At 53.7% G+C, this 57,671-nt stretch carries 49 protein-coding genes, 1 tRNA gene and 1 pseudogene (1 of these 51 running past the window's edge); 32 read left to right on the top strand and 19 right to left on the bottom strand.

The window, feature by feature from the left end; all coding sequences use genetic code 11:
• Both atpD and NZ823_09650 read left to right on the top strand, forming a co-directional pair.
• Nucleotides 1-385, top strand: the final stretch of a protein-coding gene (atpD, locus tag NZ823_09655; GenBank protein MCS6805389.1) for a F0F1 ATP synthase subunit beta. It extends 1,028 nt beyond the left edge of the window; 385 of the gene's 1,413 nt are visible here — the last part of the coding sequence; its start codon lies beyond the left edge, outside the window; its stop codon occupies nucleotides 383-385.
• Between the two features lie 218 nt (nucleotides 386-603).
• Entirely contained in the window at nucleotides 604-1,029 is a 426-nt protein-coding gene (locus NZ823_09650; protein MCS6805388.1) for a F0F1 ATP synthase subunit epsilon, read from the top strand.
• Between the two features lie 328 nt (nucleotides 1,030-1,357).
• Here NZ823_09650 and acpS read toward each other — a convergent pair whose 3' ends face one another.
• From acpS to lptD, 5 genes are all read right to left on the bottom strand, one after another.
• Nucleotides 1,358-1,735, bottom strand: coding sequence for a holo-ACP synthase (gene acpS, locus NZ823_09645; GenBank protein ID MCS6805387.1), 378 nt, complete (start codon nucleotides 1,733-1,735; stop codon nucleotides 1,358-1,360).
• A 105-nt stretch (nucleotides 1,736-1,840) separates the two neighbouring features.
• Nucleotides 1,841-3,454 (bottom strand): chaperonin GroEL, encoded by a 1,614-nt coding sequence (groL, locus tag NZ823_09640; protein MCS6805386.1) that lies wholly within the window; start codon nucleotides 3,452-3,454, stop codon nucleotides 1,841-1,843.
• 72 nt (nucleotides 3,455-3,526) lie between these two features.
• Nucleotides 3,527-4,078, bottom strand: coding sequence for a 16S rRNA (guanine(966)-N(2))-methyltransferase RsmD (gene rsmD, locus NZ823_09635; protein MCS6805385.1), 552 nt, complete (start codon nucleotides 4,076-4,078; stop codon nucleotides 3,527-3,529).
• Between the two features lie 196 nt (nucleotides 4,079-4,274).
• Nucleotides 4,275-5,150 (bottom strand): hypothetical protein, encoded by an 876-nt coding sequence (locus tag NZ823_09630; GenBank protein MCS6805384.1) that lies wholly within the window; start codon nucleotides 5,148-5,150, stop codon nucleotides 4,275-4,277.
• 206 nt (nucleotides 5,151-5,356) lie between these two features.
• The gene (gene lptD, locus NZ823_09625) at nucleotides 5,357-7,726 is read right to left on the bottom strand and encodes an LPS assembly protein LptD (GenBank protein ID MCS6805383.1); all 2,370 of its coding nucleotides are present in this window, start codon (nucleotides 7,724-7,726) and stop codon (nucleotides 5,357-5,359) included.
• 118 nt (nucleotides 7,727-7,844) lie between these two features.
• Here lptD and NZ823_09620 point away from each other — a divergent pair, with 118 nt between their 5' ends.
• Nucleotides 7,845-10,226: a PBP1A family penicillin-binding protein gene (locus tag NZ823_09620; protein MCS6805382.1), complete on the top strand. Its 2,382-nt coding sequence runs from the start codon at nucleotides 7,845-7,847 to the stop codon at nucleotides 10,224-10,226.
• A 135-nt stretch (nucleotides 10,227-10,361) separates the two neighbouring features.
• Here the strand turns inward: NZ823_09620 and NZ823_09615 are convergent, their stop codons facing one another.
• From NZ823_09615 to NZ823_09585, 7 genes are all read right to left on the bottom strand, one after another.
• Nucleotides 10,362-11,975 carry an AarF/ABC1/UbiB kinase family protein gene (locus NZ823_09615; protein MCS6805381.1) on the bottom strand — a complete coding sequence of 538 codons (1,614 nt, stop codon included), beginning with the start codon at nucleotides 11,973-11,975 and terminating at the stop codon, nucleotides 10,362-10,364.
• 45 nt (nucleotides 11,976-12,020) lie between these two features.
• Entirely contained in the window at nucleotides 12,021-13,136 is a 1,116-nt protein-coding gene (locus NZ823_09610; protein MCS6805380.1) for an MlaD family protein, read from the bottom strand.
• Nucleotides 13,137-13,210: 74 nt separating this feature from the next.
• Nucleotides 13,211-13,975, bottom strand: coding sequence for an ABC transporter permease (locus tag NZ823_09605; protein MCS6805379.1), 765 nt, complete (start codon nucleotides 13,973-13,975; stop codon nucleotides 13,211-13,213).
• A 108-nt stretch (nucleotides 13,976-14,083) separates the two neighbouring features.
• A tRNA-Ala gene (locus NZ823_09600) sits at nucleotides 14,084-14,159 on the bottom strand.
• 208 nt (nucleotides 14,160-14,367) lie between these two features.
• Nucleotides 14,368-15,405, bottom strand: coding sequence for a phosphotransferase (locus NZ823_09595; protein MCS6805378.1), 1,038 nt, complete (start codon nucleotides 15,403-15,405; stop codon nucleotides 14,368-14,370).
• Nucleotides 15,406-15,462: 57 nt separating this feature from the next.
• On the bottom strand, nucleotides 15,463-16,428 hold the full coding sequence (locus NZ823_09590) for an NDP-sugar synthase (GenBank protein MCS6805377.1): 966 nt from the start codon (nucleotides 16,426-16,428) through the stop codon (nucleotides 15,463-15,465).
• Entirely contained in the window at nucleotides 16,416-16,997 is a 582-nt protein-coding gene (locus tag NZ823_09585) for a class IV adenylate cyclase (GenBank protein ID MCS6805376.1), read from the bottom strand. The genes NZ823_09590 and NZ823_09585 overlap by 13 nt, the downstream gene beginning before the upstream one ends.
• A 186-nt stretch (nucleotides 16,998-17,183) precedes the next feature.
• On the opposite strand from NZ823_09585, the gene NZ823_09580 reads away from it, so the two are divergent.
• Nucleotides 17,184-18,224 carry a M48 family metalloprotease gene (locus NZ823_09580; protein ID MCS6805375.1) on the top strand — a complete coding sequence of 347 codons (1,041 nt, stop codon included), beginning with the start codon at nucleotides 17,184-17,186 and terminating at the stop codon, nucleotides 18,222-18,224.
• A 221-nt stretch (nucleotides 18,225-18,445) separates the two neighbouring features.
• On the opposite strand, the gene NZ823_09575 is transcribed toward NZ823_09580, so the two are convergent.
• Both NZ823_09575 and NZ823_09570 read right to left on the bottom strand, forming a co-directional pair.
• Nucleotides 18,446-18,667 (bottom strand): hypothetical protein, encoded by a 222-nt coding sequence (locus NZ823_09575; protein ID MCS6805374.1) that lies wholly within the window; start codon nucleotides 18,665-18,667, stop codon nucleotides 18,446-18,448.
• Between the two features lie 173 nt (nucleotides 18,668-18,840).
• Complete coding sequence (locus tag NZ823_09570; protein ID MCS6805373.1) at nucleotides 18,841-19,689, bottom strand: pantoate--beta-alanine ligase; 849 nt, start codon at nucleotides 19,687-19,689, stop codon at nucleotides 18,841-18,843.
• A gap of 166 nt (nucleotides 19,690-19,855) precedes the next feature.
• On the opposite strand from NZ823_09570, the gene NZ823_09565 reads away from it, so the two are divergent.
• From NZ823_09565 to serA, 4 genes are all read left to right on the top strand, one after another.
• Entirely contained in the window at nucleotides 19,856-21,007 is a 1,152-nt protein-coding gene (locus NZ823_09565; GenBank protein MCS6805372.1) for a class I SAM-dependent rRNA methyltransferase, read from the top strand.
• A gap of 85 nt (nucleotides 21,008-21,092) precedes the next feature.
• On the top strand, nucleotides 21,093-21,842 hold the full coding sequence (locus tag NZ823_09560) for a hypothetical protein (GenBank protein MCS6805371.1): 750 nt from the start codon (nucleotides 21,093-21,095) through the stop codon (nucleotides 21,840-21,842).
• A 39-nt stretch (nucleotides 21,843-21,881) separates the two neighbouring features.
• Entirely contained in the window at nucleotides 21,882-23,066 is a 1,185-nt protein-coding gene (locus NZ823_09555; protein MCS6805370.1) for a class I SAM-dependent RNA methyltransferase, read from the top strand.
• Nucleotides 23,067-23,078: 12 nt separating this feature from the next.
• Entirely contained in the window at nucleotides 23,079-24,662 is a 1,584-nt protein-coding gene (serA, locus tag NZ823_09550; protein MCS6805369.1) for a phosphoglycerate dehydrogenase, read from the top strand.
• Between the two features lie 185 nt (nucleotides 24,663-24,847).
• Here the strand turns inward: serA and NZ823_09545 are convergent, their stop codons facing one another.
• The 3 genes from NZ823_09545 to ruvX all read right to left on the bottom strand — a co-directional run bounded on the left by NZ823_09545 (nucleotide 24,848) and on the right by ruvX (nucleotide 26,826).
• On the bottom strand, nucleotides 24,848-25,330 hold the full coding sequence (locus NZ823_09545) for a GAF domain-containing protein (GenBank protein ID MCS6805368.1): 483 nt from the start codon (nucleotides 25,328-25,330) through the stop codon (nucleotides 24,848-24,850).
• Nucleotides 25,331-25,346: 16 nt separating this feature from the next.
• Nucleotides 25,347-26,345 carry an endolytic transglycosylase MltG gene (gene mltG / locus NZ823_09540; GenBank protein ID MCS6805367.1) on the bottom strand — a complete coding sequence of 333 codons (999 nt, stop codon included), beginning with the start codon at nucleotides 26,343-26,345 and terminating at the stop codon, nucleotides 25,347-25,349.
• A gap of 64 nt (nucleotides 26,346-26,409) precedes the next feature.
• Complete coding sequence (gene ruvX / locus NZ823_09535; GenBank protein MCS6805366.1) at nucleotides 26,410-26,826, bottom strand: Holliday junction resolvase RuvX; 417 nt, start codon at nucleotides 26,824-26,826, stop codon at nucleotides 26,410-26,412.
• A gap of 199 nt (nucleotides 26,827-27,025) precedes the next feature.
• On the opposite strand from ruvX, the gene NZ823_09530 reads away from it, so the two are divergent.
• Nucleotides 27,026-28,273: a S41 family peptidase gene (locus NZ823_09530; GenBank protein MCS6805365.1), complete on the top strand. Its 1,248-nt coding sequence runs from the start codon at nucleotides 27,026-27,028 to the stop codon at nucleotides 28,271-28,273.
• A 34-nt stretch (nucleotides 28,274-28,307) separates the two neighbouring features.
• Here NZ823_09530 and lpxK read toward each other — a convergent pair whose 3' ends face one another.
• Both lpxK and NZ823_09520 read right to left on the bottom strand, forming a co-directional pair.
• The gene (gene lpxK, locus NZ823_09525; protein ID MCS6805364.1) at nucleotides 28,308-29,390 is read right to left on the bottom strand and encodes a tetraacyldisaccharide 4'-kinase; all 1,083 of its coding nucleotides are present in this window, start codon (nucleotides 29,388-29,390) and stop codon (nucleotides 28,308-28,310) included.
• Nucleotides 29,384-30,892 carry a 3-deoxy-D-manno-octulosonic acid transferase gene (locus NZ823_09520; GenBank protein MCS6805363.1) on the bottom strand — a complete coding sequence of 503 codons (1,509 nt, stop codon included), beginning with the start codon at nucleotides 30,890-30,892 and terminating at the stop codon, nucleotides 29,384-29,386. The genes lpxK and NZ823_09520 overlap by 7 nt, the downstream gene beginning before the upstream one ends.
• Before the next feature lie 291 nt (nucleotides 30,893-31,183).
• Here NZ823_09520 and NZ823_09515 point away from each other — a divergent pair, with 291 nt between their 5' ends.
• The 23 genes and pseudogenes from NZ823_09515 to NZ823_09405 form a co-directional block, all read left to right on the top strand.
• The gene (locus tag NZ823_09515) at nucleotides 31,184-31,591 is read left to right on the top strand and encodes a hypothetical protein (GenBank protein MCS6805362.1); all 408 of its coding nucleotides are present in this window, start codon (nucleotides 31,184-31,186) and stop codon (nucleotides 31,589-31,591) included.
• A 266-nt stretch (nucleotides 31,592-31,857) separates the two neighbouring features.
• On the top strand, nucleotides 31,858-33,453 hold the full coding sequence (locus NZ823_09510) for an ATP-binding protein (GenBank protein ID MCS6805361.1): 1,596 nt from the start codon (nucleotides 31,858-31,860) through the stop codon (nucleotides 33,451-33,453).
• Nucleotides 33,453-34,820, top strand: coding sequence for a sigma-54 dependent transcriptional regulator (locus NZ823_09505; GenBank protein MCS6805360.1), 1,368 nt, complete (start codon nucleotides 33,453-33,455; stop codon nucleotides 34,818-34,820). The genes NZ823_09510 and NZ823_09505 overlap by 1 nt, the downstream gene beginning before the upstream one ends.
• 631 nt (nucleotides 34,821-35,451) lie before the next feature.
• Nucleotides 35,452-35,850: a hypothetical protein gene (locus tag NZ823_09500; protein MCS6805359.1), complete on the top strand. Its 399-nt coding sequence runs from the start codon at nucleotides 35,452-35,454 to the stop codon at nucleotides 35,848-35,850.
• 97 nt (nucleotides 35,851-35,947) lie between these two features.
• On the top strand, nucleotides 35,948-36,727 hold the full coding sequence (locus NZ823_09495) for a BON domain-containing protein (GenBank protein ID MCS6805358.1): 780 nt from the start codon (nucleotides 35,948-35,950) through the stop codon (nucleotides 36,725-36,727).
• Between the two features lie 115 nt (nucleotides 36,728-36,842).
• The gene (locus NZ823_09490; protein MCS6805357.1) at nucleotides 36,843-38,354 is read left to right on the top strand and encodes a DegQ family serine endoprotease; all 1,512 of its coding nucleotides are present in this window, start codon (nucleotides 36,843-36,845) and stop codon (nucleotides 38,352-38,354) included.
• A 231-nt stretch (nucleotides 38,355-38,585) separates the two neighbouring features.
• Nucleotides 38,586-38,783, top strand: coding sequence for a twin-arginine translocase TatA/TatE family subunit (gene tatA, locus NZ823_09485; GenBank protein MCS6805356.1), 198 nt, complete (start codon nucleotides 38,586-38,588; stop codon nucleotides 38,781-38,783).
• Nucleotides 38,780-39,382, top strand: coding sequence for a Fe-Mn family superoxide dismutase (locus NZ823_09480; protein MCS6805355.1), 603 nt, complete (start codon nucleotides 38,780-38,782; stop codon nucleotides 39,380-39,382). The genes tatA and NZ823_09480 overlap by 4 nt, the downstream gene beginning before the upstream one ends.
• 111 nt (nucleotides 39,383-39,493) lie before the next feature.
• Nucleotides 39,494-39,913 carry a response regulator gene (locus NZ823_09475; protein MCS6805354.1) on the top strand — a complete coding sequence of 140 codons (420 nt, stop codon included), beginning with the start codon at nucleotides 39,494-39,496 and terminating at the stop codon, nucleotides 39,911-39,913.
• An 83-nt stretch (nucleotides 39,914-39,996) separates the two neighbouring features.
• A complete protein-coding gene (locus NZ823_09470) occupies nucleotides 39,997-40,599 on the top strand; it encodes a sigma-70 family RNA polymerase sigma factor (protein ID MCS6805353.1) in 603 nt (200 codons plus the stop codon).
• 209 nt (nucleotides 40,600-40,808) lie between these two features.
• Nucleotides 40,809-41,456, top strand: a complete 648-nt coding sequence (locus NZ823_09465) for an ankyrin repeat domain-containing protein (GenBank protein MCS6805352.1) — start codon at nucleotides 40,809-40,811, stop codon at nucleotides 41,454-41,456.
• Nucleotides 41,457-41,506: 50 nt separating this feature from the next.
• Nucleotides 41,507-41,992 (top strand): DNA starvation/stationary phase protection protein, encoded by a 486-nt coding sequence (locus tag NZ823_09460; GenBank protein ID MCS6805351.1) that lies wholly within the window; start codon nucleotides 41,507-41,509, stop codon nucleotides 41,990-41,992.
• A gap of 116 nt (nucleotides 41,993-42,108) precedes the next feature.
• Entirely contained in the window at nucleotides 42,109-42,732 is a 624-nt protein-coding gene (locus NZ823_09455) for a DUF4136 domain-containing protein (protein MCS6805350.1), read from the top strand.
• Nucleotides 42,733-42,866: 134 nt separating this feature from the next.
• On the top strand, nucleotides 42,867-44,282 hold the full coding sequence (gene gndA / locus NZ823_09450) for an NADP-dependent phosphogluconate dehydrogenase (protein MCS6805349.1): 1,416 nt from the start codon (nucleotides 42,867-42,869) through the stop codon (nucleotides 44,280-44,282).
• 118 nt (nucleotides 44,283-44,400) lie between these two features.
• Nucleotides 44,401-45,927: a TolC family protein gene (locus tag NZ823_09445; protein ID MCS6805348.1), complete on the top strand. Its 1,527-nt coding sequence runs from the start codon at nucleotides 44,401-44,403 to the stop codon at nucleotides 45,925-45,927.
• 47 nt (nucleotides 45,928-45,974) lie between these two features.
• Entirely contained in the window at nucleotides 45,975-47,381 is a 1,407-nt protein-coding gene (locus NZ823_09440) for an efflux RND transporter periplasmic adaptor subunit (GenBank protein MCS6805347.1), read from the top strand.
• A pseudogene (locus NZ823_09435) lies at nucleotides 47,378-50,437 on the top strand (efflux RND transporter permease subunit). The gene NZ823_09440 and the pseudogene NZ823_09435 overlap by 4 nt, the downstream one beginning before the upstream one ends.
• 94 nt (nucleotides 50,438-50,531) lie before the next feature.
• Nucleotides 50,532-50,771, top strand: a complete 240-nt coding sequence (locus NZ823_09430) for a DUF1003 domain-containing protein (protein ID MCS6805346.1) — start codon at nucleotides 50,532-50,534, stop codon at nucleotides 50,769-50,771.
• 5 nt (nucleotides 50,772-50,776) lie between these two features.
• Nucleotides 50,777-51,907: a glucose 1-dehydrogenase gene (locus NZ823_09425; GenBank protein ID MCS6805345.1), complete on the top strand. Its 1,131-nt coding sequence runs from the start codon at nucleotides 50,777-50,779 to the stop codon at nucleotides 51,905-51,907.
• The gene (locus NZ823_09420; protein ID MCS6805344.1) at nucleotides 51,907-54,309 is read left to right on the top strand and encodes a glucan 1,4-alpha-glucosidase; all 2,403 of its coding nucleotides are present in this window, start codon (nucleotides 51,907-51,909) and stop codon (nucleotides 54,307-54,309) included. The genes NZ823_09425 and NZ823_09420 overlap by 1 nt, the downstream gene beginning before the upstream one ends.
• Nucleotides 54,310-54,343: 34 nt before the next feature.
• Nucleotides 54,344-56,557: an APC family permease gene (locus NZ823_09415; protein ID MCS6805343.1), complete on the top strand. Its 2,214-nt coding sequence runs from the start codon at nucleotides 54,344-54,346 to the stop codon at nucleotides 56,555-56,557.
• A gap of 83 nt (nucleotides 56,558-56,640) precedes the next feature.
• A complete protein-coding gene (locus tag NZ823_09410; GenBank protein ID MCS6805342.1) occupies nucleotides 56,641-57,195 on the top strand; it encodes a DedA family protein in 555 nt (184 codons plus the stop codon).
• Between the two features lies 1 nt (nucleotide 57,196).
• A partial coding sequence (locus tag NZ823_09405; GenBank protein MCS6805341.1) for an MFS transporter occupies nucleotides 57,197-57,671 on the top strand: 475 nt, incomplete at its 3' end.

Raw genomic sequence — 57,671 nt, 5'->3', positions numbered from 1 at the left:
GTTGGCTTCCACCTCGCGCATCCTTGATCCGCGCGTTGTTGGCGAGGAGCATTACAATGTCGCTCAACAGGTCAAAGCGACGTTGCAACGATACAAAGACCTGCAAGACATCATTGCCATTCTGGGCATTGACGAACTTTCCGAAGAAGACAAACTGACGGTGGCGCGAGCCCGCAAGATTCAGCGATTCCTTTCGCAACCGTTCTTCGTGGCTGAGCAGTTCACCGGTCTGAGCGGCAAGTACGTCAAGATTCAAGACACCGTGCGCGGCTTTAAGGAGATCGTTGAAGGCAAGCACGATGATATTCCGGAACAAGCCTTCTACATGGTCGGCACGATTGAAGAAGCATTGGAGAAGGCCGAGAAGATGAAATCAGCGGCATAGGTAGTGCAGTGGCAAAGGTGAGAGTACAGGCGCTTTGGCTAGATGAGCAGTTGTCCTTCCCCGCCTGCTGTGTTGAAGGTGAACTCCTGGAGCCGCGAATTCTTAGAGCGGTTTGCGAATCAATCTCCGCTGGGGCGTGCACATCCAGCGTGCATAAGCCCGCAAGATGGGGGCGCTCCCCGGGGAAAGGCATTTGAAAATCGCTATAACAGACAAGTATGGCGAAGCAAATCAATTTAGTGATTGTGACCCCTGAGCGGCTGGTCGTGGACGAGATGGTGGACGACGTTGCTGTTCCCGGATTGAACGGCGAGATGGGTGTGTTGCCTGAGCATGCGCTCTTGCTCAGCATGTTGGAGACCGGCGTGTTGACTTACCACGTTGGTGGACAAAAGCAGATGGTGGCCATAAGCGGTGGCTACGTCGAGGTGTCGCCTGACAAAGTCACCGTGCTGGCGACCGAAGCCGAGATGCCCGAAGAGATTGACATTGAGCGGGCCCGGCTTGCCCGTGAACACGCCATGAGAGAACTCAAACTGGGAGAGCAGGAGGCTGATTTTGTACGCGCGCGGGCCAAACTTCAAAAGGCGCTGGTGCAGCTTCAGGTGGCAACAAAGGGACAAGAGAAAGGCATTGAACTGTGATTCGATGGGCTGCGCTGCATGGTATCGCGTGGTCGCCATCGCGTGGCGCTCGCCTTGGGCGGTTTTCAATTGCTTTTAGTCCAGGGCCGCGCATTTTGCCGGCTAAAGGCCGGCGTTCGCTCCCAGGAAAGCTCATTCACAAATCGCTCTGAGAAGCGGATAGCTCATAGGGACAAAAGGCGAGGTCACGCAATGAAAAATCCACTCTTGTCTGACAACAGTGGCACAGGCGGAACGCCTGTGGTCCATGCTCATCGTTTCTCCCGCGTCGTCACCGACGACGTAAGCACCTCCCCCAAAGCAATTCACCGGTGAGGCAACCTGCCACTTACCCTTCGATGATGACCTGGGCCATCGCCGAATGTGCCGTATGAGTCATCGTCAGGACGACCTGTTTAGCGCCCAACGATTCAAATCGCTTGAGCGCTTCTCCGTGAAATTGAATCTGAGGGGGCTGTCCTGGCAATCGGGTCACTTCCACGTCCGTCCAGCGAATCCCTCGGCTTTTGCCCGTGCCTAGGGCTTTCAAGGCCGCTTCTTTCGCGGAAAAGCGGGCGGCAAAATGCTCAACCGCTCTGGCCTTTGGTTGGCAATAAGCGATCTCGCCGGGCGTGAACAAACGGCGAATGAATCGCTCGCCGTACCGTTCCATCGCCCGTTCAAATCGGGGGACTTCGATCAGGTCAATTCCAATCCCAATGATCATCTCATGCCTCGTTGTGGTGGTGAAAAGGGACCTCGGTTCTCACTCGTGATTCTTGTGGCAGAGAACCACTCGCGCTGCGCAAGCCACGAACCCAGCCGCCCACTATTACATGCCTCCGGGCGTTGGCATGGATGGTTCATCCTCTTTTTTGATTTCGGAAACCATCGCCTCGGTTGTAATGAGCAGCCCAGCGATAGAAGCAGCATTTTGCAACGCGATGCGACTGACCTTCGCCGGATCAATGATACCGGCTTTGACCAAATCCTCGTACTCGCCGGTCGCTGCATTGAAACCATGATCGTTGTTGCTTTGAGCCTTGACCTTTTCAACCACGATGGCTCCATCAATGCCGGCATTTTGCGCGATCAGCCGCAGTGGTTCTTCAAGCGACCGCCGAATGATATGAACGCCAGTCTGTTCGTCCGGCTCATCCAGCCGCAGCGCAGCCAACGCCTTTTGTGCGCGAATATAGGCTACGCCGCCGCCGGGCACGATGCCTTCTTCAACCGCTGCCCGCGTCGCATGCATGGCGTCTTCCACGCGAGCCTTCTTTTCTTTGAGTTCAGTTTCGGTGGCCGCGCCAACCTGAATCACGGCGACGCCGCCGGCCAATTTGGCCAGTCGTTCTTGGAGCTTTTCGCGGTCGTAATCTGAAGTGGTCTCCTCAATTTCACGACGGAGGCGCTCAATGCGGCCGTTGATGTCGGTCGTCTTGCCAGCTCCTTCCACGATGGTTGTGTTGTCCTTGTCAATAACGACTCTTTTGGCTCGACCCAGTTGCTGCAGCGTGATGGCTTCTAGCTTGATGCCCAATTCTTCAGCAATCACTTGACCGCCGGTGAGAATAGCGATGTCTTCCAGCATGGCTTTGCGACGGTCGCCAAAGCCTGGCGCTTTTACTGCACAAACCTTGAGCGTTCCTCGTAGCCGATTCACAACTAATGTCGCCAGCGCCTCGCCCTCCACATCCTCGGCAATGATCAGCAAGGGACGACCCGAACGAACCGTTTGCTCCAGGATAGGCAGTAAATCGCGCATGGCGCTGATCTTTTTTTCGTGAATCAGAATGTAGGCATCGTCCAACACACATTCCATCTTTTCCAGGTCAGTGACAAAGTAGGGCGAAACATAGCCGCGATCAAATTGCATGCCTTCTACGAGCTTCAACGTCGTTTCTAATGTTTTTGCTTCCTCAACGGTGATGACGCCGTCTTTGCCTACTTTCTCCATTGCCTCGGCAATCAAACGACCGATGGTTTCATCACCATTGGCAGAAATCGTGCCGACATGGGCAATCGCATTGCCTTTGACAGGCCGCGACAGCTTTTTGATCTCTTCGACCACGCATTCAACCGCTCTGTCAATGCCTCGTTTGAGCGCCATTGGATTGGCGCCGGCGGCGACGTTTTTCACGCCCTCGCGGAAAATCGCCTGAGCTAGGACAGTCGCCGTGGTGGTTCCGTCGCCGGCAATGTCTGAGGTTTTGGAGGCGACTTCGCGTACCATCTGAGCGCCCATATTTTCTAAATTGTCTTCCAGCTCGATTTCTTTGGCGACCGTGACGCCATCTTTGGTCACTGTTGGTGAGCCGAATTTCTTTTCCAGTACGACATTGCGTCCTTTCGGGCCAAGCGTGACTTTGACTGCATCAGCCAACTTGTTAATGCCGCGCAGAATGGCCTGCCGAGATTCTTCGCCATGCACGATTTGTTTTGCCATGTGCTTCTATCCTTTGTGTAAGATGTAGTGGTGAAAACAAAGCTGTAAGAGTAGTGAGTCACGTAGCCGGTGTCAATCCAGAACATAGAAGCTGAGCTGGTTCTCGCCCTGCCGAAGCTCGCGCCCACGCTGAAGTCGCCCGTAGGTTTGTGCCAGACAGTTTTTGGCATGATGCATGACCATGACGATAGCGCCGCTCTTGAGCACAGCGGCCGTTCCCAACATAGGCAGTGTCGTCAAATAGAGATCAGAGGCGTATGGTGGATCAAAGAAGACAAGGTCGAACGTTTCGCCAGCCTGCTCTAATCGCCTCAATGCGAGGTCCACGTCACAGGAGAAAACGGCGAAGCCTGATTCGATGCGCAGGCTTTTAAGATTGTGCTTGAGAGCGCGAATAGCCTCGCTCGATGAGTCAACGAATGTGACCCAAGCGGCGCCTCGACTCAACGCCTCGATGCCCATTGCTCCGCTGCCGGAACACAGATCAAGCACGCGCGCGCCAGGAAGCCACGGTTGCAAAATGCTGAACAGCGACTCTTTCAATCGGTCCGGGATCGGCCGGGTTGTGTGGCCTCTGGGGGCCATCAATACTCGTCGTTTGTATTGGCCAGCAATCACGCGCATCCTTGTTCATTCTAGCACGGGATCGAGAGCGGTGTATCCTGTCAGTGAATATGCCGGCAACAGAATCCTGTCAGTGAATATGCAGGCAACGGATAGACGGCAGTCGGATCAGCGATCGTCAGCTCGAGCGGTAACTTCGTCAGTTGTTGTCAATAGTTCATCAGTGAGCGCCGGTGAGTGTACTAACATGGAGAACTTAGCGCGTCCATTCATGCAAGGCCTCATCCCAGAGAAACGCGCGTCCGTCTTGCAGCATAGCGACGTGATACTGACGCGCCTCGGCTTCAGCACTGAGCGTTGCGCGCTCACCAGCAACAACGGGAATCACGCGCTGGCCGGCACGACGCAGCAGCTCAGCTCGTCGTCGGGCGCGAGTCACATCATTTGTATCCACAACAGCGGAGATTTCAACAGCCAGCCAAACCTCTGGTGCTTCGGGCGTGCTTATAGGCCGCCCGCGCACGATCAAGTCGAGCAACAACACATCAGAGAAATCATCCCGTGACAGGTGAGGTTCAACTTCATCCCAAAGCACATCCGGTGATACGACCTGAGGTCGTCGCAAGAGCCGACCGAAGTACGCTCCTGCTCGGTCACGGTATTTGATTTCCAGCATCTGACCTCTCAGCTCGTTAACTCGATCAGCAATTTGCTTGTCCGCCTGCACCAGATTGCGAATTTGATCGTCTGTTTGTTGCTGAGCCAGCCGTAAGTTGCGGACCTCTTCAGCAAGTCGTTCGACAGTGACAGTGAGTTGGTTGAGTCGTTCTTCAGTTCGTCGCTGCGCTTCCTCAAGCTGCCGCTGCGCTTCTTCGGTGCGGCGTTGAGCTTCGGCCAGTTCTTCAACCCGCTGTTCGGTGCGGCGTTGAGCTTCGGCCAGGTGGCGTTGAGCTTCGGCCAATTCTTCAACCCGCTGTTCGGTGCGGCGCTGGGCTTCGGCCAGTTCTCGCACCAATTCAGGTAGCGTCAGCAGCTCATCAGTCAGCAGCAGTCGGCGCAGTTCAGCCCGCCACTGCGGATGATCTTCCAAAAGACGGATCAAATCAAAATAGTCGCGCACTTCAAATCCCATTTGTTCATCTCCCAATCGGCGTCAGGAGCGTCGAGCGCTTCCTTGGACGGCCTGTGAAACTATACACTGCTTCTGGATCACATCTCAAGTTGAGCGTGTGGCGATCAGCGTCAGGAGCGTCGAGCGCCTCCGTGAACGGCCGGTGAAACTATCCACTGCCCTCGATGATCACGGGTGGTGCATCATCACATCTCAAGTTGAGCGTCTCATGGCCTGGGTACATCCCATGTTGTGCCAAAGATGCGACGTCCTGCGTCCGTATGCCGACCGAAACTACCGATGCCAAACAGCGTCAGGCTCAACGCTAGTCGGTTTTCGTTTCGCAAACCGATCTTGTAGGTTGTATTGTGCACCTGAAAACTACAGCAATCAAACGCGTAGCCAAATCCTATGACCGATGTGACAAGGCGTCCCGAGATCGGTCGGTTGTTGATGACGCGATTGGTGAAGTCATAAATGAGATCGAACCCGATAAATGGACCGCGATCCTCTCGACCCAGAAAGAGGGAAGACTGATAGAGGTTTCCGGGGAAGGTACCCGCAACCGATCGAGTCTGACGGCTCAGGAACCACGTTTGAGAAAATGAAATGAATGAAGCGCGGACGCCACCTGTCACGCTCGTATTGCGAAGCGTTTTGATTGTCGGGTCATAGTCAAGTCGTACATCGGCGAACAGAGAGGATAATGGGCGAAGACGAACGTTCAGGTTAATCGGTGAGAAACGGCGGTCGGGACTCATGGTGTGAAAACCGGAGAGTAGATTGATCGGATCAAATTGATTGCGTTGTCCCGCCCGCAAGGCTCCGCCGAAGGTTGGATCAAAGAAGTACTGTTGCGCCAGCTTGACCATGAGCCACTCATGAGGCTGATTTTTTTGTCCCTCAGGACCTTCACGCTTGATGAGAAATCGGTTGACCAAAGCGAATTCGACTTGATTTGTATTGGCAATGGCATCATGTGCGTCGAAGCGGATGATACGAGCAAAGTCTGAGCCGATGCCAGTGATGCGCCTGTAGGTGATCATTGGTTCGATCACATGCTTGAACCAGTGGGACCCATCGCGATGGTAAAACACACGCTCGAAGGCTGGCGGTCGCGCGTCTACGGTGAAGTCCACATACGTCCGCGTTACATCTTGGCTGAGTATGCGTGCGCGGTTGAGCGGGTCCTGACTATTGGAATAAAACGTGCTGCGCAGCGTGAGGCTCGGCGTGATGGCCATTCCTGCTAGCGATGGCAGCGGGATCGTGATGCGTGGTTGCGCGTCCAAGCGTTGGACAACGGAGGGTGTTTGAAATGAGGCCTCGCCGCGGCTGACACCTTCAGCGGCCGTGCGGAACGACAGATAAACGGGCAGGCGCTTGGTCAGTTTGGCTGGCCGTCGCATGAGCTCAAATGAAGGAAGCTGACGGATCGTGATCAATTGATCGGGCTGAATCAACGGCTGGCTGCCGTCTGCCCCACGTCCTAAGAAAACATCACGCGATTGCATCAGCACATTGAACGAATATGGCCCAAAATGGTTGTTGACGTAAATCTGGGTTCGTTCCTCCGGTGAAATTGCTTGTTCAAAGCTATCGGAAAAGATCTGACGAAACGCCAAATTGGTGACGAGGTTAACGTCGGCCACTAAGCGGAATCCTTGCGGCAATTGTTGTTGCGCGTCGAGGTAGAAAGCTGTGCCGCCTTGTTTGGGTCCCGGTTGTCCGAATAAGCGATCGTAGACGGAGAAGAAGCCGGCGTTCAGGTAGGACGTCTCGCTGTTTCGCGAGCGAAAGTCCGTGCCGAACCCAATGCCTCGTTGCGTGAAGAGATCGAAACGGGAGAGCAAATCGGCGCTGAGGCCGAGCGTTTGATAGTAGGGAATCGTCAGGGAGCGTCCACGCACGTTTGAGTTCCCAACGCTGGGGGTGAGAAATCCCGATTGCCGAGTTCGTTTGGCGATTGGAAACGTGGCATACGGCAGCCAGAAGACCGGCACATTTTTCAGCTTGAGCGTTGGTGAGCGAAGTGCGACGCGTTTGTTCAGTATCAGTGTTGATTGACTGGCGGAGAAGCTCCACTTGGGCAGCGGTTCTTCACACGAGGTGATTCGTCCGTTGATGATCTCAAATCGTGAGAGGCCGGTGCGCTCAATGCGATCCGCCTCAAAGAACATCATGACGCCATCAGGCGTTCGGTCGGTAAAGCCTCGCGCATCCCAGATGGTTCCCTTTCTGGTGCGCAGATTAAACTGAGCGCGGCTGCCCGTGATGCGTTGATTCTCCTGATCGAATACGACATTGCCGATCGCTTGCACTTCGTCAGTAGACTCGTCGTAAATAGCTCGATCACACTGGAGCCGCATACTGCCATAGCGGATGTCCACATACCCTTCATAGATGGTGACGCCTCCCTGGCTAGAGCCGGTGTCGGCATTGATTTCAAGTTGATCCGAAGGTTGTTGAAGCGCCGTCGGTGGTTCAACTGGAGTTGATGAAGGTTGCGCTTGCGGAGCTTGGATGGCTAAAACTGTTTGTGCCCGATAAAGCAGTGCGATACAGAATATGAACGTCGCCCACGCACGCCGCTGCATTGATGTCACATTCTCCCGTTGACGACACGCCACATTCTCACATGATTGCTTAGGGCCGGCCATCATAGCATGGGGCTTTGTCAACGGCAAGATAGATGTGATACGATTAACTACCCTCATGAAATGGCATGTAGCAGAAGCGATGAACCGGCTGGTTGATTTTCTGCGCCGTTCGACATTGCCGTCTTTGTTTCTATTGAGTGCGCTAGCTGGCGGCTTAACTGGCTGGAGTATGGCTTTCATGCTCAGTCGGTCTGAGTATGCCCTGATGGTCGAGCAACTGAGTCACTACCAGCCCAGTGTGTTATCGCGAATTTATGCTGATGATGGCGCGACGATTATCGGTGAATTTTATTTACAACGTCGCATTCCGGTTGAGTACTCCGAGATCCCGTTGATTGTGCGGCAGGCGTTTATTGCCGTTGAGGACGCGCGATTTTACCAGCATTCGGGGCTTGATCCGATTCGTGTCATTGGAGCGTTACTGGATAATTTGCAACAAGGCGAGATTGTTGGCGGAGGCTCAACGATCACGCAACAACTCGCCCGTGGGCTTTTTCTGACCCGTGAGCAGACGCTCGTGCGAAAGATCAAAGAAGCGCTGTTAGCATTGCTGATTGAGCAGCACTATAGCAAAGAGCAGATTCTTGAACTCTATTGCAATCTGATTTATCTTGGCGGCAATGCCTATGGCGTGGAGGCGGCTGCGCAATACTATTTTGGTCAATCAATCAAGGAATTAAATTTGGAACAAAGCGCGATGCTGGCCGCGATGCTCAAATCGGCGATCATCTATTCGCCGCTGAAGAATCCTGAGGCGGCGCTGCAACGACGCAATCTCGTTCTCAATTTGATGGCTGAGCAGGGATACATTACACCTGAGCAGGCCGCGATCGCTAAAGCGCAGCCCATCAAGTTGTGGCGCGGTGAGCGTATCAACAATGCTCATAGTCCCTATGCCTATGTTGTTGAGATGATCCGGCAGGAAGTAGAAAACAAATACGGCACGCAAAAGACGCATGGTGGCGGGCTTCAGATTTACACGACGCTGGACGCGCAAGCCCAACAATGGGCTGTCGCGGCTGTGCGAAAACAATTACATGCGTTTGATCGAAGCCGTGGCTGGCGCGGCAAGCTAGAGAACATATTGGCGCAAGGGAAATCATTGGACACCTATTACAACCCGGAGTGGGATAATCAGTTCGTCAAGGATCAGTACTACACGGGGTTGGTGATGCAGGTGTCCGAGCGTGAAGCGATTGTTCGATTCGGCGAGTATACAGCCCGTGTCACGCCAGCGGAATCGCCTTGGGGCAAACCGCTGAAAGCCCTGATCAAACCGGGCGACCTGACGGTTTTTCACGTCAAAGCGATTGACGCCAAGAACAAACAACTTCAGGTCACACTCCTTCAGTTGCCCGAAGTGCAAGGCGCGCTGGTGGCGCTCGACGTGCCGACTGGTGAAATCAAGGCGCTGGTTGGGGGCTACGATTTTAATCGCAGCAAGTTTAACCGAGCCACGCAAGCCCTGCGTCAGACGGGTTCAGCATTCAAACCGTTTATTTATGCGGCGGCTATTGAGTATGGCCTTCGCCCAGATGATCCGGTGGAAGATACGCCATTTCAGTTGGGACGATGGAGGCCGGAAAATTATGACCGATCGTACAAAGGCGTCATCTCGCTTCAGACCGCGCTAGCGTTGTCGCGCAATATTCCGGCTGTTCGCCTGTTGAAAGAAGTCGGCATTGAGCGCGGCGCGCAGATGGTTGAGCGATTAGGGTTGCCCAACCGTATGCAGCCGGTGTTGGCCTCCGCCTTAGGCAGCACTGAAGAGCCGCTGCTCGATATGACCAGAGCCTATGCCATCTTTGCTAGTTTAGGGAAAGACGTTCGACCGCATCTCATCCGTCGGGTGGTGGATCGCGATGGCACAGAATTAGAGCGCTGGCAGCCACCATCAGGGAGCGAAGTCTTATCCCCCTATGTGGCTTCAATGGTCGTGACGATGTTGAAGGAAGTCGTGATGAGGGGTACAGCCAGCGCCATTGGCGGATATGGCTTTACCGGTTGGGACATTGGCGGCAAAACAGGCACCGTTGATGATTACACAGATGCCTGGTTCATCGGTTTCACTCCGACGACATGCACAGGAGTATGGATCGGATACGATGAAAAAAGAACGCTGGGACATGGCCAGACCGGCGGCTCGGCTGCCTTGCCGATCTGGATAGATTTCATGAAGGACTATTTGAGCAAGCAAAAGCCAAAACGGTTTGTGTTAGAAAAAGACCCGCCACCAATGATGGCCGAATTGCAAAGTCAGCGGCGACATGAGCGGGCTGCGCTGTTTGCACAGATTGATGAAGGGGGATTGCCCGGCATAGGCGGCCCATCCAATTGGGAGGGATTTCCAAGCATTTCACTGCCAGTTGCTGGCCCCATAGGTCAACCGGATACTCCTGCGGAAACACAACCACGCCGCGCCAATCGGAATCCTTGAAGGCCTAGAGCGGTTTGTCAATGAGTTTACGCTGGGCGCGCTCTTGCAGCGTGCGTGAGCCCGCAAGATGTAGGGCCCCAGCTAAAGGCGGTTGAAAATCGGTCTAACGGGTTTCGGGCGCAGGATGTCACACCTTTACAATTGGCGGAGTTTGTCCCAGAGGAGTTGAGCTGCTACCTTGGTCAAGTACCATAGCTTGTCAAGGCGAAGTTCATTATTTTCGCCGCGCAGCAGCTTACTGATGATCTTGTTGCGGAGTTGGCGGCTTTCGCGCTTCAGTAGGTACTCTCGAGCAAAGGGTCGAGCGGTTTCAACGAAGTTAAAGTCGGGATCAATAGCCACACCAATACCCTCCAGTTCCATCAACGCGCGGATCATGTAGGTGAACCGAGCAGGAATTTTGAAGTGGTATTCGTAAACGACATCAGCAATTTCGTAGGTCAACTCTTTGAAGCGAATTTGGCTCAGTTTTAATCCGAGATATTCTTTGAAGAGTTCTTCGACCAGAGGGCGAATGCGACTGGGGTCCGTGTCCGGATCGAGAAACTCCAGCTTCATCAGATCATCAACTAATCCGCTGACGTCGCGGTCGAGAATGTGAAAGAATGCATCAATCATCAGGCTCTGAAGATGCGCGTCAATTTGCCCCGCCATGCCGAAATCGAAAAAGGCCAGCCTGCCATCCGGCATGACTCGCAAGTTACCCGGATGCGGATCAGCATGAAAAAATCCGTCCTCGAGCATCTGCTTCAGATAGGTGCGAGCCAACAGACGATTGATCTTAGCCGGCGTGAAGCCACGCGCCTTCAGTAACTCCGTCTCGGTAACTTTGAGGCCGTGAATATACTCCATCGTCAGGACTCGTCTGGTGCTCAGCGCCCAGTAGATTTGAGGAACATAGACATCTTTCCACGAGCGAAAATTATCTCGGAAGCGATCGGCATTCTTGGCTTCTTGAAGGTAATCCATTTCTTGCTCGATCGTGTAAGCGAATTCGTTTAACACGCCGCTCCAATCAACGCCGCGAAACAGGTTCGGGTAGCGCTTCAGATGTTTGACAATCCGCTGGAGAACGCGGAGATCAAAATCAATTGTTTCCTTCAAGCGCGGACGTTGAATCTTAACAGCGACCTCACGACCATCTGGCAAGAGCGCATAGTAGACCTGTCCCATGCTCGCCGAGGCCACCGGCCGGTCATCAATGTGGGCGAACAATGATGTGAGCGGAGCGCCGAGTTCGCGCTCAAGAATTGCCATCGCTTCGTCGTGTGGAAACGGGGGCACTTCGTCATGCAGCTTACTCAGCTCCTTGATATACGGCAGGGGTAAGAGATCGGCGCGGGTGGCCAAGGCCTGGCCAATTTTGATAAATGTTGGTCCCAGTTTGAGCAGTCGTCCTCTCAGCCAGATCGCTTGCTTGGCCAATCGTTCTTCACGCTGGAGCGCGCCCTGAGAAAACAGCTTCTTGGCCAGATAGTGTAGGAGCCGACGAAATCGGCCCCTGATTTTTGTTGGCTCCATCGCCGCCAGCAGGTCCATATAGATGTAAGCCCCAAACAGGACGCCAACCGAGACGATTTCTGCGCTACGGAACCATCCGGCTGAACTCAACCGAGCGCGCCATCGAGCAATCGCGGTCGGCTGTTGTGGGAGGGGTGAGGACGTTGCCCGGAGGCGAAGCGACTTATCCCTCACCTCCACGCCTGCCGATGGGTTCTGCTTGTCTGAAATGAGACGTGCTTCAATCATTGTCGTAGGATGCGCAATGGATGCTCCAGCAGCCCGTTGAGTGCGCTAGAAAATCGAGATCTTCAATTTTAAGTACTTCTGCGGGTCTTGTCGGAAATCATAGATCAGACGAACCAGTTGAGACGATAATTCATTCAGATTGTCATAGAGGGCTTTATCATGAAGCAGCGCGCCGGCCGTTCCTTGTCCCTGGTCAAGCCGCGCCGTAATGTGTTGGATATTTGTTATGGTCTTTTTTGTCTCGTCATGTAAAGCCGAGTCATGGATAAGCCGTCCAATCGTACCTTCTCCGCGCTCGATCCGAGCGGCAATCATGTTCAGGCGCTCCGAGGTTTGTTTCAGTTCGGTGAGCGTAGCATCGAGTTTGGTATAGAGTTGCGGCTCTTTGATCAGGCGCGTGACGGTTCCTTGGCCTTCGTCAATCTGTCTGACGAAATTTTCCAAGCGGCGGGTGGTATTACGCAAATCATCATACAATGCTGGGTCGTTGATGAGTCGCCCAACAGTGCCTTGTCCTTCACGAATATCTTTCAACAAGCGGGTGGCTTCCAGCAATGTGTTGTCTAGATGCTCGTATGCGCGCGGATTGTTGATGAGTTGGCCCAGTGTGCCTTTGCCCTCGTTGATGTTTGTGACCAGTTGTTTGATTTGCTCCGCAGTGGCCGTTAGGTCACTGATGATAGGATCAACGCCGGAGATGATTTTGCGGATGTCCGTGCCGGGCGTGCTCTGAATATATGAGCCGCTGGGCAAGGGCTGACCGCTTTCGGTGCCAGGTCTGATCTCCACCACTTTGTCTCCTAACAAGCCGATGGACCCTAATGTGGCTGACGAGTCGGAGCGAATCAATCGGCGTGCAATGTCAGGATCAATTTCCATAACCACCTCGACGGTGTTGCGATCTTCGGCTCGCTTGGGAACCTCAGTCAAGTTGACAGCTTTCACGTTGCCCACCCGTTTTCCCGCCAGTCGAACTTCCGCGCCCGGCAACAGGCCGTCTACTTCAGCGAACGTAGTCTTGGCAATGAATCGTTGCCTGAATAGATCGCCGATGCCGCCGGTGGCACTCATGATAATGAACACCAAGATCGCAAGACTGGCCAGTACGAGCAACCCCACTTTGAGTTCAGACCAAGCAAGACGTTTTCCACGTGACGACATAGCCTATCTCCTTGATGTGTTCCTTGCATGAAGATACACGTTTTTTCGATGAGTTGCCACTTGAGTAGCACTCATTAGTTTGGCGGAAGGAAAATGTACAAGGCTCGTGTGACAAAGAAATCGGCCATAATGATCAGAATAGAGGCGGTGACGACTGATTGCGTTGTCGAACGTCCAACGCCTTCGGTGCCGCCTTTGGTTCGCAGGCCGGCACGCGTTCCAACAATTGCGATGATCAATCCAAACACGGTCGCTTTGATGAGGCTGCCGATCACATCATTGGTTTTGAAGGCTTCCATGGCCGAACTGAAGTACTGAGCAAACGATAATCCCAATAGCGTTTGTGCGATGACCAATCCTCCAATGATTCCCAGCGCCGTGCAAATCAACGACAACGCGGGCACCATCACGAGCAGCGAAAGCATGCGCGGCATCACCAATTTTCGGATCGGATCGGTGCCAAGGGCTCGCATGGCGTCAATCTGGTCGGTCACCAGCATCGAGCCTAGCTCAGCGGCCACACCCGAGCCGACGCGTCCGGCTACCATCAAGGCTGTCAACACAGGCCCTAACTCGCGAATCAATGATGTGGCGACCAGCCGGCCGGTCAATCCTTTCGCGCCAAACGAGGCCATTGTGTCTCCAGAGTGCAACGTCAACACGGCGCCGGTGAAAAAGCCGGTCAGGATAATAATCAGCACGCTCCCGACGCCAATCTTGTCCATCTGTTCGATAATGTCCCTCAGATAGAGTGGACGTTTGAACAGAGCTTTGAACGCCCGCCACGTCAGAATGGCTGCTTCCTGAAGTTCATAGGCAGTCAGAGCAAGGAAGTTCATGGAGTGCGTGAATAGATCGAATTCAAATTGGAGTCGGTAATATGCCGAATTTGTCGTTTACCGTCAAGACCGTGCTCGGTTGACGAATCAGCCCATTGAAAGAACGAATGGTGGAGTGGAGGAGATTTGAACTCCCGACCCCGGCGTTGCGAACGCCGTGCTCTGCCAACTGAGCTACCACCCCACATCTGTGTGAATCATCGAAACGCACAGCAAGCATAGCATGGCGCGATCAAATGTCAAGATTCGCTTCGGTCAGCCAATTCCATTCGCTCCGGTGAGCCAGCTCATTCGCTCTGGTCAACCAGCGCCGAGGTTGGTACGTCAAGTAGCCATTTTCAGGAGCGAAGGATTTTTGAACCAGAATGGGTCTAGTCAATGACGAGGTGAGTTCACGCTGAGGGGAGTGAGGTGGTCAGCAAGCGCTCAAGTTCGGCTTTCAGTGTTGGGTAACCATCCAGTTGATGAATGGCTGCGAAGGCGCGTTTCAATGCACGGGGGATGTATGGCAGATAGACACTGTTGCCTAGAACAGTCATTTGATAGGCATACGTTCCTGCTGCTTTCAACAGGCGCTGCACGAGCATGAGATTGTATTCTTTGTTGAGCGCCGAGGCCTGATCGGGCACTAAGTGGATTGGTGGTTTCTGGCGACGTTGAGCCACGAAGTAGTGCAACATCTCCTTGCAGAACGACTCGTCTAATTCGACGTATGGATCGCCTAGCAACGACGCTAGATCATAAAACACAGGGCCCATGCGGGCATCTTGATGGTCTATGATAAACCAGCGGTGGTCATGCAACATGAGGTTTCGCGAGTGGAAGTCGCGATGACACAAGACGCGCGGCAATGAGGCAAGGGTGCAGGCGATTTCGGTGAACTCATCAAACAACCTTTGCTTCAGGTCTGCATCGTGCTGCAGGCCAAGATAACGTTGAAAGAAGTTTTGATAGAAAAAGGCCAGTTCCCATTGGAGTTTCTCCTGATCAAATGCTATGCGCGCTGCGATGCAGTCGAGCGTGGTCGCTAATTGCTGAGCCTCTTGGATGCGTATGATCAGGTCGATCGTTTGACGATAGGCCGATTGATGCGCGTCCGGTTTAGTTGTCATGAGCCAGTCTTGGAGGCGCATGTCGCCGAGATCATCCAACAGCATGAGCTGATGATTATCCGAGAGGGCCAAGATTTTGGGGACTGGCAGGCCGGCTGCCAAGAAAAGCCGAGTTGTCTGAATGGTTGGATGATGAATTGGGTCGAAAGGCTCTGGGTAGCGAGCCACGACATAGGTCTTGCCATCAGCCGCGGTCACGCGGAAATACTGTCGGGACGAAGCATCTCCGGCAAGTTTGACCACATGATTCGCTGTTGCGACGCCGCCAAGGGCACACGCGGCGAATCGCTTAATTTCTGTTTCGATTGGTGTTGGCATGGAAGTACAGCGCGGAAATATACCGGATCGAATCTGGTTTGACAATAATTGAATTGGTTAGTCTGTAATAGGGACGATCAAGTTATGGCCGATGACGTGGCCTGCGGGCGGTTGCGAGCAAAGGTCACGGCGGACAATGACAACATTTTCAAGGCGCATACCGGCTGGTATCTGAACCGAGTCGCCGACGATGCATCGGAGCAGAGAAGCCGAGTGTCCGATGAAGACGTGCTCCCAAAGAACCGAGTCCGATAACGTCGTATGCGGCTCTCTGACCAATCCTGTTCCGGCTATGTAGGATTGTCCGTTCCGTTTCATGAATTCAAGGTGGTGTTCCAAATACCGTTGTAATGTGCTGAATTCATACCAATGTCCAGTGGCTATATGAGCCGCGATCATTTCTCCGTGTTTGATAGCATTGGGGTAGCCTTCTTGGGTTGTGTGAGAGAACCGACCTCTGGGGATATAGTCAAGCAATCGTGGCTCGGCTATCTGGATACCGGTGAACATCAGAGGTGGAGAATTCGTGCTCTGTGTGTCGGAAGGGTCTGGTGCTTTGGAGAAACCAAGTATACGCCCGTCATCGGCAATATGAACACAGCTAAATTTTTCGCGACGCACGTTGGGCAGGAGCACAAGCGTTGCCAGGGCATTTTGTCGCCGGTGCGTCTCGATTGCCGCCGACAGGTCAATATCTGTGACGATTTTGCCATTGAGAATAACGAAGGACTCAGTCAGGTAATCACGGACCTTGTCTAAGGCGCCGCCCGTGCCAAGGATTTCCGGCTCATAGGAGAACTGAACTCGGCAGTTGGGAGGCAGGTGGCGTTCAACAGCGGCTTTCACGGTTTCGGGAAAGTGATGCAGGTTGATAATGAAATCGCTGATGCCGAACCTGGCGAGATACTCAAGCGAGTATGCAATCAGGGGGCGATTAAGAAAGGGCACAGCAGGCTTAGCGCGGTCAGCCGTCAATGGCCATAACCGCGTGCCATACCCGGCTGCCATGATCATCGCACGCATGGTACCGGACGCTCTTGCTCAAAGATCATGTCTCTTGGGGCGCTGCCTATTTGTTGCAGATACTGCCTCCAGAGAGTTGGGTAGCTTGCTGTGACGGTTGCTGCCGGCGATACACCTAAGAGGTCAATTGTTTTTCGGATAGATGCAGCGTCACCTTCCAGCTCCAAATAATTTCCCATAGGAGTTTCATCGTACATCGCGTGAAGTTCCGATTGGTCTGGTAAGACGACACGAAATACGGTTCGATACTTTTGATAGCGGAATACCTGCTGAAGTCCGAGGGCATGCAGGATTTGTTGCATGGCATCGGGCGTGTCAATGGCGACCTGGTATTCTGGTCTTATTTTCAACCACGTGTGTGGCAGCGGGGAGTCCTTAAACGTCAACCAATTCTCCTGTTCGGTTTGACGCAAGCGAAGCGTTCGATTCGTTGCGTGTAATCGTTGATCAGGAAAATCAAAGAGCCGATTGTCTTCGAAGTGACGCGGTACGATGACCTGGACGCTCAGCTCTGGGTGATGCTCAATCGGATTGGTCGTGCAACGAATTTTGATTTCCGTTTCTGTCATCGGAATGTGGAGCTCCTTGGCCCGATTGTCTGAATGGAAATCAACGTTATCCCAGTAAGGGACCGATTGCAAGACCGTGATGAGAGGGTCCAATGAATTAGGAAAAATTAATGGCTGTGGGGGATTTTTTTAATCCTGCGGATGTATAATAACCGCCCTAAAAACTAAGATAGGAGTTTCAGAGTCATGATAAGCCGGGTATCACAGGTGATCCTTTCAGCGGTACTGACAGCGTCTATGGTCATGGCGCCATCGCCGATCTTCTCTCAAGATAAGACGGCTAGCTCAAAGCCGCTTTCTGACAAAGAAAATCCATTATTGATTGGCAAGCGCAACATCAACAAAGGACAGTTAAATTTTTATTCGATTGACAAAGAAATTGCCCTCGGACGGCAATTAGCTGCAACCGTTGACCAGCAACTGAAGCTGGTGGACGACCCAATTATTGTAGAGTATATCAATCGAATTGGTCAGAACATCGTGTTGCACTCGGATGCACAGATGCCCTTCACGATCAAGGTGGTTGTGTCTGATGAGATCAACGCTTTTGCATTGCCCGGTGGTTTCTTCTATGTCAACACGGGATTAATCCTGGCGGCGGAAAACGAAGCGGAGTTGGCTGGTGTTATGGCTCACGAGATTTCGCATGTGGTGGCGCGTCATGCTTTGGAAAATTTCACCAAGTCGCAGTTGCTTTCGTGGGCTGCTACTGTCCCATTGATCTTTGTCGGTGGTGGGGTTGGGATGCTCGGTCAATTGGGCGCCAGTTTTGGACTACCGCTGGCCTTTTTCAAATTCAGCCGAAATGCTGAGAATGAAGCAGACATGTTAGGCGCTCAGTATTCCTGGGCGGCCGGATACGATCCCAATGGCCTTATTACGATGTTTGAGAAACTGGAAGCCAAGCGCAAGAAGCAACCCAATGCATTCTCCAAGCTGTTTATGACTCACCCATTTGAAGGGGATCGAATTAAGGCAGTCAGGGATCTCATCGTTCGTTTTCCTGAGCGTGATGAGTACGTGATTAGCTCGTGGGAGTTTAATCGGATCAAGGATCGCTTGGCTCGTTTGCAAGGCCAGGCGCGCAAGCTTGATGCTGAAGGGCGACCTGGAGAAACAGGCCCTCCGACGTTGAAGCGGCGTCGGCCAACTGATTCAGGGCAACCGAGCGATGACAAAGGCCAAGAACCACGAGAGAAACCGGAATTGAAAAAGCCAAATCCCTAGGAATGTTTTCGCTGGGGACTTATTGCTGTCGCCGCTGGCGACAGCCCCGAAACGATGAGGATCACAGGTGGGACGCCTGTGCCACATTCTTGAAAGAGGAAGGCAAGAACAGAAAGAGTAGAAAGAAGGGGGCGCATGAGGCTTAGCAGTGGCTTTTGAGCAAAAAACATCATGGCCCCTTCTGAAGGCAGCTCATGAGTAAAACTAATGCCTCCGCTCTTTCAACTCCGCGTGATGCTGATCTCCTCCTCTTTCTCTCTGGTGAAGAACCAGATGGCAATGAAGATCACCCCGATTGCTCCATAGATCATCCAGGTGCTTCGCCCAGGGTCTGTTTCTAACCCACCTCGTTCAATCCATCGCCCATGGGAAATGTAGGACATAGCGAAACAGACCAAGGCTCCTACCCAAAGGATGATATGAATCACCTTTCTTATGTTCATAACCACCTCCCTCAGCTAATGAACTCTCATTCGTTGAAGCCGTTCGTTCAGTTGCTTCACTCACCTTTTCAATTTGTTACATCCAAGCCCAATTCCAAAAGACGACCGCCATTATACAATAAACTCCGTATTGCTGCGAAGAAGAATTTTGCGCCTTGCTGGACAAACAAAAGCTATTCATTGATGATCAGGTTGTCAATGAGGTGAGCATCGCCGATGGTGACGGCAACGGCCACCAGGGCCGGTCTTTCGTCAATGGTGGTGAGAGGTTCTAACGTGACCGGGTCCACAATGCCAATGTAATCGGTTTTGAGTAAGACTTCTGATGCGTAAACCTCTCGGATGGCCTGGATCAGCTCATGGGCTTCTCGTTCGCCGGCGCCAAAGAGGACCTGAGCTTTTTCCAATCCTTTGTATATGACGGCGGCTGCCTGTCGTTGCTCAGGCGACAGTCGTGACAACCACCAGGAGGCCGCCGTGCCGTCCGGCTCGCGAACGGTGGGGGTGACCATGATTTGGCAAGAGAAATGCAAATCTGCTGTAATGCGACGAGCGATCATGAGGAGTTGTGGGTCTTTTTGACTCATGCTGACGACATCGGGACGCGTGATGTTGAGCAAGATGACCAGCTCTGTCGTTGCGTCAGTATAAAAACGTGTCCGCAAGCCGCCGAACAAGCGATCTTTGAGTCCGTGGACAACGACTTCTGTTACGGGCGTTGGCGAGATGACATCCTGTCGTTTCGGTGCGAACACGTAGTCAATGTCTGTGGGCACCAAGAGTTCAACGTCTTGGGTCAGCGTCGAAGGATGTGCTCTGAGCAAAAGATCGCTTCCTGAATGGGGAGAGGGCGGAATGATGGAGACCACCACGACGTCAACGAGGCCTTTGATGGTGCGTACCATGGACAGGTGTCCTTCATGCAGGCCTCCCCAGGTTGGCACCAAGCCGATACGTTTACGCTGGGTGTGTACTCGAGACACCAGATGACTCATGCGTGCTGGATTCCTGATGACGTCCATGAGGCTTGATTATAGAGAAAAAGAGAAGCGCCTGGAAGATGCAGCGCAGCCGATGCGACGCGATTGGTATTTGACCCGAATGAGCAAATCGGGTATGCTGGGCAGCCGGTGAACCTATAGTCAATGGGCACGACAGCTAGTGGTGAGCACTCGCAACGAGGCAAGGGTGATTATTTCTCGAAAGGGAGCCGCCCGATTGCGAGCCGGGCATCCATGGGTATTTTCCGGCGATCTGGTCAAGGTGACCGATGCCGTCAACGGAGACATTGTCGCCATTCTTGATGAACGTGATCGTAGGCTTGGTTGGGGGTTTTATAGTCAACATTCATTGATTGCGCTTCGCTGGATTGCCGGTGCTCATGAGCGAATCAATGACCGCTTCTGGGCCCGCCGGTTTGATGCAGCCGATTCATGGAGAAGAACGGTCGTTGAGAACACGGAGGCGTATCGTTTAGTGTTTGGGGAAAGTGATATGCTGCCGTCGTTGATTATTGACCGATACGGCGACCACTACGTCATACAAACGTTGACGCCTGGGATGGAGCGGCTCAAGAGTTTTTGGATAGATTTACTGATTGAGCGGAAGCGCCCGCGTGCCATTATTGAGCGCAATGATGTAAAGGTTCGGCAGTTGGAAGAACTGCCGCTGCAGTCAGGCGTGTTGTGGGGCACATTGATGGAAGAGGTCGTGGTGCAGATCAATGGGATAAGCTTCGCGGTTGATCTTATAGCAGGGCAAAAGACCGGCGCTTTTCTCGATCAGCGTGAGAATCAAGCGGCTGTTCGCAAATATGCGCGCGGCTATTGCTTGGATTGTTTTTGTTATGACGGTGGCTTTTCAATGACGGTCGCTTCTCAGTGTCAGAGCGTTCAAGCAGTAGATATAGCCGGAGAGGCTCTACAGCGCGTGAAGAAAAACGCGCTGCTTAATCGCCTCGATAACATTGAGTGTGTAGAGGCAAATGTATTTGATCTATTGCGCGATTATTACGATCAGTCAAAGAGGTTTGACATCATCATATTGGACCCTCCTGCATTTGCTAAGACGCGAGCTGCGCTCGGTAGTGCAATTCGTGGCTATAAGGAGATCAACCGGCAAGCTATGAGATTGCTCCATCCAGGGGGTATCTTGGTCACATGTAGCTGTTCCTACCATCTGAGCGAGCAGATGTTTCTGGAGGTCTTGCTGAGCGCTGCTTTTGATGCTGGGCGTTGTTTAACGTTGTTAGAAAAGCGGACGCAGGCTCGCGATCATCCCATTCTTCTGAGTATGCCTGAGAGCTATTACTTGAAATGTTTCATCCTAAGAGTCAATTAGCAGAAATTAATATTGAATTCATGGGCATTAACGTGCCTTGTTATATAATCAACGAGTCAGAGTTTCATTATGGAGGATTCGGAACATGAGATATGGTGTCTTACTCCCGCTCGCCTTGGTCTTCGGGATGAGCGCGTTTGCTCAGGAAGCGAAGGAAAACCAACTGTCAGAAACGCAGGCTCGCGTTGAGCCGGGCGTCAAAATACGGCTAGCATTACAAACTCCAATAAGCACCAGGTTGAATGAAGTCGGTGATCCTGTGCGGGCAGTTCTTTATGACGATCTACTGATCAATGGGCGGCTGGTTTTAGCACGGGGCACGGAGTTCTTGGGAAATATCACACATGTCAAACCGGCTGGTCGGCCACTGAAGCGTGCAGAGCTGGCGCTCACCTTCAATCGCGTGAAAACATCGTATGGATTGGAAGAAGTTTCTACTGTCATCACGGCGGTTGATGATCAGGTTGGCGATCGAAAATTGAAGGGTGATAGCGAAGGTGTTGTGAGAGGGGGACGTGGTGGAGGCAACACCGTGGAGAATATCTACAAAGGGGCCACAATCGGTTCGGCAGGAGGATTAGCCGTCATTCTGTTAGGTAAGGGAAGCGGAGGAGCTGCAACGGCGGCGGGGACTACCATCCTTGGCGCGATGGCCGCGGGCGTGTTGCTAACAAAAGCAGAGGACATTAGGCTAGCCAGGGGGACGATCCTTCGTGTGCAATTTGACCGGTCCATTTCGCTGCCTTTTTTGTCTCCTCATGTTGATAAGCAGTTTGATCCTGAGCCAGATCGCGATCCAGATCAAGATTTTGATCGTGAGCCAGCAAGGTTTTGAAGAGCCTGTCGCACAGTTGCCTGGATAATAAGAGAGTTAATGGTTGAGCTGGTTGTTGAGAAGGTTGTTTACGAGGGTTATGGTTTGGCAAGAAGCTGTGGGCAAGTCTTCTTGATACCCTTCGCTGCTCCAGGGGACCTAGTCAAAGTCAGGCCCGTAAAGGAGCGCAAAGGAATGGTCATAGCCCACATTGAGAAAGTCATCAAGCCATCGAACGTTCGCCGTTTCCCCCCTTGTCCATATTACGAGCGTTGTGGAGGCTGCCAATTGCAGCACATAGATTATCATGCTCAACTAGAAGCTAAGGTCGGTTTTGTTAAAGAATCACTTGAACGAATTGGAAGAATTCATTGGCCACATGAAATTCCTATTTATTATGGGGATGAGTTTCAGTATAGGTTAAGAACTCAGTTGAAGCAGAAGAGGAATGGTGGAGGAGTGAGTATAGGTTTCTACCAAGCTGGGTCAAATGAGATATGCGAGATCGAGTCTTGTATGATTTTAAGCCCAGCTCTGAATGGTGTTATAGAAACACTTCGGTCAATGCCATCAGTGGTGGGAGGTGACACTGCTGTTGAGTCAATACGGTTGATCTCAGCGGAGAATGGGGTTGTGGCGGCATATCCTGAGGTGGGTCGGATAAGGTCTGATAACGTCGAGATCGCATCTGGCGGAAACAGATACCTGGTCGGACCGACAGACTTTTTCCAAGCAAACCGGTACTTGCTCTCTCAATTGTTAGAAATTGTCACCGGGCGTGAGAGGGGGATTCGAGCTGTAGACTTGTACTGCGGAGTCGGCTTTTTTTCAATTGCACTGGCACGGCGGTTTGAGCATGTGGTGGCAGTTGAAAACAATGCCCATTCCGTGCAACTTGGCCGTCGGAATGCTTTGAGAAATCGCGTCAGCAATATCAAGTTTCTCGCTCAGTCGGTTGAACAATGGTTGGCTACATTGAAAGGAGAGCGAGGCAAGATAGATTTTGTTTTGGTTAATCCGCCACGCATCGGGCTTTCCCGCCAGGCCATCGAGGGCATCTGTGATCTCAAACCGAGCAAGCTGACGTATGTTTCGTGTAATCCGGCGACGCTTGCCCGTGATTTGAAGCGCCTTCTAGCGAAGAACTATGAGATCGTCTCCATAGAGGCGATTGATTTACTTCCACAGACTTATCATGTGGAGACAGTCGTGAGGTTGGTTGACATCGCTCATCGTGTTGGCTAAAACCATTCACTTATGAAGGTACTGATTACGGACCGATTTGTTCAGCAAGGAATAGATGTGTTGTTGAAGGCAGGCTTGGTTGTAGATGTCAAGCTGGGGTTAACGGAGCACGAACTGAGGGAGTGCATATCCTGTTATGATGGTTTGATTATTCGCAGTGCGACGAGAGTCACAGAAGCCGTCATTCGGCTAGCTGACAGGCTTAAGGTGATTGGTCGTGCTGGCGCTGGGGTGGACAACATAGACGTTGCTGCTGCTACGCAGCGAGGGATCCTTGTGATGAATACGCCTGGAGGAAATAGTGTCAGTGTCGCGGAGCATACCCTTGGATTGATGTTAGCGTTGGTTCGACAGTTGGTGGAAGCTAACCAGTCAATGAAGGGAGGCCGCTGGGAAAAGGGAAGGTTCACGGGACGCGAGCTGAGGGCAAAAGTATTAGGCTTGATTGGATTGGGGAAGGTGGGACAAGAAGTCGCTCGTCGTGCCAGGTCATTAGGCATGAAGATTATGGCCTATGATCCGTTTATCTCTGAGCGATTAGCACAGGACTTAGATGTCCAACTGGTGTCGCTGGACGAATTGTTTCAGTGCTCTGACATTATCTCTCTCCATGCTACCCTGAACGAGCAGACGCGCGCCATCATCAATCGTCAAAGTTTGCAACGAATGAAGGACGGCGTTTTGATTATCAACTGTTCACGTGGTGAGTTGGTGGATGAAGAGGCTCTGCTGGAAGGGATTAAAACGGGGAAGGTTTATGGTGCTGGGCTAGACGTTTTTGTTGGGGAGCCGTCACCGATGCGCGAGCTTGTTGAGCATCCACGTGTGATTGCAACCCCTCACATTGCAGCTTCGACACAGGAAGCGCAGGAACAAGTTTGCATTGACATAGCTGAGCAGGTTCGGGATTACCTGCTGACTGGTCAAATCAGAAATGCCGTCAATTTTCCGACTATCCAGCCAGAGGAGGCGGAAAAGCTTCGTGTATTTTGTCAGCTCGGTGAAAAACTTGGCAAGTTCATTGCTCAAATGTCGGACCGGCGATTGCACGAAGTTGGGATTCGGTATTACGGCAAGATTAATGAGTTAAACACATATCCTATTTCGAATGCGGTTTTGAGTGGCGTGTTGAAGCCGGCCTTGGGCGATGAAGTTAACATGATCAATGCGCGTCGGGTTGCGGAGGAGCGCCGGTTAATTGTGACAGAGACCAAAAGTGGCCGGACCAGGAGCTTGTCCAACGTGATTAGTGTTCAACTGCGCGATGGGCAAGGGGGCGTTGATTGGGTTGAGGGAGCCGTGTTCAAGCAAAATCATCTGCGGTTGGTGACGATTGATGGGATTGACTTAGAAGTGCCGCTCTCGCGATTCATGTTGTTGATGCAGAATCAAGATGTGCCAGGCGTGATTGGGCGGATTGGTACAATCCTTGGGGCTGCTAATATCAACATTGCGAACTTTGCATTAGGTCGTCAGGCTGATGCTCCGTTGGCCATTGGGGTTTTAACTGTGGATTCTGAGGTGAGTGAGTCGGTGTTAACGGAAATCCGTCAATCATCGGGTATCACAAAGGTACGATTCATCAATTTGGATTAAGTCTGGGCATGTGGTGTCGGTGGTTTGGGAAGCCCAAGACGTGGTGTGTTCAAGCGGATTATGAGCGTTAGTCGGCCAGACGACAATTTATGTATTGAATGAGCTTGATATTCTCTGTGAAGGTTTGTCGGCTGGACGACAGTTCAGGTAGAGCCTAAGCATGCGGACAACGATTTAGGTAAAGGCTAAGCGTGATTTTTACTTCTGGACGGCAGAAGTTGCCTGGATTTGGCGGCGATAATCCCGGCTATTTGATTAAGGAAGCTCTCGTCATCGGGACCGAAAGCGTCGCGTTGGTCGCTGTCAATGTCAATTTGGCCGAGAATCCTCTCATCGTCTTTAATGAGAACGACGATCTCTGACTTTGTTTCTGGACTACACGCTAAGTAGTTCTCTAGCTTTGTAACATCGCCGATAAGCTGATTCTCACGTTGTTGAACAGCAGTGCCACAAACGCCTTTGCCGACGGGTATGCGAGTATGCTCAGTGGGCTTGCCCATGTAGTTGTGCAAGACGAGCGTGTCATCTTCAAGCAAGTAGATGCCGACCCAGTGATAACGCTCGTTGTTTAGGTAGAGCAATTCGACCGTTTTTCTCAAGAGCTCGTCCCATGAGCGGCTTTGCTCGGCGATATATTCCATTTTGCGTAGTAGGATTTCGTCTGCCATAGGTTGCTACTTCGGTTCATCGTTGGTGATTTACTTTTTTCTGTTGGCTCGTGCGATAGAGAGCAACATTAGCTTGATGGTTCACAAAGTTGTCAGTGAAAAGGTGCGAGCCGTTGTTGGCTTCGGCGTTCACGACAAAATAAAGATAGGGAGTATCGGCAGGAAAGAGGGCCGCTTCGATAGATTTTTTGCCAGGCGAAGCGATAGGGCCGGGGGGCAGGCCAGGAGTGAGGTAGGTGTTATATGGAGACCGTCGTTGCAGGTCTGAGCGTCGGATGACGCCTGTCCATTTCTGGGCGAGAATGGCGGCATATATGACTGTTGGATCACAATCCAGCTTAATTCCTTTTTGCAAGCGGTTATGATAGACGGACGAAATAATAGCTCGCTCCTCGTCTAGTTTAGCCTCTCGTTCAATCATCGAGGCTAAGGTGACTACTTCTCTTACAGACATTTTTAGTTGGTTCGCGCGTTCGATGAAAGCAGGCGAAAAAACCTGGCGAAACCGTTTGACCATCATCGTCAGGAGTTGCTCAGGCGTTGAATTAGCAGTGTATTGGTAGGTGTCGGGGTAGAGATAGCCTTCAAGGTCTGTTGCGGCTGGGTCGAGATCTTTTATCAAGTTGAGTAGCTTTGGATCACTGGTCAGTTCAAGTAAGCTCTCAGATGAGGCCAATCCGAGTTTTTCTATGATTGCGACAATTTCAAACCGATTAAGCCCTTCGGGAATTGTCACAAACCGCTTCACGACGTCGCCCTGCACGAGCTTTTCGTAGACTTGTCGAGGGGTGATTGGTGATGGGAATTGGTAGTCGCCGGCCTTTAAAGTGTTTTGTGAAGTTTTGAGTTTAAACCAAGTTCTCATCAGCCATGAATCAGGAAGCACAGAGTAACTCTGGAGTTGATGATAAATAGCCCCGGCAGAAGCGCCTTGATTGATAGTAATCACGTGGGTGGCGTAGGGGTGTATTCTTGGCTGATTCGTGTAGTGGTGAATGATTAAGAAAGTTGACAAGAACGTCCCGGCTGCGCCAATTGCGAGAGCGAGCCACCATCTTTGGAGCACTCTGATAACGGGTCTAAGCATGTTTTTGACTTGAAAGAAAGTCTTCGAGGATAAGGCATGCGGCGATTTGGTCTCTGATTTGGCGTCGGCGCTTGGCAGGGATGTGATGTTCGATCATCCATTGATTGGCGGCTGTTGTTGTCCAGCTTTCGTTCCATACGGTCACAGGGAGCGAGGAAAGTTTCTGTAGTTTATCACGAAGTTTGAGGACTCGGCGCAAGAACACTCCTGAACGGTCTGAATGGTGGGTGGGTAATCCGATGACAAGCTGTTTGGTGTTGAGCTGGTTTGCTATTTCTAGGAGCCGATGGGCGTCCTGGTTGACGCCATGAGATGGGATTGTTTTCACTGCTCGAATGGTCAGGCGCAATTCATCAGTGGTCGCGATGCCGATTCGCTTTAGTCCATAGTCTATAGCCAGGATTCTCATGGAAGGTTGAGTATATGAGCGGATTCAGCAGACCGTCAAGCGGGTTAACGTTTTGTCTGTTGAGTGGTGCCGATGGCTGGATAGTCTGCTTGGCTTCTACGCGACTCAATTTGTTGTTTCACCAGCCGAGAGTTGCCGAGAGCATTACTTGTGGATGGATTGATTGGTGTTGTATGATACCGCTTCACGGAGGATTGCTATGGGCATCAAGCTGAGAATCGGCGTTATGATTTTCTCGTCAATTATCGCGCTTTATGCGATACTGGGGGGGCTTCTTCCTCGCTACGGCGTGATTGCTGGAAATGATCCCTATTCCCAGATGAATATCTTTCACGAGGTTCTTTCACGCATTGTAGAAGATTATGTTGACGAGCCGAACCTTGAGAAGGTGCGGATTGGTGCGTTGCGTGGTTTGGCTGAGGGACTCGATCCGTACAGTGCTTATTTGACGCCGGAGCAGGTCAGCCAGTTTCAGGCGGCTGATTCTGATCGGCAAGCGAGCTGTGGTATGACGATCTCCAAGGTGGCGGGTTATGTGTACGTCGTAGCTGTTGTCAAAAAGGGGCCAGCAGATCACGCTGGCGTCAAGGCAGGGGATGTTCTTGAATACATAAATAACCAGCCGACTCGCGACATGAGTTTGTATGACGCATTGGGGCTGCTCAAGGGTCCAGCCGGTAAAGAGGTCGAATTGAGAGTGTTTCGTGGCGGGCGGTCTCAGACGCTAAAGGTGAAACTTGCTGAGTTCTCCCCGCCTGAGCCAACTGGCAAGCTGCTCTCGCCGGCAATAGGGTATTTACAAGTCGCCAGCTTGCAAAAGGGGCAGAGCGTTGCCATCAAGAACCAACTGCGGTCGTTGGTTGACCAGGGGATTAAAAGCCTCGTTCTTGATTTGCGAGGCGTTGCTGATGGGAAAATCGAAGAAGCTGTTGCCGTAGCGAATCTCTTTATCGGTCAAGGGGTGCTGGCCAAGCTTGTGGGCAAGGAGGCCAAAGAAATCAAGAGTTTTGAAGCTCAACCGGAGCGTCGTATTTTCAAAGGGGCTTTGGTGGCTATTATTGACCGAACAACGGCCGGGGCGGCTGAAGCGATTGCCGCTGCGATCTTGGAGAACAAGGTTGGTGAGGTTATTGGCGAGCGCACGTTCGGCGCCGGTGGCGAGCAGGAATTATTTCGGTTAAGGGATGGTGGCGGGATGTTGATCACGACGAAGAAGTATGCGAGTCCGTCAGGGCGGCCGTTTTTAGGCTCTACATCAGCCACTAGCGGCGTCACTCCGAGCGTTGAGGTTAAGATTTCGTCTGGCCCTGACCTGAGTGCGATCGAGCAAATCCAGGAAGAAGGGATTCATTCGCCGGGTGCTGGAGTCTCTGCGCCTTCTCCCGATTCTGGTGAAGACCTACTCTTGAAAAAGGCAATTGAACTGCTGCGACAGCCGAAGTCGTGATTAAGCGTGATGTTCAATTGCTCGTATCAATCGCTCATCCGGTTTTTGCGTGCATCGCCTGAAGGATCAAGCTAAACAATCGAGCTTGTTCTGTTATTCTCAATTCTGACAGAGCGACCAACAGGGGTGGCGTGCAAGGCAGTGGGAGGTTTTCAATCCGGAGCCAATCTTTTTCTGTTGTGATGATGAATTGCGCGCCCCGATCAGTCGCTTCAGCAAACATGTGCTGAAGCTCTTTTCGTGTGAACCAGTGATGGTCTGGAAAATGTCGTTGGTAGACGATGCTGGGGGCAAAATGAGCGAGGTTGGAGACGAACTGGTGTGGGTTCCCGATGCCACATATTACAGCGATGGGGGCTCCAGTTAATCGCTGCATCTTATAGGTCTGCCCGGTTTGAGGGGCTAGAAGACCGACCAAATCCCGATAGGCATAGAATAGAGGCTTGTCGCCTGCGAGCGATCGTATTTGAATCTCCAGTTCTGTTTGATCGAAGTGTTGGTCTGCATTGGTGACGATGATGATGTCAGCTCTGGCCATTTCGGACAATGGTTCTCTGAGTCGTCCAAGTGGTAGCGGCTGAGCGGTTGTTAGTGGATCAAGCGCATCAATCAACAAAATGTTGACGTCGCGTTGGAGTCTGAGGTACTGAAAACCATCGTCGAGGATGTGCACATCGGTTGCAAAGGTTGCTTCAGCCCATAAGCCGGCGTTGTAGCGATCCGGGTCGGCGATTACAATGACCCCCGGTAGGTGTCGAGCCAGCATTAACGGTTCGTCGCCGGTTAACGTAACGTCGCTGGCAATTGTCTTTCCATTGGAAACAACCTGTCGGGTACGGGCGCGTCGGCGCCCATGTCCCCGGGTTAGAATGGACACAACATAGCCCTGCTCATGGAGGTATCTGGCCAGAAGTTCTACGAGGGGAGTTTTCCCTGTACCGCCGACGCTCAGATTGCCGATGCTGATGGTGAAGCTATTCAGTCGGCGGGACGGAATGTAGCGCGCGTAGTAAAGGGACAACCGAATTTGAACGGCTGCCGAATACAACCTCGCAAGGAGTTTTAGCGCAGGCGTCGGTAGCCTTTCAATGAGAGAGTGTGTGAACGGATTTAGCATGATGGCAGGGTAGGCTCAGAGGCGCGTTGCTCGAGAAGGCTTTTGATGTGTGCCAGTGTTTTGGCGGTGGCGCCGCGATGTTGCTCGATCAGTTGCTTAGCTGTCTGGCCCATGGCTTTGGATTGAGGTTCATTCTCCAGCAATGATTCAAATGTGTCGAGCAGTTGCTCAGCGAAGGTGCGCTGTGGATCGTGACGAAGTTGTATGAGCGCTCCGGCTTCCAGGAATGCCGCGGTGATTTGTTGGAAGTTGGCCATGTAGGGGCCAACGACAATGGGTTTGCCGAAAAGGGCAGGTTCTAAGATGTTATGTCCGCCGGCAGGGACCAGAGAGCCGCCGACGAAGGCAATCCGGGCTAGGGAATAGAGAAAGGCGAGTTCCCCCATGGAATCGAGTAGGATGACATGGGCAGGCGAGAGTTCCGGGCAGGGCAGCGCCGAGCGCCGGATGTAGTGCAGGCCGGATGCCTTCAGCAGGTGCTCCACCTCTGCCCATCGCTCAGGATGTCTTGGCGCCAATATCAACCGAAGTTTTTTGGGATGCTGGTGGCTGTTGGTGGATATTCGTTTCCTGATGAGCTGAGTGAACGCTTCGAGGATGATAGGTTCTTCGCCCGTGACCGTGCTGCCGGCTATGATGATGTCATGATCAGAAGGTTGAAGCTGTTTGGCGATGGAGGCCAAATCTGGCGGTTCACTTGGTGGGAACACATCATACTTGAGGTTGCCTGTGATGATGACCTTTTGGCTTTGTGCGCCAAGCGCAAGAGCGCGGGCGGCGTCTTGCTGACTTTGCATCAACAGCAAGTGGAAGTGATTCAACACAGACCGGAAGAAACTTTTAATGAGTTTATAGCGTCTGAACGAGCGCTCTGAGATTCTGCCATTGACGAGCAGTACGGGGATATTTTTGTGCGAGCACAGGCGGAGGAAGTTGGGCCATATTTCAGTTTCCATGATGAGCACGAGTGTAGGTTTGACCGTGTTGAGTATCCGTCTGATAACGTATGGCACGTCAAGGGGGAAATAGAACCGCTGGATACCGGACAAGGGCAGACGACGAGAAGCGATCAGTTGTCCTGTTTCAGTTGTTGTAGAGAGGACAATTTGATAGTTTGACAGGTGACTTAAGAGGGCTTGGATAAGGGGCTGAGCGGCCAAGACCTCTCCAACAGAGACGGCGTGAATCCAGATTATTGGCCTATCATGGGGAAGGCAGGGCAACGTCATGGCGAGCCGTTGACGAAAGCTGTGCAGATACTTGTTCGCGCGAATTCCCCTGACCAGGAAAAGGGGAACCAGGGTGGCTATGCTCAAGCATAATCCTATCGTGTAGAGGTAATACATAGACGGTTTGTGCCGAATTGGAGTTGGCAACATAGTACAAACGGTTGGCAGGGTCAAGGAACTATGTGGTGAGTCATCTTCATGGAAAAGAGAGGATGGCGGTGCGATAGTCCCAAGGGCCGAGCTGAGAACGGCCGGCTGGAAGCCAGCAGCCACGTGTTTGATGGGGAAGACTCATGTGGAATCTAGCTTGGCAGCAGCTTCTGTATTCATGTTCTTCTGGGCGTTATCTGATTGCCTGATTGTCCATCCCGCCTGTGGCAACTTTGCTGACAGGCGCAATTTTGCCACGCCCAAAGGATAGACATGATGGAAGTCAGTTTTTTGCTAACATTCGTTGCTGCTCAAAATTGTCGGGGGCTAGTCAACTGGCACGAAGTTGGCACAAGAGTTGCATAAGGGGTGCATTTCGGACATACAAATGGTTGGGAAGGAGGCATACAGCGCATGAGCAAGTTCCTAGCAACTACCACCGTGTTCGTTGCTGCTGTGAGCATGTCTACAGCAGGCTTGGCGCAATCGAAGTTGGTTCCGCAAGAACCAATTCCCGTCAAGACTCGCGTGGCCACAACGAAGACTCAATCGGCCACGGAGGTCAAATCAGCCTCTCAGATGGTCGCGGGTTGGCTGACCAGTATTGACGTTAAGACCAAGACTCTGACGGTCGCTGAAGGTACAAAGTCGCTGACCTTTGTGTGGGACGCTGACACAAAGATTACTGGAAGAGGGCATGCCGTCAAGCCGTCGGCTTTGTTGCCTGGCGCCCGTCTGACGGTGTATTACCAGATGAAGAATGGGCGCAATTGGGCGAATTCCATTGTCATCAACTCAGTGCCACGGAAGGCGAAGAAGTAGCGAGTCATCAAAGCGGTGACTGGCCGGTCGTTGCGAGCATCTGCAAAACTGTTCGTGTGGGAGAAGAAGGGTTGATTCGTCAAACCTAGAGCGATTTGTGAATGAGTTTACCCTAGGGCGCGCTTGCAGCGTGCATCAGCCTGCAACAAAATGCGGGGTAACCAGGCTAAATGCAACTGAAAATCGCTCTGACTATCCAGTCCCTACGCTGGTTGCGGGGAGGCCTCGGCTGAAGGCATAATCTGCCTTCAGAATAGAAGCACGGCATGTCAAAGCGTTGGAACAACTCCAAGTGGTCCATACAAACTCGCATCTTGGTTTTGACGCTGGTGATCTGCATTTTTGTCCTGGCGGTCACCGAGTGGCTCGTTACACTGAGTTCGATACGGGCACTAGAGCGTGCACGCGGAGAGCGGATCGAAACTGTGGCTCGCTATCTGACCGACGAAGCGGAGCGCTTTCCGGCGGCTGGCTTTCCGCCTGACTTTCAGACCCACGTGCGTGAGTTCATAGAAATGGGGTTCAATATCAGTCGGGTAGATATCTATGCTGACTTCGACGGGGAGCTGAAGCTGGTTCAGTCTAGCTCCGTCAGTGGGGACCGTGCGCTGGAAGGTCAAGAACTGGCTGCCTTACAGAGTGGTACGGCGGAGACCTTCATAACCAAGGAGGGATCGGGGCGGTTGCTCTTTTCTGTGCACCCGCTTGAATTCAGCGACGGGCGGCGGGGATTTCTGACGGTCGTCAAACCGTTGCAGGTGGTAGACGAGATTCTAGCCATCCATGTTCGCATGGGCCTCTACTCGGTCATCGTGGCCAGCTTGCTCTTGGTTTTAGCGATCACCTGGTTGTTTCGTACGACAGTGTATCGGAGCGTGCGTCACCTGGTGGCAGTGATGCAGCGGTTTCAAACGGGCGAGGTTTCGGCGCGGGCCGATGAAGATTTGGTTGGTGAGTTCGGTCAGTTGGCGTGCCACTTTAATCGCATGCTCGAGGAAATTCAACGGCTACAGGAGAACCTGCAACAAGGCATCGAGGAGGCCACTGCCGAGTTGGCCAAGCGCAACCGCGAGCTGCGAGAACTGAACTTGCAGTTGTACGAAGCCCAAAAACGGCTGACGCAGGCCGAACGTTTGGCGCTGGCTGGGCAACTGACGGCCACGTTTGCGCACGAGGTTGGCTCGCCGCTGAGCGCCGTCTCGACTCATCTGCAAATGCTGATGGAGGAGTGCCGGTCAGATTCGCTGGTCTACGCTCGCCTGCGTTTGGTCAGTGAGCAGATTGATCGGGTCTGCGCTATCGTAGAGAATCTCTTGGCAACGACTCGGCAGCCGCGTCGCCGTGTCCCGGTAGATTTAGAGGAGATCATCCTTAAAGTGGCTCATCTACTTAGTCCGACAATGGAGTCGCGGCAAATTCGATTTGAGTTTAAGGGAAGCGGTGGGCCGTTCTTGACCGAAGGGGATCCAGACCAATTACAACAACTCTTCCTCAACCTGTTCAACAATTCGCTGGATGCGATCCCGGGCGCGGGCACGCTGTCGGTAGAGATCCGGCGCGAGCCGCCGGCTGAAAAAGGTGCGCTGAGCGATTTTCGGATTGATGTGCGCGATTCTGGCATTGGGATTTCAGCCGACCGGCTGCAACATATTTTTGATCCGCTCTTCACCACCAAAGAGTTTGGCAAGGGGAGCGGCCTGGGCTTGGCCGTGAGCAAGAAGATCGTCCGTCAACATGGAGGTCAGATTTCGGTGAGCAGTACGCCGGGGCAGGGTAGCTGCTTCACCATTCTCTTACCTGAAGTCCGCCAGCTTGAGCAAGACTGGCAGGAGCCACAGGCAGTGCGGGAGGTCGAAGTGTGATGAGCCAAGATCGAGTCCCCTTGATGTTGGTCGTAGATGATGATCGGTCGGCTTTGGAATCTTTGGCCGAGGTGCTCCAAAAAGAAGGTTACGCCGTCGTGCGAGCCAGAAGCGGAGCAGAGGCCTTGGAAGCGCTTTCGTTCGAGAACCTGGAGCTGGTGCTGACCGACTTGCGCATGCGCGAGATTGACGGGATGAAAGTGTTAGAGGAAACGCGCGCGCGACGTCCGGACATTCCGGTCATCGTCATGACCGCATTTGCTGCGATGGATACTGCAATTGAGGCCATCAGCAAAGGAGCCTACGATTACATCAGCAAACCGTTCAAGCTGGATCATCTGCGATTGGTGGTACGGCGGGCGTTGGAGCAAGCCGCGCTCCGGCGGGAGAACCGGAAGCTGCGCTCGACGATTGAAGAACGTCAGACGGAGGCCGACATCATCGGTCGCAGTCCGGAGATGGTGGAAGTTTATAAGCTGATTGCTCGGGTCGCGCCGCTGCAAACTACGGTGCTGATCCAAGGCGAGAGCGGGACGGGCAAGGAGATGGTCGCGCGCTTGATCCACAAGATCAGTGGTCGCCGTGGTCCATTTAAGGCGATCAACTGTGGAGCGCTCACTGAGACGCTGCTCGAAAGCGAGCTATTCGGGTACGTGAAGGGCGCGTTCACCGGAGCGACAAGCAATAAGGTGGGTATCTTTGAGGCTGCTCACGGTGGGACGGTGTTTCTCGATGAGATTTCCAATACCACCCCCGCCTTACAAATGAAACTCCTTCGGGTACTCGAAGAGCGCGAAGTGCTCCGTGTTGGTTCGACTGAACCTATTCATGTGGATGTCCGCATTGTGGCGGCGACCAACCAACCGCTCGAAGAGCTGGTGCGGACGCATGCGTTTCGCGAGGATCTTTTCTATCGCTTGAAGGTCGTCACTCTTGATCTTCCGCCACTACGCCAGCGTCGGGGCGATATTCCTCTTTTGCTGGATCATTTTGTCCGCCGGTATGCAGCGGCCTCTTCAAAGACCATCGCCATCCACGAATCAGTTTATCCGATGCTGAGCCGGTATGACTGGCCGGGCAATGTGCGGGAGCTGGAAAATGCTGTCGAGCGGGCCATCGCGCTGAACTCCAGCGGAGTTCTCACGCCGGAAGACTTTCCCGAAGAAATTCGCCGAGGTCAACCGAGTGCGTTGCCGCCTCCGGTGAGCGTTGATTCGTTTGTGACGTTAGCCGAGAAGGAAAAGGAATACATCCTGGAAGTTCTCGAAGCCACCAACCACAATGCTTCACGAGCAGCAGAGATATTGAACATTGACCGGCGCACGCTCTATCGCATCCTCGAACGTCATGGCATCCGTCGCAGTTGAGCAATGAGGAGCTCCTCTGAAAATAGCCCACGAAACACACAAACCTCACGAAAGAATTGTCTTTCATCGTTCGTGGCGTGCTGTTGCATAGGAGCGATTCCTCTGAAAATAACCATTTTCATGGTTCGTGGCGAGCGCGGAGATAAGGACGATCCCCGGAAAAAGTCCAAGCTCAGCTTGCGCCGGAGGCGCAAACAGCCAGACGTGCAACGTCTGGAGCAGCCGATCGAACCAGAGTGGCGCGTTGGAGACGCGCCAACAATGGGTGTTCGCGGCGCGCGGTTCAACTGCATGAATGACCCATGGGAGAACTTCTGGCGCCTCTCCAAGGCGCCCTGGGGGGATGCCCGACCCAGACTTCACGTCTGGCTACCCTCTTACGGCGTCTAACGACGCCTCCTCTCAAGGTCGCTCCCACCTCGATCATCCATCGCTGTGTGGGGCAAGTTTGTTTGTGAGCGCAAATCCGCCTCACCTGCAATTGTGGAGTGACTTTCACTGGAGTCTGTCTAACTCCAGTTTATTCGAGGCGTTCCGCGTCGGATGCCTACGCGCGATGGACTGGTATGCTAGTTGCACTGAAAAAGAGTCGGACATGAAGAACCATTTCACAAAAGGAGAGATGAAAACCATGAGAACATTCCTATCGCTTGGCAACATTGTCGTTTTGGCCTTTGCCCTGTCTGGCGCTGTGATGGCGTCGCAAAAATCGGAAGCTCACAAGGCGCCAGGACAGGTCGAGGCCAAGCATGCGACGAAGGCGAATATGAGGACCGTTCGGGGCGAAATCACGGCCGTGAATACCAACGCAGAAACGCTGACGCTAATGGAGCGGGGCAAAGCCATCACATTCGCCTATAACAACCACACCGAGTTCACCGAGGCTGGCCGTCGGGTCGAGCCCTCGGCGATCAAATCCGGGATGAAGGCGACGGTGAAGTATACCGAGCGCGAGGGGAAGAATTGGGCGCACTCCGTTGACCTCCGCCCGGCGCAGCGCGCATCGGCTACGAAGAAGAGTAAGCCTTAACCCGGCAACCACCGAGGGACCCCGCTGCCTGGAATCCTGAAGGGGTCCCTCTCTCACGATAGCGTGAGGGGCTTTCAGAATGGAAGGAGACGAACCAATGATGGTAATGGAAAGAACGATGCTGGTTTTGCTGATCGTTATGAGTCTGGGCGGGCGCGCGGCTTTCGTGATGGCTCAACAGAGTCGCAGTCGCCTGTCGGATGAGACGATCAAGACACTGGTGGAGCACCGACTCATCAAGCACCACCTGCAGCGAGAGAATAACATCACGGTGTTGGTTGAAGATGGCATCGTGACGCTGACAGGAACCGTGCGCAGCTTGGCTGAGAAGCTGCAAGCGGAGAAAGACGCGCGCGGCTTCGATGATGTTGTTGCAGTGGAGAACCGCTTGACCGTTCTGCCAGGCAGTCTTTCTGATCAGCAGATTGCTGACGCCGTGGCCAGAAACATCCGCACGTATGCGTTCTACGACATCTTCGATTGGATCACGGGTGACGTGAACAGCGGTGTGGTGACGTTGAAGGGATGGGTGCGTGAGCCGTGGCGCAAAAACGATTACGAGCGGCTGGCTGCCCGTGTGCCTGGTGTCAGGGCCGTGCAGAACGAGATTCAGGTTCTCCCCACTTCGATCTTTGACGATCAATTGCGCATTCGGATCGCCCGGTTGATCTATCATAACCCGGAGTTTGAGCGATATGCGTTCCAACCCTATCCGCCGATCCACATTATCGTTGATAATGGGAACGTCATCCTCGAAGGTGTGGTCAATAATTCGGTCGAGCGACAGGTGGCCGAGACGATTGTGCGAGGTGATACGTTGGCGTTCAGTGTGACGAACAATCTCAAGGTAGAAACGCTACGACAGCAGCAGCAGTAGGCGTCAGCCGGATTGATTGAGGAGGACGTTCATGCATGTCTCAAGTTCAGCAGAACGCATGCCGCTTGGTGGGAGGGCCGTCGGGCGGAGCATTGAAAGCGAGGAGATGGAAAAAATGGCAGAGGGAAGGGTGTTAAAAATACGAATGTGGGTAGGAGCCGTCGGGCTGGCGGTGGCGCTGATTGTGGGCGGAGTGGCTGGATCACTGGTCACCGCTAAGAGCCAAGGAGTGCCGTTCGGCTCAGGCCAGGCGGTTCCCATGTACATCGCGAACGACAGGGCGAGAGGTGACGCTCACGCGCCATTGCCTATGACCTTTGCTCCCATTGTCAAACCGGCGATGGCTGCGGTCGTGAATATCTCTTCCTCGAAGATGGTTCGCACGCCAGGGGCAGGTCCCTGGGCGCCGTTCTTCAACGACCCGTTCTTCCGACGATTCTTCGGTGACCAATTCCAGTTCAACGTTCCGCGCGAGCGGCGCGAGCAGAGCCTGGGCTCCGGCGTCATCATCAGCCCTGAAGGGTACCTCCTCACGAACAACCACGTGGTTGATGGCGCCACAGATATTAGGGTTTTTCTGGACGATAACCGCGAACTCAAAGCGCGCATTGTGGGCACCGACCCGAAAACTGACGTGGCCGTACTGAAAGTTGATGCCGGCAATCTACCGACGCTCACACTGGGCGATTCCTCGAAGGTTCAAGTGGGTGATCTTGTGTTTGCGATTGGCAATCCCTTTGGTCTCAGCCGGACGGTGACCATGGGGATTGTCAGTGCCACCGGGCGCGGCAACCTCGGAATCGAAGATTATGAGGACTTCATCCAGACGGACGCTCCCATCAATCCGGGTAATTCCGGCGGGGCGCTCATCAATGCACGTGGCGAGTTGATCGGCATCAACACGGCGATCCTCTCTAGCGGCGCCGCAGGCAATCAGGGCATCGGGTTCGCCATCCCTGTCAATATGGCCCGTCACGTGATGGAGCAAATCCTCCGGCACGGAAAAGTGGTCCGTGGTTATTTAGGTGTGACTATCCAGCCCGTGACGTCGGCTATTGCCAAAGCCTTCGGGCTCAGCCAGGCGCGCGGGGCGCTGGTAGCCGATGTCCGGCCCGACAGCCCGGCGGCACACAGTGGTTTGGCCAAAGGCGACATTATCCTTGAACTTAACGGCCAGCCCATCCATGAAAGTCGTGAGCTCCAACTGAAGATCGCTCAGGCAGCGCCGGGGACCACCGTGCGCCTGAAAGTCTTCCGCAACGGTCAGGAACGCGACGTGTCGGTCACCCTGGGTGAGCTGCCGAGCCCGGAGTCTCGCGGCAATCAGAGCAACGAGCAGGCGAGCGCCCTCGACAGTGTGAGCGTTGATGATCTCACGCCGCAAGTGGCCCGGCAGTTGGGCCTGCCGATCTCCACGCGCGGCGTCGTGATCGTTGACGTGGAACCCGGGAGCACGGCAGCCGACGCCGGCTTACAACGCGGCGATGTGATTCAAGAGGTGAATCGTCAACCTGTCACCACCGTCCGTGAGTTCGAGCGCGCCGTTGATCAGGCGGGAAATGGCCCTGTGCTGCTGCTCGTGAATCGGAGCGGACAATCGTTCTACGTCGTCATCGAGTCGCAATGAGCCGAACTATGATCGTTTCATGTTCAGCCGTCAGTACGCAACCAAGAAGGTTCAGCAGATGGGGTCATGGGGGCAGAAGGAACGGGATGGAGGGTCAGCTTCCCGTCGCTCCATCTCGCCCTCATTCGCGTCCTTCTCTGGTTGATCACTGATGGCGAGCAAATGGGAGGGGCGTTGGACCCTCCCGTTTGCTGCTCGCCGTCTGGTGGAGGATAGCCTGTGTTTGAAACCATCGGATTCCCGGAACTGTTGATCATCCTGGTCATTGTCCTTCTGTTGTTCGGCGCACGGCGGCTGCCGGAAATCGGCGGCTCGCTTGGCCGCGCAATCACGGAGTTCAAGCGAGGACTCCACCAGGAAGACAACAAACGCGATGAGCCGGACAAGCCGGTTCAGGACACGAACGAAACCACAAAAGAGACGGCATGAAGTACAAAGCAAAGAATTTTGATCACCTACTCGGAACACCAGGATTCAGCGATCAGCTCTTGATGAACCACTTTGCGCTCTATCAAGGTTATGTAGCGACCACAAACAAGTTCGCACAGGCGCTGGCTCACGTGGTTCGCGACGCGCGCGTGGAAGCACCTGAATACGCCACGTTGAAGCGCCGCTTTGGCTGGGAGTTCAACGGCATGCGATTGCACGAATACTATTTCAGCAACATGGCCAACGGCGGAAAGCCGCTGGACAAAGGCTCGGCTTTTTTCAAACAGCTCCTGGACGACTTTGGCTCGTATGGAAATTGGGAGAAAGATTTCAAAGCCACCGGTACGATTAGAGGCATTGGCTGGGTAGTTCTTTATCTTGACCCACTGGCTCACCGCACGTTCAATGCCTGGATCAATGAACACGATCTGGGACATCTGGCGGGCGGTATTCCGCTGCTCATTATGGATGTCTTTGAGCACGCGTACATGACGGACTATGGATTGAAGCGGGTTGACTACATCGAAGCATTCTTCCAAGCCATTGATTGGGAAATGGTCGCCAGCAGATTCAACAATGCGCTGAGGGCCGTCTTATAGAGGATATGAAAAAGGATACGGACGAGCGTCTGAGCCGTTCTTATGCTTTCCACCACTGTTATCCTGGTAGGCCAACGAACACGAGCCTTCCAAAAAGGAGGAGGAAGCACGATGGCGAGAGTTTTGTTAGTAGACGACGAGCCGAGTATGCGGTTATTTTATTCGGGTGTTCTGGCCGACCAAGGCCATGATGTACTCGAAGCCATCTCAGGCCACGAGGCGATGCGGTTAATCAACCACGAACCGTTCGATCTCATCGTCCTGGATATTAAGCTTCGCGCTGAAAACGGGCTCAATTTGCTTCAACACATCGTGCATGATCATCCCGGTTTGCCTGTCATTCTCCTGACGGCCTACCTTTCGTTCCAGGATGATTACACGTCGTGGCTGGCGGATAGCTACGTATTGAAGTCGAGCGATCCTAGCGAATTTCTCAACGAGGTGAATCGAATCATGAGCCAGAGCCACGAGCGGACGACGCCAAGGGGGTCCCTGCTTGCAAGTCCCCGCCCCGTCGCAAAGCAGAGGTAGAGATGTGAGGATAGCAATTCGTCTGAGTGATAGCCGCCATAATTGACGGCCAAGTTGCAAACGATGGAGACGTGAGGGTAGCTATGGTGAGCACAGAAACGATTCCTACGAGCGACATTGAACTAGCTCGAGCCTCAGCGGCAGGCAACGAAGTGGCGTTCGAACAGATTTATCGAGCGCACGTCCGAAAAGTCTATTCGCTGTGCCTTCGCCTGCTGGGAAACTCGGCCGAGGCAGAAGATGTCATGCAGGACGTTTTTGTGCAGCTTCATCGCAAGATCGGTACGTTTCAGGGGGAGGCCGCTCTGTCCACCTGGCTTTATCGCCTGACCGTCAATACGGTCTTGATGCACCTGCGGCGCAAGAAGCGGAAGCCGATGCAAGAGCCAATCGGAGAGGGCTCTGTCCACAGCCTGGCCGAGGAGAGCCGATCCAGACGTCAGAGTGAAGCAACCCTGATTGATCGCATGGCCCTGGAGCGCGCGCTCAGGCAACTGCCGAACGGGTATCGCAGCGTGCTGGTGCTTCACGATGTCGAAGGCTATGAGCATGAAGAGATCGCTCGGATGCTGGGGATTCGTGCAGGCACATCGAAATCGCAACTGCACAAAGCGCGACTACGCATGAGAAGCCTGTTGGTAGGAAAACGGCTCATGCAGCCAGAAAGGGCGGCACCGCCAGAGTGACGAGGAGCCAGGCACTTTGTGGCAGATTTGATGAGCGATGCAATTCTGCCTCGCTCGGGATGAGTAAAAATCAGATCGGTGACCGGCTTCTACCCCCTTGCATTTTCAGAACGTTTTTGAGGAGACGAGGGCGAGACAGGAATCGGCACAGTGATTGCACAAGCGATCGTTCTAGGGCTTTGGAAAAATGAACAAACAGGAGGCGACTGATGAGACAACCACGAGTCATTGTTCTGATGCTCAGCCTATTGATTCCGCTCTTCGGGTGCAGCCGAATCGAGGGTCGAGCCTTGATTCGAGCGGCCAAGTACAAACACACCCAAACAGTGAATGAACTGTTAGCCAAGGGCGCGAATGTGGATGCGCGGGACCGGGCTGGTCGGACCGCCTTGATGCTGGCGGCAGAGTACGGTCACACCGAGATTGTGAAGGCGCTGCTGCAACATGGCGCCGATGTGAATGCCAAGGATGATGAAGGCGAGACGGCGTTATTGAAAGCGGCGTTGAATCGTCAGACGGATGTTGTGAAAGTGCTGCTGGCGCACGGCGCCCAGGTCAATGCCAAAGACAACGATGGCGGGACGCCGCTCAGTGCCGCTGCCTACAGGGGCAACACCGATGTCGTGAAAATGTTGGTGAAGGCTGGCGCCGATGTGAATGCCAAAGATGTAAATGGGGTCACCGCTTTGATGGAGGCAACGTTGGCAGGACACCTCGACACAGTGAAAGCGCTGGTGGAGGCTGGCGCCGATGTGAATGCGAAGCGCAATGATGGCAAGACAGCTTTGACGCTGGCCAATAGCGAAAACTTCGTTGACATCGCTCAAGTGCTTCAGCAAGCGGGCGCGAAGGAATAATCGAGCCGGAAGCCGGCAAAAGGAGTAATGAACTGAAAGGAGCAACTTCTATGAAACCTGACATCGGACTTTCAGATGAACAACGCGACGGTGTTGCGCATATCCTCAACACGCTGTTGGCAGATGAATATCTGCTCTATACGAAAACAAGAAACTACCACTGGAATGTGCTCGGAGCGCAGTTCAATGACCTGCACAAATTCTTTGAAGCGCAATATACCGAGCTGGATGACATTGTGGATCAGGTCGCAGAGCGAGCGCGTTCTCTAGGCGGACGAGCCATAGGCACACTGACGGAGTTCTTACAACACGCCAGGCTCAAAGAGCGTCCGGGTTACTATCCTGCCGCTCGTGGCATGATAGAAAACCTTCTCATTGATCATGAAAGCGTGATTCGCCGTTTGCGGGATGATCTGCAGAGGTGTGCTGATCAGTATCATGATATGGGTACCAACGATTTCTTGATCGAGCTGATGAAGCGGCACGAAAAAATGGCTTGGATGTTACGAGCTTATCTGGAGGATGATGTAGTGTAAACAAGTCGGAAAACGAGTGGTGAAGCAGTCCGCCACGGCGGACTCCACTTGCGTGAACCCCGATGATGGTTCGCTTCAACCGTCGTCTCAGAAAAGAAAGATTGAATGGAGGAGATATGAACTCAGGAAACAAGTCGAGTAAAAACCTAAGAGCCGGTGTGATCCTGGCCGTATTGGTTCTGCTGCCGCTCAGTCGGATCGTGCTGGCCGAGACTAAGTCGGACTATGACCGGAGCTTCGATTTTGCCAGGTTGAAGACCTGGGATTTCAAAGTCCAGACTCGGATGCCGAAGGATCCGGTGGGGACCAATACTTTATGGAATGAGCGCATCCGCACGGCTATCGAGCAGCAGCTCGCCGAAAATGGATTTGAGCGGGTGACGAACCGGGAGCCCAGCTTTCTGGTAGCTTATTATATGGGCACCAAGGAAAAGTACGACACGCGATACATCAACTATGGCTTTCCGATTGGGTGGGGCTGGCACCGGTGGGGGCGCTGGGGTGGCTGGTGGGGCTGGGGCCCCTGGGGCGGCGAGTTCGATGTCTGGAATATCCCCTACACGGAGTCAACCATGGTCCTGGACATCATTGATCCGCAATCGAATCTGCTGATCTGGCGAGGTTACGACACCGAGACAGTTGATTTCAATAAGTCGGAAAAGACGATTAACAAAGCCGTCGAGAATCTGGTGAATCGCTTCGTCAAGAACATCCGGGAGGGCGAAAAGAAGCAGTCGTAGCGTGGGTCAACCAATCCGAGCGGATCAGAAGAAGACGGTCTGATGGCTTATCGCTCTGACTGGAATAGATTGAAGCCCTCTTTTCCGACAGTGATCGGGCGGCCGTCGAAAAACGCTTGAACAGGAGGAATGGCATGAGTCAAAGAAGACATGACATCGGCCTGATAGGTCTGGGGACGATGGGTCGCCACCTGGCGCTGAACATAGCCGATCATGGCTATTCAGTGGTCGGTTATGAAAAAGATTGGCGCCACGTCGAGGTCTTGCGAGAGGTGGCTGAAGGTCGGAATATTCAGGGCGCGGAGAACCTGGAAGAACTGGTTGACCGACTACGCACGCCTCGAGCGGTGATGATCCTGGTACAGGCTGGTCCGCTGGTTGATGCAGTTATCCAAAAAGTGATACCTCATCTGGAGCCGGGCGACCTGATTATTGACGGCAGCCCATCGCACTTCAAAGACACCAATCGGCGAGCGGTGATGCTGGCGGAAAAGGGTATCCACTTCCTGGGCGTCGGCATCGCCGGCGGTGAGCACGGCGCACGTTATGGCCCCAGCCTGATGCCCGGCGGCTCCGCCAAGGGCTACGAACGGGTGCAGCCTATCTTTGAGGCCATCGCGACAAAAGTGGACACCGAGCCATGCGTCGCTTACTTGGGACCTGGCTCGGCGGGTCACTACGTCAAGATGGTCCACGATGGTATCGAGTCCGCGTTCATGCAGCTCATTGCCGAGACGTACGACTTAATGAAGCGTGGACTGGGTCTTACCAATAGCCAGTTGCGCGCTGTCTACGAGCAATGGAATCGGGAGGAACTGAATTCTTATCTGATCGAGATCACGGCCCACATCTTCCGCCGTGAGGACGAGAAAACGGGCCGGTGGCTGATAGACGTGATTCTGGACGCGGCCAGGCAAAACGGGACGGAGCAGTGGGCCTCGCAGGAGGCGATGAACCTGCGAGTCCCAGTGCCAACCATGGACGCGGCGGTGGTAATGCGCGACCTGTCCATCTACAAAAACGAGCGGATTGCCGCCAGCCAGATCCTCTCTGGGCCTTCACTGGCTTTCCGGGGCGAGCGAGAGCGTTTCATTCATCACCTGCGCCAGGCGCTCCATGTTGGGATGATCCTCACCTATGCGCAGGGCATGAGCCTGCTTCGTGTGGCCTCACATGCCTATGGCTACGAACTGAATTTAGAGGATGTGGCCCGAATCTGGCGCGGTGGTTGCACCATCCGGACGGCACTGCTCGAAGGCATCCGCGGAGCCTACATCGTCCAACCGAATTTGCTCAACCCGCTGACCGATGCTGTATTGGCTCAAAGGCTCGTGACGCGGGAGCAAGACCTTCGGGTCGTTGTGCGTATGGCTGTGGACTTGGGCATTCCGGTGCCCGGATTGATGTCGGCACTGGCCTACTACGATGGTTACCGGAGCGCTTGGCTGCCAGCCAACTTGATTCAGGCCCAACGCGATTACTTTGGCACTCACACTTACGAACGGGTGGACGCTCAAGGCATGTTTCACACTGAATGGGCGCTTGACTGATGACTCCTCTGGTCGCATGGACAGAGAAGCATAAATACCAAGAAGGTGTCGCGTCGGCAGTCAGACAAGGCGGATCACGAGCGTCAGGCGGCCTGGAAAAAAGAGTCTGGGCCGGGCGTTGAAGCAGGCGGGTGTCAAGCGGGGGGAGCGAGTGACGGAGGTCGCTGAGATACGACTGGGATTACAAGAGCGGCGGGCCTGGGCGTCGCGCGGCGTCAAAGCGGCGCAGAAGGCCAAGTTTGTCTTTGAGGGGGTCTACCTGTTGTTGAGCGTCGAACCACGCACGGGCCAGTTACAGTGGAATCGGATGAAAGCTAAAATGGTGGTGTTACTTGCCGAATTGATTATGGTCGGCACAGTGAATCTGACTGTAGGGCAAACAACTCAACCGGGACTGCAAAATCAGCCGCGATTTATTTCGCGTGATGAAGCTGTCAGACTTGCTCTGATGCAAGCTTCAACTTTTAAGCAATCGCAGCTCAACGAACAAATCGTGGCGCAAGATGTTTTTCAATCCAACAAAGCCTTTTTGCCTAGAGTTTCCGCTAATCCGACGCTTATTTACAACTCGCCAACTGTGGGCCCAATTCCAGTTGGAACACTTCGTCCGCCATCCTTTCTAGGTGCAAACGCGATAACCGAGTACCAGGGATTAGTGGCGGTTTCTGGCGAGCTTGACATTTCGGGAAGATTGCGAGCAAACCGCCGCCGCGCTCAATTTTTACTGCAAGCCGCCAAAGCCGGAACAGAAATCACACGTCGCAACTTAATCAACGCAACTGATGAAGCTTACTTGAATTTGTCTTTGGCAACAGCAAAGAGGAAGTCGGCGGAGGCGAGTCTGCAATCGGCCGAAGAATTTGAAAAACTGACAAAACTGCTTGTCGAGGGCGGCGAAATTGCGCCGGTTGACTTACTGCGGGCGCAAATTCAAACGGATAACCGCCGAGATGAGCTTGAACAAGCGCGTGTCAATGAACGCATTGCTGCTGATTATTTACTTGCACTGCTGGGGCTTGACGCTTCGCAGGAAATCGCTGTTTCGGACCTGGAATTATTGATACCAGACAGGAACGAACTTGAACGATTTTCGCTTGAGGCAGTTATGAATCGTCCCGAATTGCAGCAGCTTCACGCTGAAACTAAAGCTGCACAAGAAGATGCAAAAATCGCTAAAGCCGAACTTATGCCGCGACTGATTTGTTCAATTGACATCGGTTTTATTTCCGATTCCTTGCGTTCGGGAAGAATAGGAAATTCAACTGGAGTCAGAGCGACAGTCGGCATTTCAATTCCCCTTTTTGATTGGGGCGCAAGCAAAAGCCGTCAAAAACAGGCCCAATTTAGAGCGCAGATTTCCGAGACTTCGCGTATTTTCGCTGAGCGGCAATTTATCGCTCAATTTAACTCGAATATGACACAGGCAAAGTCGGCGGCTTTTCGGATTCGGTCTCTGGAGGAAAATTTAAGCAAGGCTCAAAAAATTCTGGAAGTAGCAATCTTGCGGTATCGGGCGGGCGAAACACAAATTATCGAAGTAACTGACGCGCAGACTCAAGTTATCGTTCAGCGCAATGCGCTTCTCCGAGCAATTTACGATTATCGCATTGCCGTCGCACAACTGCGCTTTGCGACTGGACAATAAACCTGACGCGAAACTCTAAGAAATGAAATGAGAATCTCGAGGAAGCTGTGAACGACGTGGAAGAGCCGGCGACGGAAAATGTGGAAGAGATTGTGCCGGAAAATTTATTAGAAGAAACCGGCACGAGTGATAGCAAGCAAGAAAAACTAAGGGCAGGACGCCGTTCAACGGTCGTTTTAGCTCTGATTCTTTTTCTGTTTGCTGGAGTTTTGGGCTGGCTGTATTTTTTCTCACCATCGCCTTCATCGGATCCTGCGGGGAAAAACGAAAACGAGTTGGTCGTCAGCGTCCGCATTGCACAGGCTGAAAAACGAACAATCTCATCCGAAGTTTCCGCGATCGGAACGATTTTTCCTGCGCGGCAGGCAGTAGTGAGTTCAAACTTGAGCGGTCAATTAAAAGGTCTGCGGATTTTGAAAGACATATTCGTTAAAAAGGGAGAGCTCTTAGCCACCATTAACACAAGTGATCTGGAAGCACAGAAACGCGAGGCCGAGACCGCACTCATAGAAGCAAAATTGAATGTCCAGGCTCTCCTACGGTCAACAATTCCGCAGGCCGATATTCAAACGAAAAAAGATTTGCGCGATGCCCGTGCCGCCGTTGATAATGCCCGCAATCTTTACGAAAGACGCAAATTCCTATATGAAAAAGGTGGTCTTGCACTCAAGGATCTGGAAGCTGCTCAACTTGCCTTAACACAAGCCGAGGACAATCTTAAGTATTTAGAAGAGTTGAAAGATCTCCGAACAAAAGCTATCAATCCCCTCGACTTGCAAATGGCGCAAGCACGAGTTGCACAAGCCGAACAGCGTATTAGAAGTCTACAAACGCAAATGAATCTGGCTGAAATTCGCGCTCCGATTTCCGGTTTCGTGGTTGAGCAAACGCAATTTGACGGGGAATACGCGACTGCTGGAGGAAAAATCCTGACTATTGCCGACGCGAGCGAAGTCATCGTTAAAGCGAACTTTTCCGATACGGTCATTTCGGATCTGAAAGAAGGCGATGCAGTGGCAATATATCCAAACGATCTGCCAGGCGAGCGGATGAGCGGCAAGGTATCGCTGATTTCTCGCTCAACCGACCCGAATAATCGGACAACAGAAGTTTGGGTAAAGTTGGACAACCGCGCGGGAAGGTTGCGAATCGGCGGTGCGGCAAACGTCGTTATCAGCGTAAACACGCAAACCGACGCGGTTGTCGTGCCCAATTCCGCAGTTGTTCTTGACGACGCGAATGAAAAAACGGGCGTTGTGATGATTGTGGATCAATTCAGCATTGCCCGCGAAAGGAAAGTTGAAATCGGAATCCGGACGAATGAATTGACTCAGATCGTTTCTGGTTTATCGGGCGGAGAAACGGTCATCATCGAAGGCAATTATTCATTGCCTGATGGTACGCGGGTTGAAATCATAGCCAATAATCCGAAACAGCCGGGAGAAGCAAAATGAACTTAGCGGATTCAATTTCCGGGCAAAGACGCGCTGTTATCGCGCTTGTTATTTTACTGTGCGCGACGGGATTGTATTCCGCTTTGCAGTTGCCATCCGCCCTTTTTCCGCAAACGGATTTTCCTCGAATCGTGATTATCGTTGATAACGGCGTAGTTCCCGCTGAACAAATGCTCGTGACCGTGACGCGCCCAATTGAAGAAGCAATGAACGGTATTCCCGGTATTCAAAGAATCAAATCAACAACTTCGCGGGGGTCATGCGACATCAACCTCTTTTTCGACTGGAAGGTTGACATCGTGCAGACGCTTCAACTTGTGCAGGCACAGCTGTCGCGAGTCAGTTTGCCGCCGACAGCACAAATCAGGCGGGTTGACCGGCTCACATTTGCCGTCTTTCCTGTTGCCGGATATAGCCTGACTTCCGATAAGCGCGATGCAGCAACTTTGCGCGATTTGGCGGCCTATACCGTCAAGCCACGCCTTGCGCGCCTACCGGGCGTTGCAGATGTAAGAGTGGTGGGCGGTGAGGTCCGCGAATTTCACATCGTCATCGATGAGAAAAAATTAACCGCCCGTCAACTGACGCTCCAACAGGTTGCGGAAGCAGTTAAAAGTTCCAACCTGCTTGCTTCCCCCGGACTTCTTGAAAGTGATCATAAGCTTGAGCTCGCACTTGTCAGCGGACAAGCAGCAAAGCCGGATGATTTGAATTCGATTGTCGTTGGCACAGTCAACGGCGTGCCGGTCACAGTTGCGGACATTGCTGAAGTAAAATCGGGTGTAGAGCCGAACTACACCATTGTTACGGCGGACGGAAAACGCGCCGTTCTGCTTAATATTTTGCGTCAACCGGATGCAAATACCGTTACCGTCATGGACGAAATCAAAGCGGAACTGGATTCAATTCGGAAAACGCTGCCGACGGATGTCAAAGTTGCGCCGTTTTATGACCAATCGCTTCTGGTGCGTGATTCGATGAATTCGGTCAGAGATGCGATTCTCTTGGGATTGTTTCTTTCGGTTGTCATTCTTTATGCTTTCCTCAAAAATTGGGAAACAACTTTTGTTGCAATTTTGGTGATTCCGGTCACGGTCTTAGCGACGTTCCTAGCGATGTATCTCGTTGGGTTGTCATTTGATCTGATGACTTTGGGCGGTGTGGCTGCGGCAATCGGACTAGTTATTGACGATGCAATCGTAGTTGTTGAAAACATCTACTCGCATCTTTCACGGGGGCAAATGCGGGTCGAAGCCGTGCAGAAAGCAATTTCGGAGATTACCGTTCCAATAATCGGATCAACTGTTACCCCGGTCGTGGTTTTCTTGCCGCTCGCGCTATTGTCAGGCATAACAGGCGTATTTTTCCGCTCGCTCGCTTTGACGATGACGGTCGCTCTTCTGACTTCGCTTGTGCTCGCGCTGACTTTCACGCCGGTTCTGGCGCAAACACTCATTCCTTCCGTGGGGACGCGGAAGAGAAAACCGAAAGTTTCCGAGAGCGAACTCAAAGCCGATGAACGCGACGAAGAAGCCGAAAGCGGCTTTATCATGAGGTTTATCATGGCGCGATACGAATCGGTTTTGCGGTTTTCTCTCAAAAATCGTTTTGTCGTTTTGGTTCTTTCGGCTTTGATTTTATCGAGTTCTTATCTTCTTTATCAAAATCTGGGCTCGGAATTTTTACCGGCTTTTGATGAAGGGGCGTTCGTGCTTGATTACATTGCCCCGCCGGGAACATCCCTTGAAGAAACCGACCGAATGTTGCGGCATGTTGAGCAAATGCTGAACGAAACTCCGGAAGTTGAGAGCTTTTCACGGCGCACCGGCTTGCGGCTCGGTCTGGCTATATCGGAACCGAACACCGGCGATTTCCTTGTCAAATTAAAACCCAATCGTGAGCGTTCAACTGAAGAAGTAATTAACGAATTAAGGCAGAAAATAGACTCATCTGAACCGGCTCTTCGCGTTAAGTTTGCCGGTATTCTATCGGATTTAATTGGCGACTTGACAAGTTCGCCTGCGCCGGTAGAAATCCGCATTTTCAGCGATGACCAAAAAGTTTTATACCGAACCGCCGCCCAAATCGAAGAATCAATCAAAAGAGTTCCCGGCGTAGTAGACACCAACAGCGGCGTGGTCGTCAGCGGCGCGGCGGTTATCTTCAGAGTAATACCCCAGGCGGCGGGGCGTTTCGGCGTAACGGCAAATGACATTGCCAACATGGTCACGACGGCAATGACCGGAGATGCATCCTCGGCAATCTTAGAAAATGGCAAACTGATAGCCGTCCGCGTAACTTTGCCGCAATATATCAGACGATCACTTGATGCGCTAAAATCCTTGCAAATTCGTTCTGCAACTGGTCAAATGTTCCGCCTTGACCAAGTAGCAGAACTCCGATACGACCCAGGACAAACCGAAATTGAACGCGACGGCTTGCGCCAGTCGGTTGCCGTTACAGCTCGAATCACGGGCGCTGATTTGGGGACGACAATCGCCAAAGTCAAAACTCAACTAGCCAAAGACGTGAAACTCCCACCCGGAATGACACTCGAATACGGCGGACTTTATCAGGAGCAGCAAAGGAGTTTCCGCGAATTGGCGGTTGCACTCCTGCTGGCTGTCGCGTTGGTTTTTCTCGTTCTCTTGTTTGAATTTCGTTCATTCGCACATCCGATTGCGATAGTTTCGGGTGCGGTTTTGGCTCTGGGCGGTGTGCTGTTCGGGTTGTTCCTCACGAAATCAACTCTCAATGTCGTTTCCTTGATGGGAATGATTATGGTCATCGGCATTGTCGCCAAAAACGGAATTCTGATGCTTGACGCGGTCCAAGAGCACTTGGCAGAAGGCGATAATTTGCAAGACGCACTTGTGTTTTCGGGAAAGAGAAGAATTCGCCCTGTCCTGATGACAAGTTTAGCTGCAATTCTCGGAATGTTACCGCTTGCTTTAGGCATTGGCGCAGGTGCGGAACTTCTGCAGCCGCTCGCCATCGCCGTCATCTCCGGTCTGGCAGTCGCATTACTTTTTTCGCTCGTGACAACGCCGATAGTTTACGCGGCGTTAAGTATGGCAAGAACCAAGAACGAAATACAATACCAACCTAGCTCTTTCACTGCTGGCCATCTCTACAGCCGGTATCATCATGATGAGCCAGAGCCGGCAGGCGGAACGGGACCGGTTGGAGGCGCACCACGGATATGTGATCAACCAGAAGGCCGAGGAAGAAATCCGTGCCATCCTGGATCATCTGGCAGCACAAGATCAGGCGTTCTTGCAGATTCACCAGATGCTCATTGATCAACAGCTGGTCCAGGTCGGCAAGGGCACGCTCGACTCATCGCCAATGCCTGGCCCGATAGAGCCGGTATATACAAATGGAGTTTGATCGGTATGAAAGCCATCACCATCGTTCCGGGAACAACGACGCTTCGGCTTGAAGATCGTGCGGAGCCATCCATCACGGTGCCAGATGAGGTCAAGGTGCAGGTACGGTGCGTGGGCATCTGTGGCACCGACCGGGAGGAAGCCGCCGGTGGCCGCGCCCGTGCTCCCGAAGGTCAAGAGGGGCTAATCATCGGTCACGAAATGCTCGGGCAAGTGGTAGAAGTGGGCCAAGAGGTCGCGCGAGTGAAGCCGGGTGACTATGCGATCTTCACCGTGCGTCGGGGATGTGGCCAGTGTCTGCCCTGTGCCATGCATCGCTCCGACATGTGCCGCACCGGCGGGTATCACGAGCGGGGCATCTGGGGGCTGGATGGTTATCAGGCAGAGTATGTCGTAGACAAAGAAGCATACGTGGTGCGCGTGCCGACCGAGTTGGAATCGCTTGGGGTGCTCACGGAACCGCTGTCCGTTGCGGAAAAGGCGATTGAGGAGGCTGTGCGCCTGCAGCTCGTCCGGCTCCCGGATGCGCCAGCCACGCCCAATTGGCTTTTCGGTCGTCGTTGCCTGATTGCCGGCTTGGGACCTATTGGCCTGTTGGCGGCCATGGCGCTGCGGCTGCGTGGGGCGGAAGTTTACGGCCTGGACATTGTAGATGACACCAGCGCCCGTCCGCAGTGGCTGGTTCATATCGGAGGGCACTATGTTGATGGTCGTCAGATACCACCGGACAAGGTGGGCGATGAACTCGGACCGATGGAGTTGATCTTTGAGGCCACGGGCATCCCCGGCTTAGCGTTTAATCTGCTGGACGCCCTGGCCCGCAATGGAGTCTATGTGCTCACGGGCATCCCCGGCGGCGACCGACCGCTGGAAATCCCCGGCGCCGAATTGATCCGTCAGTTGGTGCTAAACAATCAGGTCATGGTAGGCAGCGTCAACGCCGCCCGTGACCACTTTCAGATGGCCGTAGACGACCTGGAGGACGCCCAACACCGCTGGGGTGATCATGTGACGAAGCTTATCACTCATCACTATCCCTACACCGACTTTGCAGCGGCTTTGGGTCAACATCCGCCCAATGAAATCAAGGCTGTCATCGAGTGGGGAGCGGCTGGTCACATTCAGGAGGAACGATGATGGAAGAGCGCCAATCATTCGCGCCGGGCTGGCCGGGGATTCCGCCGCGCTGGACTTCGAGCGCCAAAACTGGCGTGGGTACCGCTCTGAGCCCCACCAGCCGCGTCTGGTTCACGCTCAGTCACAGCATCGTGAACGAGATCTACTACCCTCGCGTGGATCAAGCCAGTACCCGAGACATGGGTCTGATCGTCACCGATGGGAAGGCATTCTTCTCCGAGGAAAAACGGCACACCCGCTGTGAGGTGAGTTATGTGATGGACGGTGTACCTGCCTACCGGCTCATCAACACCTGCCAGCACGGGCGATATCGCATCGAGAAGGAGATCCTAACTGATCCCCGACGTGATGTAGTGCTGCAACGGACTCGCTTTGTGCCCTTGCAAGGAGCGCCGGAGGATTATCACCTCTATGTTCTCCTGGCTCCACATCTGGGCAATCGAGGCAGCGGCAACACCGCCTGGGTCGGCGATTATAAAGGCATCCCGATGCTCTTGGCTGAACGAGACGGCAACGCGCTGGCGCTGGCCTGTTCCGTGCCCTGGGTGAAGCGTTCCGTCGGCTACGTCGGATTTTCCGATGGCTGGCAAGATCTGGCACAGCACAAGCAGATGACCTGGGTCTACTTCCGAGCCGAGAACGGCAACGTGGCTCTGACGGGAGAGATTGATTGGCACACCTCCGACAACACGTTTGTGCTGGCTTTGGGTTTTGGTCGCAACCCGGCTGAAGCTGGGCATCGCGCCGTGGCCAGTCTTCTGGACGGCTTTGACGCGGCGATGGCCGATTACGTAGAGATGTGGCAAGAGTGGCAACGGTCTCTGCTTCCCCTAGATAAAGTTCAACCGCCTGAGCGGAACTTGTACCGCGTCAGCACGGCGGTTCTGCGCACGCACGAAGCCAAACGCTTCCCCGGCGGCCTCATTGCCAGTCTCTCCATCCCCTGGGGTTTTGCGCGAGGGGATGATGACCTGGGTGGCTATCATCTGGTCTGGCCTCGTGACTTGGTCGAAGCGGCCGGAGGGCTGTTGGCCGCCGGGGCAAAAGAAGACGTCCGCCGGGTACTGGCCTATCTCCAGGTCACGCAGGAAGCCGATGGTCACTGGCCGCAGAACATGTGGCTAGATGGAACATCCTTTTGGCGTGGGATACAAATGGATGAAACGGCCTTCCCCATTTTGCTTGTGGATCTGGCACGGCGGCAGCGTGTGTTGGCCGAGGAGGACTTGAATCGTTTCTGGCCCATGACGCGGCGGGCGGCCGGCTTTCTGGTTCGCAATGGCCCGGTGACTCAACAGGACCGGTGGGAGGAAGACCCTGGCTACTCGCCGTTCACGTTGGCGGTTGAGATTGCGGCCCTGCTGGCTGCCGCGGATCTGGCCGACGTGAACAGAGAACCAGCGGTGGCAGCTTATCTGCGGGAGGCGGCCGATGCTTGGAATGCGCACATTGAGCAATGGGTGTACGTGACCGATACGGACTTGGCTCGTGAAGTGGGCGTTGAAGGGTACTACGTGCGAATCGCTCCACCGGAGGTCGCCGATGCCGCTTCGCCCGCGCAAGGTTTCGTCGCCATCAAGAACCGGCCCCCTGGCCAGAGTAGGGAGCCCGCGGCTCACCTGATCAGTCCCGACGCTCTGGCCTTGGTGCGTTTTGGCCTGCGGGCCCCGGATGACCCGCGCGTTGTCAATACGGTGAAAGTGATTGATGCGTTACTCAAAGTAGAGACGCCTTCGGGTCCGGCCTGGCACCGCTATAACGACGACGGCTATGGCGAACGGGAAGACGGTGCGCCCTTCGACGGCACAGGGAGGGGGCGGGTTTGGCCCTTGCTGACCGGCGAGCGAGCGCACTACGAGTTGGCAGCAGGCCGGCCGGAGGTGGCGGAGAGATTACTCCACACCCTGGAAGCATTCGCCAATGAAGGGGGAATGATTCCAGAGCAAGTCTGGGACGCGCCTGACATTCCGGAGCGAGAGCTTTTCTTTGGCCGACCGTCCGGCTCGGCGATGCCGCTCGTCTGGGCTCACGCCGAATACATTAAGCTGCGCCGCTCCCTCAACGAAGGTCGCGTCTTTGATCTGCCGCCCCAGCCCGTACAACGCTATCAGGTTGAGAAGACGAGTTCCCCTTACGCGATCTGGCGGTTCAATAACAAGTGTCGGACGATCCCGACTGGCAGAATCCTACGCTTGGAGGCGCTCGCGCCGGCCATGATTCACTGGAGCACTGATGGATGGAAGACGCCGCAAGACGCGGCGACACGGGATACGGGACTCGGCGTGCACGTGGCTGACTTACCAACGGAGAGGCTCCCGCGTGGGAGCGCGGTTTATTTTACGTTTTACTGGCCCGAGGCTGATCGCTGGGAAGGCGTGGACTTTACTGTTGTGATTGACTGAAAGGAAGCTGACGAGGTTTATGGATCCTCCGACGATGGCTATGGCACGGACCGACAAAGCACGAGTGGTGGTCGCGACGACCGTTCTGCTCTCATTCATATCATTCTGGCGGGCCGCCGCCATTGTCCTGAGCGACCTGGCCTCGTCGGCCTTTTATGTCGGCGGTATCGCGGAAGAAGCGGTCGGCAAGTCGGCGCCGTGGTTCATTCTGAGCGTCATGTTGTTCTCCTATGCGGTGCGGGCGGTGTATGTCGAATCGTGCGCCATGTTCACGCGCGGCGGCGTCTATCGCGTGGTGAAAGAGGCGATGGGGCGGCCGCTGGCAAAGTTGTCCGTGTCCGCGCTGATGTTCGATTACATCCTGACCGGGCCGATCTCCGGTGTTTCGGCAGGACAGTATCTGGCTGGGTTGATGAGCGACACACTGCAGCATTTCCGTGGGAGCGGCCTGTCCTCCGGTCAGATGCGGGTGATCGCCGTCGGCCTCGCGTTGGCCATCACGCTCTACTTCTGGCGGCAAAACATCAAAGGCATGCACGAATCATCAGAGCGGGCGTTGCGAATTATGCAGGTCACCACGGTAATGGTCGTGTTGGTGATCGCCTGGTGTGTGATCACCGTCGCCGTGCGCGGCGCGGTGCTTCCGCCACTGCCGACCGACCAAACCATTCGTTTCAGCGATGAGGCGCTGGGATGGTTGAACGGGACAAGGCTCCCCAATATCCTTCCCATCGCCATCTTGATCGGATTCGGCCACTCCATTCTGGCCATGTCGGGTGAAGAATCGTTGGCTCAGGTCAATCGTGAGATCGAGCATCCCAAGATTAAGAATCTGCGCCGCGCGGGGCTGGTGATTTTCATCTACAGCCTGGTTTTTACCTCGCTGGTTTCCTTCTTCGCCGTGATGCTCATTCCTGACCAGGTGAGGTCTGAATATTTCGACAACTTGATCGGTGGGCTAGCGATGTATGTGGTCGGCCCGGCCTGGATGAAACTGCTGCTTCAAGGTTTTGTGGTCTTCGTCGGTTTTCTGATATTGGCCGGTGCCGTCAACACCGCGATTGTCGGCTCCAACGGCGTGTTGAATCGCGTCTCAGAAGACGGCGTATTGAGCGATTGGTTCCGCGCTCCGCACCACAAATTCGGCACGACCTACCGGATCATTGATCTGGTGGTGATGCTCCAGATCGTCACGATCCTCATCAGTGGCGGACGCGTTTACGTGCTGGGCGAGGCGTATGCCTTCGGTGTGATCTGGAGCTTTGCCTTCAAGGCGCTGGCTGTACTGGTGCTGCGCTTTACCGAGCCGGGCCAGCGCTCCTACCGCGTGCCGTTCAATGTTCGCGTGGGCCGGCTGGAGTTGCCGGTCGGGCTCGGCTTGATTACCGTCGCGCTCTTCGCCATCGCAGGAACGAATTTGCTGACCAAGCAGGTGGCCACCATCTCCGGCCTGGCGTTCACCGGCGTCTTCTTCGCTCTCTTCACCTTCTCGGAGCGGCGCGCCCAGCGCCGGCGGGCCGGGCGTGAACCAGAACTCGATCAGTTTCAACTGGTCGAGCAGGAGACGGCTGAGCCAGAAGCGGTGGGCGTGCGACCGGGCAGTGTGCTCGTACCCGTGCGCAATGGCGCTCACCTTCGCCATCTGGAGTATGCGCTTGAACAAACGGATACCACCAAGCAAGATGTCGTTGTTGTCTCGGTCAAGGTGATGCGTGGGTCTTCCGGGGCTGAGCGTTTTTACCACGACGAAATCTTCGGCACATGGCAACAATTACTCTTTACGAAGGTCGTGGCGGTAGCGGAGCGGCTAGGCCGGCCCGTGAGTCTGCTGGTAGTGCCTTCAATCGGCGTTTTTCCGGGCATCGCCTGGACGGCCTTCAGGCTGAATGCTTCCCGGATCATCCTGGGACAGTCGCACGCGCTGTCTGCCGAGAAGCAGAGCCAGCGGCTGGAGATCGCCTGGGCGCAGATCCCCGGAAGCGACCGGAAATCCATCGTTCTAGAGGTCGTTGGACTAAGCGGACAAGTGAAAGCCTTCCGGCTGGGTGCGCACGAGCCACAATTGAGCGAAGAAGACCTGAATCTGATTCACCAGCTCTGGCTCTCTGTGTCCCAACAGCCCGGAACGGAGGATATTCACCATCGTGATATCGTCGTGGCTGGGCTGCGTCTGCTGAAGCAGGAACTGGACGGACCCCGCCGCACGGACCTCATCGGGTTGATGAAGAGGCATGACTCTGGCCGGTGACTTTCTTGACGGGGGTTCCCGACCGGCTTTAAACTCCCTTCGGCGTGGAAATAGTGCTTCACGGGGTGACACAGCATGGATACATGGGGATCTTTTCTTTGCTCATGCTAGGCATCATCGGCATCCCCATTCCAGATGAAGCTGTGCTCACATTTGCTGGCTATCTGATCTACAAAGGCGACCTCCATCCTGTTGCTACCGTGGCGGCGGCATTTCTGGGCAGCGTCTGCGGCATCACCGTCAGTTATGGGTTAGGGCGCACGGTCGGCCTTTACCTGGTCGAGAAATACGGTCACCTGGTTCACCTCAGGCCCGCTGAATTCAATCGTGTCCACCAGTGGTTTGATCGTGTCGGGAAGTGGGGCTTGCTGTTTGGTTACTTTTTGCCGGGTGCCCGACACGTCATCGCCCTGGTGGCTGGATCAACTAAGCTCCGACTGCCTGTGTTTGCCGCGTTCGCTTATACGGGAGGTTTCATTTGGTCGGCGACGTTCATCGTCATCGGCTACTTTTTAGGCGAAGAATGGGTGTGGGTCTCGACCAATGTCCACCGCCCGCTGGCCATCGGTTCGTGCTCGATCATTCTTCTCCTCTTGCTGTATTGGGTCGTGCAACGAAAAAAGTCGTATGGGAAATGATATGTCGCAACCTGAGGCGCAACGGCAGGATGAGGTCAAGCGGCTGGAGTTCCTCTTTCGTGCCTTGCGTTATAGGAATTACCGTCTTTATTTTGGCGGGCAGAGCATCTCCCTGATTGGGACGTGGTTGACCCGCGTGGCCACGAGCTGGCTGGTCTATCGGCTGACGGACTCGGCGCTCTTATTAGGCATGGTCGGATTTGCCGGTCAGATCCCGACCTTTCTTTTAGCTCCTTTGGCTGGCGTGCTGGTGGATAGATGGGATCGTCATCGAATCCTGGTGATCACTCAAACGCTGTCCATGAGTCAGTCCTTGATGTTGGCCATTCTCGCCTTGATGCACGTGATCGCGGTTTGGCACATCATCGTGCTGAGTATTTTTCAGGGCATCATCAATGCGTTTGACACGCCGGCTCGTCAGGCGTTTGTGGTCGACATGGTCGAACAGCGAGACGATGTCGCCAATGCCATTGCCA

Source organism: Blastocatellia bacterium (assembly GCA_025054955.1).
Lineage (GTDB): Bacteria > Acidobacteriota > Blastocatellia > HR10 > J050 > JANWZE01.
This window is presented reverse-complemented; position numbering and strand designations above follow the sequence as displayed.

Excerpts from the sequence above, each read along its gene's own strand:
- NZ823_09650 (MCS6805388.1), top strand. The coding sequence starts at position 604 with ATGGCGAAGCAAATCAATTTAGTGATTGTGACCCCTGAGCGGCTGGTC.
- acpS (MCS6805387.1), bottom strand. The coding sequence starts at position 1,735 with ATGATCATTGGGATTGGAATTGACCTGATCGAAGTCCCCCGATTTGAA.
- groL (MCS6805386.1), bottom strand. The coding sequence starts at position 3,454 with ATGGCAAAACAAATCGTGCATGGCGAAGAATCTCGGCAGGCCATTCTG.
- rsmD (MCS6805385.1), bottom strand. The coding sequence starts at position 4,078 with ATGCGCGTGATTGCTGGCCAATACAAACGACGAGTATTGATGGCCCCC.
- NZ823_09630 (MCS6805384.1), bottom strand. The coding sequence starts at position 5,150 with ATGGGATTTGAAGTGCGCGACTATTTTGATTTGATCCGTCTTTTGGAA.
- lptD (MCS6805383.1), bottom strand. The coding sequence starts at position 7,726 with ATGCAGCGGCGTGCGTGGGCGACGTTCATATTCTGTATCGCACTGCTT.
- NZ823_09620 (MCS6805382.1), top strand. The coding sequence starts at position 7,845 with ATGAAATGGCATGTAGCAGAAGCGATGAACCGGCTGGTTGATTTTCTG.
- NZ823_09615 (MCS6805381.1), bottom strand. The coding sequence starts at position 11,975 with ATGATTGAAGCACGTCTCATTTCAGACAAGCAGAACCCATCGGCAGGC.
- NZ823_09610 (MCS6805380.1), bottom strand. The coding sequence starts at position 13,136 with ATGTCGTCACGTGGAAAACGTCTTGCTTGGTCTGAACTCAAAGTGGGG.
- NZ823_09605 (MCS6805379.1), bottom strand. The coding sequence starts at position 13,975 with ATGAACTTCCTTGCTCTGACTGCCTATGAACTTCAGGAAGCAGCCATT.
- NZ823_09595 (MCS6805378.1), bottom strand. The coding sequence starts at position 15,405 with ATGCCAACACCAATCGAAACAGAAATTAAGCGATTCGCCGCGTGTGCC.
- NZ823_09590 (MCS6805377.1), bottom strand. The coding sequence starts at position 16,428 with ATGCGTGCGATGATCATGGCAGCCGGGTATGGCACGCGGTTATGGCCA.
- NZ823_09585 (MCS6805376.1), bottom strand. The coding sequence starts at position 16,997 with ATGACAGAAACGGAAATCAAAATTCGTTGCACGACCAATCCGATTGAG.
- NZ823_09580 (MCS6805375.1), top strand. The coding sequence starts at position 17,184 with ATGATAAGCCGGGTATCACAGGTGATCCTTTCAGCGGTACTGACAGCG.
- NZ823_09575 (MCS6805374.1), bottom strand. The coding sequence starts at position 18,667 with ATGAACATAAGAAAGGTGATTCATATCATCCTTTGGGTAGGAGCCTTG.
- NZ823_09570 (MCS6805373.1), bottom strand. The coding sequence starts at position 19,689 with ATGGACGTCATCAGGAATCCAGCACGCATGAGTCATCTGGTGTCTCGA.
- NZ823_09560 (MCS6805371.1), top strand. The coding sequence starts at position 21,093 with ATGAGATATGGTGTCTTACTCCCGCTCGCCTTGGTCTTCGGGATGAGC.
- NZ823_09555 (MCS6805370.1), top strand. The coding sequence starts at position 21,882 with ATGGTTGAGCTGGTTGTTGAGAAGGTTGTTTACGAGGGTTATGGTTTG.
- serA (MCS6805369.1), top strand. The coding sequence starts at position 23,079 with ATGAAGGTACTGATTACGGACCGATTTGTTCAGCAAGGAATAGATGTG.
- NZ823_09545 (MCS6805368.1), bottom strand. The coding sequence starts at position 25,330 with ATGGCAGACGAAATCCTACTACGCAAAATGGAATATATCGCCGAGCAA.
- ruvX (MCS6805366.1), bottom strand. The coding sequence starts at position 26,826 with ATGAGAATCCTGGCTATAGACTATGGACTAAAGCGAATCGGCATCGCG.
- NZ823_09530 (MCS6805365.1), top strand. The coding sequence starts at position 27,026 with ATGGGCATCAAGCTGAGAATCGGCGTTATGATTTTCTCGTCAATTATC.
- lpxK (MCS6805364.1), bottom strand. The coding sequence starts at position 29,390 with ATGCTAAATCCGTTCACACACTCTCTCATTGAAAGGCTACCGACGCCT.
- NZ823_09515 (MCS6805362.1), top strand. The coding sequence starts at position 31,184 with ATGAGCAAGTTCCTAGCAACTACCACCGTGTTCGTTGCTGCTGTGAGC.
- NZ823_09510 (MCS6805361.1), top strand. The coding sequence starts at position 31,858 with ATGTCAAAGCGTTGGAACAACTCCAAGTGGTCCATACAAACTCGCATC.
- NZ823_09505 (MCS6805360.1), top strand. The coding sequence starts at position 33,453 with ATGAGCCAAGATCGAGTCCCCTTGATGTTGGTCGTAGATGATGATCGG.
- NZ823_09500 (MCS6805359.1), top strand. The coding sequence starts at position 35,452 with ATGAGAACATTCCTATCGCTTGGCAACATTGTCGTTTTGGCCTTTGCC.
- NZ823_09495 (MCS6805358.1), top strand. The coding sequence starts at position 35,948 with ATGATGGTAATGGAAAGAACGATGCTGGTTTTGCTGATCGTTATGAGT.
- NZ823_09490 (MCS6805357.1), top strand. The coding sequence starts at position 36,843 with ATGGCAGAGGGAAGGGTGTTAAAAATACGAATGTGGGTAGGAGCCGTC.
- NZ823_09480 (MCS6805355.1), top strand. The coding sequence starts at position 38,780 with ATGAAGTACAAAGCAAAGAATTTTGATCACCTACTCGGAACACCAGGA.
- NZ823_09475 (MCS6805354.1), top strand. The coding sequence starts at position 39,494 with ATGGCGAGAGTTTTGTTAGTAGACGACGAGCCGAGTATGCGGTTATTT.
- NZ823_09470 (MCS6805353.1), top strand. The coding sequence starts at position 39,997 with ATGGTGAGCACAGAAACGATTCCTACGAGCGACATTGAACTAGCTCGA.
- NZ823_09465 (MCS6805352.1), top strand. The coding sequence starts at position 40,809 with ATGAGACAACCACGAGTCATTGTTCTGATGCTCAGCCTATTGATTCCG.
- NZ823_09460 (MCS6805351.1), top strand. The coding sequence starts at position 41,507 with ATGAAACCTGACATCGGACTTTCAGATGAACAACGCGACGGTGTTGCG.
- NZ823_09455 (MCS6805350.1), top strand. The coding sequence starts at position 42,109 with ATGAACTCAGGAAACAAGTCGAGTAAAAACCTAAGAGCCGGTGTGATC.
- gndA (MCS6805349.1), top strand. The coding sequence starts at position 42,867 with ATGAGTCAAAGAAGACATGACATCGGCCTGATAGGTCTGGGGACGATG.
- NZ823_09430 (MCS6805346.1), top strand. The coding sequence starts at position 50,532 with ATGAGCCAGAGCCGGCAGGCGGAACGGGACCGGTTGGAGGCGCACCAC.
- NZ823_09425 (MCS6805345.1), top strand. The coding sequence starts at position 50,777 with ATGAAAGCCATCACCATCGTTCCGGGAACAACGACGCTTCGGCTTGAA.
- NZ823_09420 (MCS6805344.1), top strand. The coding sequence starts at position 51,907 with ATGGAAGAGCGCCAATCATTCGCGCCGGGCTGGCCGGGGATTCCGCCG.
- NZ823_09415 (MCS6805343.1), top strand. The coding sequence starts at position 54,344 with ATGGCTATGGCACGGACCGACAAAGCACGAGTGGTGGTCGCGACGACC.
- NZ823_09410 (MCS6805342.1), top strand. The coding sequence starts at position 56,641 with ATGGGGATCTTTTCTTTGCTCATGCTAGGCATCATCGGCATCCCCATT.